Source organism: Enterococcus florum, from assembly GCF_004309355.1.
GTDB classification, from domain to species: Bacteria; Bacillota; Bacilli; order Lactobacillales; family Enterococcaceae; genus Enterococcus_A; species Enterococcus_A florum.
Window position 1 is genome coordinate 57,672 of record NZ_BJCC01000005.1, and the last position, 48,181, is coordinate 105,852.

Below are 48,181 nucleotides of genomic sequence, written 5' to 3' on the forward strand. Positions count from 1 at the left end.
CGACATGCAGGCTCTTTTCATCCGCTTCTGCATAGACTGCTGCCGAGACGATCCCCATCTTTTTCAACGTGCGAATGATTCGAACAGCGATGGTCCCACGATTGGCAATAAGTACTTTTTTAAACATTCGATCACCCTTCTAGTTGATTTTCCACCAAATTATTTTCAAATGCCCGCGTATTTTCGCCGCAGCTCGATACAACTGGGTCCAGCAAATCTGCGGTCATCCCCTCATACACTTCCAATTGAATCTCGCCTCTGGGATACTCCGTAGCAGGATTCAAAGGATGCGGGGTGTTGGATAAAAGCAGCAATACCGGTGCATCTGTACGTAGGACCACTTCCTTATCCAGCGTATTCTCTGCGTGGTAACAAAGTGTACCGTCCTGTGAAGCGGTTACCTTGGAAAACAAGTTGACCACTGCAGACAGATCCCGTTTCCCCAGGCCTCGGCGAAACAGCTCGATGGAAAAATTGTCATAGCTGTTGCGCTGTCGCTGATTACGGTCGATTTGATACGTCGATTCCCCATATTTTTCTTGGATCTTCCGCCGAAGCGTATGTCCGCAAACTGTATCATGCCAGCCATAAGTATCCTTGATCAGACTCATCAACATTTTTCCATTGTCGCTCATTAACAGATGCTGCTGCGTCAGGAAGAATGTATGCTGCGCTTTTAAAGAGTCCGGCATGTTGTACTTTTCCTCTGGATGCTCTGCATGATAAGCCCCCATCACCAAATTGCAGTCCTCCGATTTTGCGATCAAGCGGATCCATTTTCCGGCGCCTACGTATTCTGACCATTTCTCGCCTGGCAACAAACGTTTTGTATAAACCAGCTTCATTTTTATTCCCCCTCCCAAAGCAGTACCTGGATCGGTGTTGGATTGTAATCGTTGCAGGGGTTATTCAACTGCGGACAATTACTAATCAACACAATCACATCTTCCAAGGCTTCCAGCTCTACATAATAGCCGGGGCCTGATACGCCATCTTTAAAATCCAAGCCGCCATCAGGAGCCACAGGTACATTCATAAAAAAATTGATATTGGGTGCTAGATCTCTTTTTGAAAAAGTGTACGCACCAGAATAGTTGCTCATTTGCAGCATAAAGGTGTCTCGGCACGCATGCATATGAACCTTTTCCCGTTGATAGCGGACGGTGTTGCTTTGACAAGAGCACGCACCACCAATCGTGTCATGCTGCCCACAGGTATCTGCGGTGATCCTCAGCATTTCTCGTCCAGACTCGCTCATCAAAACAGTCCCAGTAGATAAATACAAACTGGCTTGTTCTTGGATCGTCATACTGGCACTATAGTGATCGGCCGGATCGTCCTTTAGAAAAAACAACGTGTCGGCAGCCTGATTGCCGTCTAGATCAACGATACGGAGGGTGTCCCCCTTGTTGATCGTTTTCATCCAACCATCTCCGGCCAAGATGTCGGTCTTATAGTCAGAATTTTCTGATTTTTTATTGCTGATGACAGGTACAAATGCCATGTGATTCCCTCCTTCGCTGCTATACAGCGTGTATGATTTGATCGATTTTTTTCTTAGTTTCAATGAATTCAGGTTCATCCTTCAAGGCCAGTCTTCTTTTATATGGCAGATAAATCGGCACAGAGCGTTTGATCTCACCCGGACCTGCACTCATCACAACGACCCGCTGTCCTAGAAAAGCCGCTTCTTCGATGTCATGGGTGATAAACAAAATCGTGGGCCGCTCGACTTCCCAGATTTCTCGCATCAGCAGCTGCATCGTGCTTTTGGTTTCAGGATCCAAAGCGCCGAAGGGTTCATCCATCAGCAGGATCTCTGGACTGTTGGCCAACGAACGAGCGATCGCAACCCGCTGCTTCATCCCGCCAGACAGCTCCTTTGGCAAACTGTGGCGAAATTGTTCCAACCCGATAACGTCAATGTAGCGGTCCACGATCGCTTGAATCGCTGCTTTGGGTGTTTTGCTGATCTTCAATCCGAAGGCAATATTCTCTTCTACCGTCAGCCACGGAAACAATGAGTAGCCTTGAAACACCATCCCACGGTCAGCTCCCGGACCCACAAGCTCTTGGTCATTCAGTACGATACTGCCTGAACTGATGTCCTCTAAGCCGCCGAGTATCCGCAGCAGTGTCGACTTTCCGCAGCCGGAAGGACCCACGACACAGAGAAATTCATTGTCTAAAATTTCTAAGTCAATGTCGCGCAGCGCCACGACCTGGTTTTTCTTTGACGAATAGATTTTATTGACCCCTTCAAACGAGATCTTGCTGTTGGCGACCTTTGCCTCCAACCCGAATGCACCTGTTATTGCTGCCATCTTGATTCCTCCTATTCCTCAACCCAACGAAACAGGGCCTTATTCAACAAGCCAAACAGTCGATCGGTGATCAATCCTAGCAATCCGATCACCAAGATTCCCATGAAAATCGACGAAGTATCTAAAAAGCGCTGTGCCTTCAAGATGTTGTAGCCTAAGCCGGAGTTGGCTGCTACCAACTCTGCTACTACTAGATAAGTCCAAGCCCAGCCCATGATCATGCGCAAGCTTTCCATCAGCTTTGGCAGCATCGCCGGCAAGATTACTCTGAAAATCACCGTCGTCGATTTGCCTCCCAAAGTATAAGCTGCGTTGATCAGGTTAGACGGAACACTTTTCACATTGTCAGCCACCATGGGAATCAGCTGAAACAAAATTCCCAACAAGATCACAGCGACCTTGGCATTTTCTCCGATCCCTACCCACACCATGATCAGCGGAACAAAGGCCGGAACCGGCAAGTACCGGAAAAATTCTGTCAGCGGTAAAATGAACGCCTCGATTTTTGAAAAGGAACCGACCAGAACGCCTAATGGTACGCCGATCACGATCGCTAACAAAAAGCCCTTCATGATTCGAGAAAAACTGATCCATGTATCGGCTGCCAGCGAACCATCCCTTAAACTGGTAGTAAAAGCCTCTACAACTGCGGCTGGCGCTGGTAAAAAGATTGGACTGACCAAGCCGCTGGTACTAATCCCCTGCCAAAGGGCCAAGACCAAAATAAAAGCAGCCGCGGCGATCACCGAATACTTTTGCTTCGAGATGCCCTTTCGAAGTCTGATTTTTGTGCCTGTTTTTGCTAATGCTTTACTCTCCATCAACTCGCCTCCTTCGAATGAACGATTGTTTTCCTAGTCTGCCTGAGTATTCGGTACCTTCTTATCTGGTGACTCCTCGTACAGTTTGTCGATGTAACTAGAATCGAAAATCTGTTCAGGATCTTCCAATTCCGACGAAACCATTTTTTGATCCAGCAAGAATTTTGCCGTTTTTTCTGCGGTATAAGGCAGGTACGAATAGTTCTCTGCGGTTTCATGGAAAGCCGCATGATTGTCTGCGATCGAGAACAAGCGAGCTCCGGCCATTGCTGTTTTCATCTCTTCGACACTAATATCCGCCTGCTTAGCCATGTAGCCTAAAGCCTCGTCCGGCTTCTCTACATATTGCTGCATTCCGTCAAAATACGCCTGAACGATTTTTTGAACGTCGTCTGAATGCTCCTTCAAGAGCTTTCCGCTAACCATCAATGTGTCTGGGATCAAGCCGGGAATTTCTGACGAATCAAACAACAAATTCGTATCTCCCTCCGAAGCGGCATAGCTGAGAGACGGCTCCCATAAGCTGGCGGCATCCACCTGTCCGGAAATAACTGCCGGTCCCGCATTTTCCACTGTCATATTGGTCAAATCGATGTCTGCTTCTGTTAGTCCAACTGTCTCCAAGGCATTCAACAAGAAGAAGTGCTCGATCGTTCCGATCTCTGTTGCTACCGTTTTTCCCTTCAAGTCTTTCAACGACTTGATCTCCAATTGGGCAACGATTCCGTCTGCTCCAGCCGAGTTATCATTGATCAGCACGACTTTAAAATCTACGTCACTCAAGGCTGGCGAGATTGTGTCGCTCAAAGCGGCACACACCGCATCGATCTGCCCGCTGTTGAAGGCCTGCAGCGAATCACTATAGGTGTTGAACCACACCAGCTCCACATCCACCTTGTTCTCTTCAAAGGCGCCGAAGCCTTGAACGGCATACCAAGTGTACCAACCAGGAAACGCACTGACACCGATCTTGATCGGCTCCTCCGACGACGACTCGCTGGATTTCTCAGCCGCTCCCCCGTCATTGCCCCCGCAGCCAGTCAAAAACAAAACCAAAACACACACCATCATGAATAAGCTCATTCGTTTTTTCATACATTTTCCACTCCCTATTTTTTACGCCAACGCTTCGATGCCCGTCTCCTTGGTTCGAATCCGGATCACCTCTTCGACCGGCGTGACAAAGATTTTCCCGTCACCTTTGTTTCCTGTCTGATTGACCGACAGGATCGTTCGAATCAATCGTTCCACTTCTTTTTCTTCGATATAGATTTCAATGATTCGCTTGCTAACGAACGGATATTTCTTGATAGATTTTCTCACATCCGAATCATTGATCGCATACATTTGCTGTTCTCGACCACGACCTAATACCCGATAGGTGCTCAGTGAAAAGAAATGCTCAGCCAATAATGCCGCTTTTGTTTCGTAATAGTTGTTGTCGCGTATGATCGCTGTCACTAATTTCATCAAATCATCTCCTTACAAAGCTTCAGCGCCGCTGCTGATCGTCACGGCTTTTTCTACCGGCAAAACAAAAATCTTTCCATCGCCAAAGGAGCCTTCATCACCTGAACGGCAGACACGCTGGATTGTATCGATTACTTTCTCCCGGTCCTGATCTTCTACGACAAGCACGATCGTTTCCTTTGGGATCTCATCGTAATAAACATCCCCTAGTTTCAGTCCGCGCTGTTTCCCGCGACCCAGCACACTGTATCGTGTCGCCGAGACAAATCCTTTTTCCGCCAACTCATGCAAGACTTCATCAGCTTTTTCTGGTCGTACCATTGCTCGAATCATTTTCATACATATCCATCCCTTCTAAATTAAAAAACTGGTAGACCTCTCGCACTCAGAGGCCTACCAGTGCTAAGCGTTCTCCATATGACCCATTGACCCCGGCAGGTAAATGACTCTGGATATTTTTTTCTAATCATAAAGTGTTTTTGAAGAACTTTCAATAGTTTATGTTATATTTTATGACATAAGAGCAAAGTTTTTTGAAAATTAAGACAATTAATGTTATGTTTTATAACATGAGTTTTCTATATACCCCGAAAAAAGCTGCTCATATCGTTGAATGAGCAGTTTCTGATCGATTCCTCTAAATTTTAGGGCTTTTCACGAAACGAAAGCCTTCTCGTTTCATTTTCTCAACATACGCCTCTGTTGTCAGCCCCTCTAGCTCCGGCCGATAGTCCACCCTTTCCAGAGCAGTATAATAAATTCCTGCATACCCTCGAATCGGAAACGGCGTGATCGCTCGGATGTTGGACAGTTCATACGCCCATTCTCCATTGGTCTCTTGGTGTCTGCCCACAACGGAGACCACAGCCATCGCATAGCCAGGCAAAATTTCTTGGCCTTGCGGAATCTCCTTCGTATTGCGTGTCGCTGCCAGCAGCAGATCCCCCGACAGATTCCATTTGCGCGTGCGATATTCCGTCTTTTTCTTTCCAGCCAGTATCGCTAAAAGAAAATCGCCTCGCAGACTCAAGGGTTGAATCCTCGGCTCATCCATAGAATCTCCTCCTTTATTTTTTCTCTATTGTTGAACGTTTTTCCAAGGGAAGCAACCCAAACATTCCGCATCTCACAATTTTGTAAGCTGATTGATAGTCAAATAAATGGCGGAATCTGATCATTTTCGCTATGCTACGTAACAGAAGAGCAAAAAATTGCTCATCAATCTGTCGAATGAGGAGTAATCGTTATGCAAAAGGGTCTTAATGGGTTTCAATTAAAAATCATCGGGGTGATCACGATGGTCATCGATCATCTCGGGCAATTTTTTACCTTTCTGGGAGCACCGCTGTGGTTCCACTGGATCGGTCGAATCGCCGCACCGATTTTCTTATTTGAAAGTTCAGAAGGCTTCGTCCATACGAGAAGTCGTAAAAAATACATGTTTCGTTTGCTGGTAGGGTTTTGGATCATGGGTGGAATCGACTGGATCTTAAAAACGTATTTCAGCGTGGATAATGAGTTAGTGATCAACAATATTTTCGGTACGATCTTTTTAGGAACCGTCTTTATGCAGGCGGTCGAACACCTGAGAAATGGTGTCAGCGAAAAAAGCAGTCGGACCTTCTTAAAAGGAATTCTTTGGTTCGTCGTGCCACTTCTGCTGAGTGCCCTTCCGTTGTTCTTCTTGGCTCAGGGAGAATTAAGCACGGTTTCTATGGGCATTTTCCGGACCTTCACGTTCCTAATCCCAACCTTGTTATTGACAGAGGGCGGTTTCCTGTTCGTGCTGCTGGCTGTTTTGTTCTATCTGTTCCATGGCAAAAAAGCGTTGCAAGCCGCTTCACTGGTCGTGATCGCTCTAATCGTCTTGTTTGCGGGAGGATTGCAGCACCCGTTCACTGAAAACTTCCAATGGATGATGCTGCTCTCAGCGGTTCCAATCATTTTGTACAATGGCGAAAAAGGCCGCAGCATGCGGAATTTCTTCTACTATTTCTACCCTGCCCACATCGCACTGTTTGCGATCGTCAGCTTCCTGTTACAAAAATAAGTCTTTCCCCCTTGACGCACGGACTGAAAAGTTTTACAATCCAATTTGTGAATAAATCGTACAGATAACGCGTGCCTGCACGTGTCGAGAGAGAGGCGGTTTCTATTAAATTAGAAACGCCTCTTTTTTGTTGTTCAGGAGTTCTGTCGATAAAAAATGACGAGGTGATTGTATGAAAGAAAAATCGATCCGCTTGATTCCGGCGGTACTAGCAACAGGAATCATGTCCTTCTCCGGCGTCTTGATCGAGACGGCGATGAATGTGACCTTCCCGACATTGATCCAGCAATTTGACCTTTCCACCGCTTTGGTGCAATGGGTCACCACCATTTATCTTTTGGTAATCTCCATCATGGTGCCTTTTGCCAACTACTTATTGAAAAACTATTCGATCCGAAAGCTGTTTGTCTTGGCGAACCTATTCTTTTTGGCGGGAGTCCTGACTGACTTTTGGTCTCCAACCTTTGCGGTGCTGCTGGCAGGCCGAATCCTGCAGGGCATCAGTACCGGAATCGCCTTGCCCTTGATGTTCCATATTATTTTGACGTATACGCCGATGAATAAACGCGGCACGATGATGGGGATCGGCACCCTGACGACCTCAATCGCTCCAGCCATCGGTCCTACATACGGCGGCCTATTGACAGCGGGTTTGTCTTGGCATTATATTTTCCTATTTTTGACTCCGGTTTTGTTAGTCTCGCTGATTACTGGATTGCGCGCCATTCCTGAGCTTCCGGTCAAAAAGACCACGAGCTTAGATTTGTTGAGTTTGCTGGGGGTTGCTCTTTTATTCAGCGGCCTGCTGCTGTTTTTGAATCAGTTGGGTACTTGGATTAGTTTCGTGCCGCTGGCAATCGGAGCCGCCGGGTTTGCCTTGTTTTCCCATCAGTCTGTCCATGCCGATAATCCATTGGTCCGGCTGACAGTCCTTAAAAATCGCGGCTTCCGCTTGTTTTTGGCCGGATTTTTAGTCTGTCAATTTCTGCTGCTGGGGATTTCCTTTGTCTTGCCCAACTTTTTGCAGATCGTTTTAGGCAAAAATGCCTTTCTCGCCGGGCTGGTCATGCTGCCAGGTGCAGCGATCGGAGCGATCCTAGCGCCGATTTCTGGACGAGTATTGGACAACCTTGGTCCAAAGAAACCGATTTTATTCGGTCTAGCCTTTGCAACGCTTGGTTGGATCGGCTTGACTCTGCTGCTACGCATCCCTATTCTGCTGGGCTTTGTTGCCGGTCATGTGTTTTACATGGTCGGAATCGGCTTTTCTTACAGCAATCTGATGACCACTGGTATGAATCGCTTAACAGAAACCGAATACGGCGACGGAAACACGCTGTTCAATACCTTGCAGCAATTCTCTGGTGCCGTGGCGACGGCGATTGTGGCAACGATCATCAATCTGACTCAAGTACACCAGGCCGATTTCATCCAAGGAACCATTCTCGGCTCGCAATTGTCCCTGCTGTTTTTATTAGCGCTTTTGATAGCCGCCTTTGTTTCGATTTTTCGTTATTTCAAAACAAAAAGCAGCGCAAAAAACTGACGGAGAGAAATCCGTCAGTTGGTATCCGTATTGAAATTGATCAACCTGCGGATCACCAAAGTGCAGGGGGATCGAATCGAACAGACCATTGCCCCCAGCGATCCTGACTTGGTAGTGTGTCAGCTTCGTCAACAACCTATGGATACTTTTTGCTTAACGTCGCCATTTCGATCTATAGCATAGGAAATATGAATGCTCAGCAGCGTGCAGGTTTTAAGACCACTCTGCACACTTAGTTTTATGGAAAATCGGGCAGACTTTTACGTATGCCCGATTACTCTTGTAAAGGGTATACAGTTCTTCAAGGCAGTGGATACCTCTATTCATTCATTTATTCCGCCTCCAAAAATCACTTTCCACACAAAAGGCAACATTTCTGATTGTTCTTATCCAACATATACCACCCACTTCTCCATCTCCCATCATTCAAGCAGATCAATCGTACCTGCCGCACCTCCGAAACAGTGCCATCACCAGAAACTTAGCCAAACACCAACTCCAGACCAAAACGTATCGTTTGAATGGTAAGAGCGTCAGCTCAGTGAAGGCCCTTAGGAACAAACCTGTACCATTATCTGCCTCTCATCCGTTCATTCGGATACTCATAAAAATAGCTTTTCGTTCACTGTTGACATTAATTCGGTACCGAAGTATAATTCTTGTAAAATATATTTCGGTACCGAACTAAATACTCAACTTTATTTTAAGGAGGTCTGATCATGAAAATCCAATTAGCACCCACCTTCAGCAAACAGCACTTTGAGGCCATCACCTTGCGTGAACAGATTTTAGGTACGACCGTGAACTTGAATCAAGAAGCCAAACGAACAACTTTTGTAGCCATTGAAGAAGGCAAAGTCGTCGGCACTGCAGCGATCCAATTATATCCATTCGGATTCGCGCGCATTCGCCAAGTCGCTGTGTCGCCAGATAGTCAAAAAAGGCACATCGGCAGCCAGCTGATGGACCGCTGCGAAGCCTTTGCTCGCGAACAACGGGCAGCAAAAGTAATTTTGACTGGTCGAAAATCAGCCAGCCTGTTTTATTTGAAAAGAGACTACCATGTGTTTCTCTTTCCGTTTTCCAAACACCAGATCGACTTTTTCTGGTTTGCGAAAAAACTAGAGACCACACCCTATACAACGGAGGAATCGCTATGAAGGAAGCTATTGAAAAATCAAAAGAATTGATCGATAAAAGCAATACCGCCGCCCGCATTGAACTTGAGAAAATGAAGATCGAACTCGAAGCCAAATCACAGCTCTTTGCTACCAGCATCGGATTGATCAGCCCACAAAGGTATGATTCGATTTAAATCAAAAAAAACAGAGTATCGCCGATTTCGTGCGGTGCTCTGTTGTGATACTCTGCGATAATCTGTATAGTTGTTTTTTGACCAGCGAAGAGAAAAACCAATTCAGGTTGACGCGTCGAAAAAAGCAAGCGCGCATCTGTCTAATTTCCCTTACAAAAATGACTGATTCTTAAAAACGAACAGCTGCCGAAGCGCAAATAACGTGAGTGGGATATAATTGAAGAAGAAGCTCACTCGCTGCCACAAGCCTAATTGATTGAATAACGGAAAATCCGCTGTGATCGGTGTCCGCGCTACCCCGTAGATTCCCGCAAAAATCAAGCTGAGGACAAGCAAAACCAAGTATCCACGACTTTCCCCAATCTTGCCTTGTTTATGGTAAAGCAAAACCAAGAACAACGGAAATATTAGAAAGCCCGCATAACCAATACCCGAGCCCACATTGTGAATCCAAGTTGACAACGACCAGCCTGCCTGTTCCGTATCCACACTAAACAAGCCGGTAAAAATACAATCTCCGATACCATATATCCCGATCGCTGCCGTCAATAAAAACGCCAGTGAACGGGACGTTTCCTTAAACAGACCATAGACCGCCGGCAGCGACAACACATAAAATAGACCCGCAACGACCGACCAAACCAAAAAGGCTCCACGAACCGGACTGCCGACCTCTCCCACCAGACTAATCACCATCGTCCGTTGATTCAAGGCAGGATAAAACAAGCCCAATACGTAAGGCGTCAAAAAATCACTGATCACTCCGATCAATAAAAAATGAAAGCCGTATTTTTTCAAGGTATTCATACAAGTTCCTCCCAGCGTTCGCTCGGTTAATTATAGCGCGAACAAAGCAGAGAGTGCATGATTCAGGATTAGCGCCCGTTTCTTTCCGATTTTGAAAAGATCAATGATCGAAAAACGCATTTTTAATGAGGAATTTCGTACACTGATGGTAGAACCGCTAAGGAGGTAAACAACATGCACGCTGAAACTGCCCTTTATTTTGGTTTATTCAATTATTTACTGCTCTATCTCCTGCTAGGCATCGTTGCTGTCAGCCTACTCAAAATCGTCAAGCTGTTAAAAGACATTCTCAAAGAACTAAAGGAACGACACCTCTCCGATTGATTTACAAAAAAAACAACAGCCATCCTTTTTGAGTGACGGTTTGGCTGCTATCTGTTTTTCTTGAAAAGATCTACTCAAAAGACCCACCTTCAGCCAATCGAAGGTGGGTCTCTTACTTACCGATGAATCTTCGCACTGTCACTTTGCATAAACGCAAGAACTTCTGCTTCATTAAATTGATTGCAGTCGCCTTTGACAAAATGCTTCAACACAGCCGCAGCCGTGGCAAATTCAATGGTTTCATGTGGAACTTTTTGACTCAGCAGCCCATGCAGGATGGCGCCGGTAAAAGCATCGCCGCCACCAATGCGATCAACAATCGGGTCAATCAAATAAGGCTTCGCAGTATACGTTTCCCCATTGCTCCACAGGGTTCCCTGCAGTTCGTTCACGCTGGTGGAATGGACCACGCGATTGGTAGAAAAGAACACTTGAATATTGGGAAACCGTTGGTGCATTAGTTGATAATAATCGCTGACGTCAGCCGTGGTTTCTTCAATCCCTAAAAGATGGATCGCATCTAGGCGGCCCGCAGAACAGTAATCGACATACGGCAAGGCTGTTTGTAAAAATTTACCGGCTTCTTCCTGACTCCATAAGGTTTGACGGTAATTGCTGTCAAAGCTGACCTTACAGCCAGCCGTTTTAGCGGCTTGCATCAACTGGATCGTCCATTCCCGCCAAGCTTCAGAGAGAGCCGGCGTGATGCCCGACACATGGAAAACGTCCACGCCTGCAAACAACTCTAACAACGCCCATTCCAGTTCGGCCATTGACGCGAAGGCAGAGCCTTGACGATCGTAAACCACCTTCGTCGCTTTTTGCCCGACGCCCTGCTCCACATAATAGGTTCCTAGACGTCCAGAGCCTTTCAATAAAGGCTCTGTGGAAACCCCATAGCTTCTCAAATGATTTTCAGCCGCCTGACCGAGCGCATTGTCAGCCACCTTGCTGGCATAGGCGACCTGATGCCCGTAATTCGCTAATGAGATTGCCACATTGGCTTCTCCTCCACCGTAATAAACAGCAAGTTGTTCTGCCTGATTCAACCGAACACCCATTTCAGCAGTCAGGCGCAGCATGATCTCACCGAAACAAACGACTTTAGCCATGCTTGTTTCCTCGAATTTCTGCTAACCGATCGGTGTATTGACGAGCCATCCTTGTCACCTTGGAAAAATCTCCTTCTGCCGCTGGAGCCAATAGATTTCCGCCTACACCGACTGCCACGACTCCTGCATCGAACCAAGTTGCCATATTTTCCAGACTGACTCCACCTGTCGGCATCAGGTTGATCTGAGGCAAAGGCGCCTTCACTGCTGAAACCATACTTGGACCAAAGGCACTTCCTGGGAATAACTTGATGATATCCGCACCGCTCTTCAGGGCACGTTGCATTTCCGTGATCGTCATGCAGCCTGGCAGGTAGGGAATTTGATACAGGTTGCACAGCTCAGCCGTTTCAGAGTCAAAGCTAGGACTGACCACAAATTCAGCCCCCGCCATGATCGCCAGACGAGCCGTCACCGCATCCAATACTGTCCCAGCACCAATCACTACCTCTTGACCTTGATAGGCAGCGGCTAATTCTTGAAGGACCGCCTGCGCATTTGGAACAGTAAAGGTTACTTCGATCCCTTGTATGCCACCTTCAATGATCGCGCGACTCGCCAGAAGGGCTTCTGTCTGATCCTTTCCCCGAACGACTGCAATAACGCCAGCTTTTTCCAAACGTGATAAAATTTCTACTCGTTTCATTCCTTTTGTCTCCAGTCTATTAGTTAAGAACAGCTCGTTCCAATAAAGCGCCAGCAGAATGCTGTCCTTCTAGATCGCGCATTCCAGAAAAAGACAATACCCGATCCATGTTCGTAATGATCACGATGATCATCGTTTCTTTGCCTTGGCTTTGAAGGTACGCAAGGTCCATTTGAGCCAATTTGGTTTCTACAGATACTTGATCGCCTTCCTTGACGAAGACTTCAAAGCCTTGTCCATTCAAAGCAACGGTGTCGATCCCCATATGCACTAGGATCTCGACGCCATTGCTAGTTTTGATCCCGATTGCATGCTTGGAAGGAAAAACGGTCGTGATTGTTCCAGCTACTGGCGAGAAGACCGCGCCGTCTGTTGAATTCATCGCGAAGCCTTCCCCCATCATTTTGGTTGAAAAAACTTCATCCGGCACATCTTCTAATGGGACATAATCCCCTTTAGCAACAGCGTGCAAATCCACTTCGTTGGTTATTTCTGCTGCTTCATCCTGTTGCTTTGGCACCATCATGTAACTCAATACGAAGGACAACGCGATCGCGATGATGATCCCTAAAACAGCAAAGATAAAGTATTGCCCGATATACGCCGGCAAGCTGAAAATACTCGATAAAATATAGCCATAGATCCGAACACCGAAGAAGCTGATGAAGGCTGAAGCAACAGAGCTTCCGATCGTCGCAGCAATAAAGGCTTTTTTGTATTTCGACAAAATCCCGAACAACGCTGGTTCAGTAATTCCCAACAATCCTGAAACAGCCGAAGAGAGAATGATCGATTTTTCTTCTTTGGTTTTCACTTTGGTATAAACCGCAGCTGTGGCACCGGTGATTGCCATATTAGCCATAAACATCATCGGCATCAGCATATCGTAGCCTTGGTTGGCAAAGTTTTGCAACGCAATCGGGGTCATCGCATGATGCAGACCCGTAAAGATCGCAATCGGACGAATCGCACCCACTACAACACCCGCTAATACAGGCGAGATCGTGAACAAGCCAGCTACACCAGCTGCTAATAAATTGCCTAAATGAATACTGATCGGACCAATCACCGTCAAGGTCAACAGCCCAGCAATGAATAAAGAAAGCGTCGGCGTGAAGACCGTGCGCAGCACCTGCGGCAGCACTTTGTCTACCCAACGGTAAATATAGCTCAATACTAAGACAGCAAAGATGATCGGAATAACCGTTCCCGCATAATTAAATACCGGAACCGGCACAAAACCGAACAACTCAAAAGCCGAAACATTGCCCTCCGCAACTGCATTGGTCATTGTAGGAAATTGCAGCGTCGCCGCAATAGCGATCGCCAAATACTGATTGGTTTTAAAGATCCGAGCAGCAGAAGCAGCAACAAAAAATGGCAAGAAAGTAAATACGCCGCTGGCGATCATATCAATCACTAAATACGTATCCGTTTGGTTGGAGATCACATTCAAGGCCACTAATCCGGCCATCAATCCTTTGATCATCCCTGCTCCAGCGATCGCTGGTACGATCGGTCCAAATACACCAGATACCGTGTCCATAAATAAGGAAACAGCACCTTTTTTCTCGGTATTGCCTTGTTGGCTGTTTTCATCTAAGCCCAGCTCTTTGGCCAGTGGTGCGAAGTAATCCCCCACATCGGTCCCGATCACTACCTGCAATTGATCGCTTTGATACTTCGTACCCACGACCTTCGGAATCTTATCCAAAGCTGTGTAATCGACCTTCTTCTCATCCTTTAAGTTAAAGCGCAAGCGGGTCATGCAATGCCATGCGTTGTTGATATTTTCGGCTCCGCCAACATCTCTTATGATTTGTTTTGCTACCTCTTCATGTTTCATTTTTTGGTTCCCCTCCTTATTTCTCACGGAATGTGGTTTCAGACCAAGGACTAGTCTGCTTCGTCTGATTGTGTGTTTCCGTTTTCACCCACATAGTAGCATGGTCCAACCAAGTTGTAAAACCAGTCCTTTTTGTCATTTTTTATTTACAAACACCTATATACCAACGTTTATATATAAAACTCAGAAAAATTGGACTGTTTTTATGCTTGCTTCGCAGTATTTTTTAGACCAAATTGACACTGCCCAGTTTCGCGTGTTTCAATGGGGATGGAAATGATCCTCAGAAGGAAAGTGGAGTGAACAACATGACACCGACAATTATTACTGATATAAAAAGCTTTGCCATCAAACCTGACCGTCACAACCTGCTGGTAGTGAAGGTAGAGACCGATAAAGGCGTATCCGGTTTAGGCTGCGGCACCTTTCAATTTCGCCCATTGGCTGTTCAGACCGTCGTTGATGATTATTTAAAACCCTTGTTGATTGGCCGTGACGCGAATCAAATCGAAGATATCTGGCAGGTCATGAACGTCAATTCCTATTGGCGCAATGGACCTATCACCAATAATGCCATCTCCGGCGTCGATATGGCGCTATGGGACATCAAAGGCAAACTAGCCGATATGCCATTGTATCAGTTATTGGGCGGAAAAGCCCGCACTGCCATCCCAGCTTATACCCACGCGGTGGCGGATAATTTAGAAGACCTGTATTCCGAGATCGACAAATTCCTAACAGAAGGCTACCGCTACATTCGCTGCCAACTAGGCTTTTACGGCGGCAACCCGGAAAATCTGCAAACCCCTGAACAGCCGATCGCTGGTTCGTATTTTGATCAAGAAGACTACATGCAGACAACGCTGCAGATGTTTCAAGCCATTCAAGAAAAATATGGTCGCCAATTCCAAATGCTGCACGACGTCCATGAACGCCTGCATCCCAATCAAGCGATCCAATTTGCCAAAGCTGCTGAGCCGTACAATCTCTTCTTTTTAGAAGATATTTTACCGCCCAATCAGAACGAATGGCTGGCCCAGCTCCGCAGCCAATCCGCAACGCCGATCGCCACTGGCGAACTGTTCAACAATCCAATGGAGTGGAAGGAACTCGTGCGCAACCGCCAAATCGACTTTATGCGGGCACACGTTTCACAGATTGGGGGGATCACACCTGCATTGAAATTGGCGCACTTCTGCGAAGCCATGGGCATCCGGATAGCCTGGCATACCCCTTCTGACATTAGTCCAGTGGGTCTTGCAGTGAATACACACTTGAATATTCATCTGCATAACGCTGCGATCCAAGAAAATATCGATATCCCGGCAAACACCAGAACCCTTTTCGGCAACATTCTAGCACCAGAAAAAGGCTTTTTCTACCCGATCGAACAAAGCGGGATCGGCGTCACCTTCAACGAAGAACTCGCCGCTCAGCACCCGGTCGTGTATCGTCCGCACGAATGGACACAAAGCCGGACACCTGACGGCACGATTGTTACACCGTAATGAAATGCTACACAAAAAAGACGTCACGAACACCAGCGCTTCTGCTGGAAGTTCGTGACGCTTAGTCTATTCTCGAACGATGAATCTCCCGATCAAACGGACGAATATAGGTCACTGAATAGTCAATGGCAATAATACTGCTGTATTCGTAAACCTGGCCATCCTCCAAGATCGCCCGATTGGTGATCTGCATCGCCGGTGTTCCCCGTTTGCATAGTAGCAGCTTCGACTGCTCCTTGTTGGTCGTGATCGGATCATAGCTAGTGATATAGTGAGAGATCCGATAGCCCTGCTGCTCCACATATTCCTGAATCGAGTGCTCCACCACCTCCTGCGACAAATCCGGAAACATCGAGACCGGCAGCTTCGAACTCTCCAGCTGCTCGATCTTGTAATTCACGATCCGAATCCGCTCAAAGGTCCAAACCTCATCCGACCCGCTAATCTGAAAGATCTTCTGCTCTTCCAACGTCGCCGGAGCCCTTTTCAACTCAATCATCTTCGAATCAATCCGATCATACGGTGTCCGTGTCAATGAGTTAAAAATCAACGGATTCTTTACCCATTCCTCATGCACAAAAATCCCAGACCCCTGCACCACTCGCACGATTCCAATCTCTTCCAGGTTCTTCACCGCCTGCTGGATCGTAAAACGCGAGACCCCATAAATCCGCGCCAGCTCCCGCTGATTTGGCAATTTTCCATTCTGAAATTCCTCTTGGTAAATTTTACTAAGCAAGTCTTGTACGATGAATTCACGTTTCTTCATGTGGGTGCTCCTTTTGGATTGTTGATGGTTTTAGGTTAATTGACATGGATGGTCATTTGTATTTATATTGCGTTGTTGCAGGAATAAATTTGTATTCCACTATTTTAGAATTAAATGTCACTGACTTCAAGGCCATTTTCGACCTTATCAAAATTTACGTTCCACTATTTTAGATTTAGATTTGTGGTTCTTCCGTTTCTTCGCCCTCTGTACCTTCATTTACATTCCACTATTTTAGATCTAGATACATTCTGGGAACGTTGTTTCGCCTAAACTTGGTGAATTTACATTCCACTATTTTAGATTTAGATATAGTAAGTAGTTATGCTAGTAACCCACGCCAATTTATTTACATTCCACTATTTTAGATTTAGACCATTGCTCGTATCAGTCTGCATTGTTCTGGTAGTTAATTTACATTCCACTATTTTAGATTTAGACTTGTCAACTGCTTCAAAGCGATAGACAGCCTTTTTATTTACATTCCACTATTTTAGATTTAGACCAGAACCAACTCCACCACCAGCGCAAGTTGAAAAGATTTACATTCCACTATTTTAGATTTAGACATGCGAATCGCAATCGATACATGAATGGCGAAACATATTTACATTCCACTATTTTAGATTTAGACAAAATTGGCTCAAGCTCGTTTGGTGATGGTCACACATTTACATTCCACTATTTTAGATTTAGACTCGATGCGCTAACTGAGTATCAAATACCGAAAATATTTACATTCCACTATTTTAGATTTAGACACAACGCGATACCGCGGCCCTTTTGCTAAATGGCTAATTTACATTCCACTATTTTAGATTTAGACCTTCGCATTGTTCATAGCCATATTTGCCTTGTCTATCATTTACATTCCACTATTTTAGATTTAGACACCATCCGGAAGATACTGTTTGTGACTGTCATTTAAATTTACATTCCACTATTTTAGATTTAGACCAAAAAATGATTTGAAAGCCGGTGATTTTTTGTTTGATTTACATTCCACTATTTTAGATTTAGACAAAGCTCAATTGGAATATGAAAAAATAGTAAACCAAATTTACATTCCACTATTTTAGATTTAGACCTTAGACGGTTGATACAGTATCAGGTTTCTCTATTTAATTTACATTCCACTATTTTAGATTTAGACGACGAATGCGATAGGGTTTTTGCTGATGTATTAGGTATTTACATTCCACTATTTTAGATTTAGACTATATACTTTTCGTATTCTTGACTTTTGCATTATGAATTTACATTCCACTATTTTAGATTTAGACGAGACTTCGGGACAAGAGAACCTCGTTTATATAATAATTTACATTCCACTATTTTAGATTTAGACTCACTTCCATGATATGCCTCATTTGGAACGTCAACATTTACATTCCACTATTTTAGATTTAGACAGAAATCACGGAAAAGTTGTAACGGAAGGTTGGGGTATTTACATTCCACTATTTTAGATTTAGACCGACGAGGTGCAGCCAACCGACCCGACCAAATACATTATTTACATTCCACTATTTTAGATTTAGACTGAAAAAGTATACGAATATAAAGAAACGTTCGCAATGGATTTACATTCCACTATTTTAGATTTAGACCAGCGTTGAATGTGTATTCATAAGTACCAAAAGTTTATTTACATTCCACTATTTTAGATTTAGACGGAGATCCTTACACGGATGCAGATAGCGTTTCTAAAATTTACATTCCACTATTTTAGATTTAGACGGTTTAGCGAGAAAGAAGTTGAGTATCCGAATATTGATTTACATTCCACTATTTTAGATTTAGACTAAACATTATCCGTGAATTCCCATAAAACATACTGCATTTACATTCCACTATTTTAGATTTAGACATTGATGATTGCCCCTACAACTAATTGGTTATACTGATTTACATTCCACTATTTTAGATTTAGACGTTTCTATAACTTCGATCAGCGGACTACCTTTTAAATTTACATTCCACTATTTTAGATTTAGACGAGTAACTGAGTATTACACGATTGCTCAAGGTGCTAATTTACATTCCACTATTTTAGATTTAGACCAATTGTGGCTAATACGGTTGTCAGCGTTACGTAAATTTACATTCCACTATTTTAGATTTAGACGAATATAACGACGAACATAAACGCTTAAATATTTTTATTTACATTCCACTATTTTAGATTTAGACCTACTTTCTCCAGCTACCCAGACAATAACCTACATCAATTTACATTCCACTATTTTAGATTTAGACAAATACAGACTACACTACTCAGAAGGTAATTTTTACATTTACATTCCACTATTTTAGATTTAGACACCTGTATGACGCTCAAGGTGATTTCTGTAGGTAAATTTACATTCCACTATTTTAGATTTAGACACAAGCTACGGTGAGGTACCTCAACTCACTTAACGATATTTACATTCCACTATTTTAGATTTAGACGATAGACCCAAAAACACCACCCCGAACAATTAGAAAAATTTACATTCCACTATTTTAGATTTAGACCCCGCGTACACTTTTCCTTGTCACATCAAGCACAAAAAGGCTATTTCTGTCGACCTGCCAAATTTAAGACTAATTTCCAACAAGAATAACAGTCAAATCTCATAAAAACCTTTATTATCAAGGTTTTTCATTATCTGTCGTAACTACAGATTTTTTCCATTATTGGGGGTCGACAGATTGAAAAAATCTAAAAAAAATTTGAGATTAACTCTGATCCATCGATACCAATATATTCTTTCGTCAGCCATCGTTTATTGGAGTTTTTGAAAATCAATATCGAATCAAGGTCTTCACGAACATGCTCTTTTAATTCTTGCTCTAACTTTTTTAACTTGGCTGGAGTTATTTCTCCCTCAAACACTGACTTTTGAACATGACTTAAATACTTTTTACAAATTTTGAAAACTCGATTTAATACACGAGCTCCTTTATCTTCTAATGATATATCGTAAACTAAAATTACATACATTTCCCATCACCACCAAATCTTGAATGGTTCATACTCTTTATCATCCATCAAATGCTTGATCAGTTTATAGCACTCTAAACGCATCAATTTCCGATAGGACACATTCCTTTTTAACTCTCTATGACGAACAGTTGTATTTAGTCGTTCATCAAACTGTCGTAAAACTTTTTGTTGTCCACTTTGCTTTAAATAATTACCATTCGAACCATTCTCAAAATCTTTCTCCGTAATAATTTTCTTGTTAACCAGCGAAAAAATTAAGCGATCAACTATTAACGGCTTAAAAATCTCAGCAATGTCCAAAGACAACGAAAATCTTCGCTCAGAGTTACTGTGCAAATAGCTGATTGTTGGATTGAGTTGGCTAACGTATATCTCAGATAAGCAAGCGCTGTATGTCAGCATGTTCAAGTAAGAGATTAACGCATTCACCATGTTATCAGGCGGTCGCCGCACTCTTGCTTTGAAGTCTACTTCATCGTTAAATATTGTTTCCCATGCACTGTAGTAAATTTGATGAATATTCCCTTCTATCCCCATTAATTCGTCTACTTCATTTGCTCGGTTAATCCTCTTTCTAAGTGATTCAATATCAGCTATTTGCTGTTCAACTTCCTTTCCTCTACGCCGATAATATTGCAGATTGCGTAAACAATTGGTTGTTGCACCATCTACAAATTTTCTCGCTAAAGGAATTCTTTTTCTTTCTTCTACTGAGTGGTAGACCTGCTGGACTAATAGTTTTCCTGATACATTTTTTTCACGCGGATAAAAAGTTCCAGTGTAGTAGCCGTAATAATTGAAGAAGTGAACAGGGATTTTCATTTCTGAAAGATAATTTAAGCACTTGGTATTTGTATTAACTTCTCCAAATAGATAAATATCTCTTGTCATTTCGATTTTTAAGTCTTTTTTTCGACCGTCTGCTGTTTCCATACGTATCACATTGTCTTTTCTACTCAAGGTTCCGCTTGAATACAGATAGTAACTTTCCACTCTCTCACCCCATTACTCATTTCTTAGACAAAACAATATTCATAGTAGGCACATTTGGTACAGATTTTTTTCTTTTCCACACTGGGTGAAATTTCTTGGGAAATAGTCTTCTCAATATCTGAGATAATGTTTCCCAATTCTTCACTCTCCTCATCATTCAGCGTTACTTCAACTCGTTCTCTTAATTTGGGATAATCAAGATAACCTTTTTCGACAGGAATACCTTTTTCACGCAAATAATATAAGTAATACCTTAGCTGCCAGATAGCAGCAGGTTCAACCGCTCGCGATTTCTTAACTTCATGTAAAACCTTCCAGCTTTCTAAAAAATCGATGTTGATTGTCCCATCAAACATCACTTGTTTTCTTTTATCCTTGTAACTCCCAGTATCCAGCAATTTACCTAATTGAACATTTTCATTCTCTTCTTCGTATTGTAACCCTTGAGAAAATAGCCATAACTTTCTTGGACAGACAAAATAGTAATTTATCATATTCCCAGTAATTCTCATTACGACCTCCTAGAAGATATTATCCTCTTCTTCCCCTTTTAATACTTCGAATCCATGATCTGAAGAATATTCTCCTTCAACAAAAACAACCTGTTCAAACTTGCCAATTTGTTTACACCTAACTTGATTTTGCTTCTGGCACTCATTAAACAACCAATCTGGCATAGACATCACATAATCTTCAAGTTTAGTTTTCATTACTCGTTTATACATTCGTGGATTTTCAATACCTGTTACTTCTAAATCCTTTAAAGTTGTTCCGAGTACTCTAATTAATTCATCAATTTCTTCCTTGTTGTCTATATATACATTCATTGGAATGATGCTGCGTGTTTGAATATTTCGGAAAAGCTGACGAACTTCAGTGGCGTTCTTGTTGTCATCTTCAATCGCATCTAACCATTCCAGCGTTTTATTTACACGAGTGTAGTAATCTGTCCCAGTCATATTGTCAGTTATATACGTTTGATTAATCAATGCCATTTTTTCTGACTCACTAAAAATACCGTTGCCCTTATTTCTTAAAGCGACTTTAGACAACTGGAATATTTCTTGATGGACAACAGCCTTCTCATTAGGTCTGACCCCACTTGTTACTTCTTCTCCGCCATCAAACACATACACATTTGGCTCATCACGATTTTTCAGTGTGCGTTTTCGATAGCAACGACCCATCCGTTGAAATAATCCATTCAGTTCCGATAGTTCGGTAACCAGCATGTCAAAATCAATATCTAACGAGGCCTCCACTACTTGAGTTGCTACCCAAATACCTTCTTCATCCTCCGATTCAGCAAAGTTCAAAATGTCATTCTCCTTGGATTGTCGGTCCTTTCGAATAAACTGACTATGAAATAAATTAATATTTTCGTCTGGCATCAATTCTGTTAGTTGTTCGTATACTTCTTTAGCCTTACGAACCGTGTTACAAATAACTAATAATTTTCCTGAGTGGTAAATGTCACTAATTACTTCAGCTTTTATACCTTCTTCAAGAATTTGAAGGTGATGACGTTCCAGTAATTTTTCATTTAAAAAGGGCTGCTTATTCATCTTCCATTCTAACCCACGGCTTTTGAAAAGATCTAATAAATATGGTGGTAAGGTAGCAGTCATGACTAGAAACTTACCTCCAAAGTCCTGGATTTCTTTTAAACCTTTAATCAGATAAGCTAATAAGTCAGGCGAATACATTTGTATTTCGTCAATAACAACTTTGGAATAGGCAAACGTAGCTAGTTTTTGCTCAAATCCAGCGTAATGATAGACAAAATCAAAGGTCTGATCCAAAGTAGTAACTGTTAGCGATAGCGACCATCCTCGAATTTCAGTCAAGTAACTTTCTAACTGGTCTAGATTGATATCCTTATCGTCTTCTTGCATTGATAACAAAACAGCTAAACTATCAGAATGCAATATACCAACTTGTTCTTTATACTTGTTTTTTTTCTTATCAGATATCCCATTGAGAATACGATCATAAATAGCATTAATTGCAGTACGCAATGGCAGAATAAAGAATCCTTTGTTATCACCAATCCATAATAGGCCAGCTTCTGTTTTCCCTAAACCCGTCTGTCCAATCACTATTAAATTATTGTTTTGGTTCTGCAAAACGTATTTTTGCATGTCATTCCAATCAATTGACGGGTCAGATTTTTTTATTCTTAAATTTTCGAGAACCTTAGGCATATTCTGGTTTAAAAAATCTGCAGGATATTCTACTTTATATCCGCCACTAGCAGCATAATCTATGCGGTTGAGAAGACCTTTGAGCATGATATACATGCAGAAAATCTCGCCATCTTTTCCACTGAGTCTGTGTCTGATTCGGTAGTATCTTTCAGTGGGTAACTTTATCTTTTCAGGTTCAGATAACTTTATATCAGAAAAAGGAAACTTTGTAGCTGGATTTTCTAATTCACTAATCTCAGCTTCGTACTGTCCTTCATCAATCTGAGAAAAATCACGTTCATGATGCAAAGCGATCGCGTAAGTTGCTGCTTTAATTTCCTCTTTAGTGTATTCTTTCTGCAATCGTCGAATCGGTAGAAACGCAATACTTAATAACGCATGGGGAATCTCCCCTTCTAACTTCATCTTCCCACTCCGGATTTTTTTTTGAAATAAGTGATTCATTTTTCCAAGATCGTGATACTGACAAATAAGACGAAGGAGATCCCAATTCACTGGAATCTCCGGATAACATTTTTGCAATATATCAAAATTCTTCAAAAGATTATTTGTGTGTTCAACAATCGTCTCACCAGATGATTTAGCTAAAAATTCATCCACTATTTTTCCTCCTACATCAAAAATACAACGTCTCCGTCTTCGTCTATGTCGACAAGCTCATCCTCAAAAATGGTAAAATCTCCCGAATAAAGAACTTCTTTACGCTCAGTCCAATTTCGTTTGAACTTCGGTTTATTTTTTGTTCCAAAATTATATAATTCGTAAACCTTTGGCAAAATAAATCGTGTTCCTGTTAAATCAGCATCCTCACCCTCTATATTTACCATTTCTTCCTCTAACCATAGGATTGGAATGTACGCTCTCCACTGGTTTCTAAACTTTTTATCCTTTTTCAATTCGTGTTTTTTAATCTCTACAACGGACACCTTTTCAAAGTTAGCTAAGTCTTCACGTCGTCCTAACGATGGAAACTCTGCTGGATATTTAAGAAACTGATAGATTTCTTCAACCTTTTCCTGATTGTTTGGAACAATGTGTAGAATCAGATTTACATCAACTAAAAGCTCAGTGTAGCCAATCCCTCGCCCCACACCAAATTCATTTACCTTCAGTTGATGTCTGCCTTTCTCGAATTTCATCCCATTTTTGAATTCATACCGAGTATACAAATCGTTCGTTTTTGAAAAATAATTCCCCTGAATACTGACATCCATTGGTTCATATTGATGATAGCCGCACAGATTGTGTACCATTCCAATAACTGTTGATAGTGGTGGTAATGGATAGCTCTCCTTTAATTGAAAACTCGTAGGGCGTCGATAATTAACCATGTCCTGATGAATGACTAATTTAATTCCCTTCATAGTACTCCGCTACTTTCTGTTTCAAGCTTTCGAAAACCTGTGGAACTTTCTGACCATTTAGCACCTCTTGCACTTCCGCCGTATTTTCAAAAGCCCCTTTTACAATACCTACAAATGTATTTTCTTTAATTTCTTCAGTTAGTACGCCCTCAATCTTTTCAACATCTACTTTGTTTTGTTGCACATCAACAACATTTTCAAATAAAGGATTTTTCCGATCGTAGACTCCACCAATAACGAATAATGGTTGTAAATTCTCACGGCGACCACGAATGTCCCGATACAAATATTGGATGGTCTCCAATAATTTTTTCACGCGACGGCTTTTTTCTTCATTGGGCAGTTCAATATCTACGTTTTTATCAATACCAATTTCATCTAAATCTACAGTTACTGTGTAACGGTAGAAAGAACGGTGAATTTCTGACTGGGCAATTGAATTCATTGCTTTTTCATTCCCATTTTCTCTTAATCTTTTTGCTAAGCCCATATTTGTTAGAAAATCCGTATCACCTTTGTAAGTTTCAAGCGAAATTGCATTAGATAGGCGAACTTTAGCAGATCGAGTTAATGCGTTATCTCCTTTTACTGTTTTCATGTAACCAAACAGATCTACTTCAGGATATTTATCGATCGTTGCATTTTGATCGAATTGGATAACTTGTTTTGTACCACTACCCTCTGCATTTAAGGAAGAAAGTGGTTCACCGAGTTGCTCCACAATATTATAACGAATTGCTTGGCGGGAAATGTAGGTATACTGATCTCCTTTTCCCCGTGTAATTTTTTTCAAAGTAGCTACGTTACCCAAAGATTCTCCATAGTTCGCACTTTCTGCTAAAAATACCCCTGTTATTGTTAATCCTTTACTCATTCACTTGTCCTCCTTCATTGTTGTAGGGTTCACCAATCATTCCAGTTACAAAAGCGTAACCGATCGTTTTGAAGCGTTCTTCGTCTAAGAAAACTTCTGTAAAATATCTAGGCACTTGCTTATTCAAATACATGTAGCTGTTCAGCAACATATCCATAAAAGCATCTCTATTATTTGCCTTCAGAGAATTTAATAGTCTTAGCCCTACAGAATCAGCCTTGTTTCTATTCGCGTATTCTTGCTTAAAGAAATAGCCATCTCTCCTAATGTTTTCTAACTCCTTCGCTTCTAATATCCTCACTTGAATCAACTCCTCCAAAAAGTTTTTATTGATTTCAATCATTTTCATCACATGATAACTATTTGCATAGACTTGGCCCCCAGAAACCTTTATACGTAAAATCTGATGGATCAATGCATACAAATTGGTATTATTCATCAAACAGTTAACAACCTCACGATACACATTATGGTATTCACCATTCAAATTGAAGCCTGCATTGAATAAATCTGGCAGCATATTTTTTGATTGGTTAATCGTTTTCAAAATATGTTTGGGTAAAAGATTAAAGTAGTATCGTTCATTTTCATATCGGACAACTTGAATATCTTGTAGTTCTCGTCTACTTTGTCTACCCATTTCATCCTGCAGAGTTCGGATCAATGCGGCATAAGTATCAATAGATTTTACTTCTGTTTTATTCAGATCCAGTACATTTAAACGAATACCTGCATTCACTTTCACCAATGATTCAACAGAATGGTTGTCATTTACAAAAACCCCTTGATTGTAGACGTAAGTAAATCCAGCAGAAATACAGGTATACAATAAGCGACATGCAGGACACATGAATAAGTCATTAGTAAATGACCAGGCGTTACTCTGTTTACGATTAGCATCATAACCTGCCTGATTAATGAAACTATACGAGATGTCTCCCTTTTTTATCGGATGACCACAATTTGTACAAGATAATTTATCTTTCTCATGATCGTCCTCTAAATAACTAAACATCGACTCAACAAAATAGTCATGGTATTTTACAAAGAAGTCACCTTTACTTTCTTGTCGATTTAGGAATGATACATCATTATACCCATTATTAATTACTGAATAGATTTGAATTTTTGCAGCCAGGTAACGCTGAACATCTTCGCGCTTGTAGTAGGAAAAAATTTCCGTCAATACTTGGTATACGTTTCTAACGCGTTCGACTACCTGTTCCCTACTCTGATCAAACTCACCTTTTTTTAATTTGTCGATTTTAGCTTGCTTGATCAAATCAAGAATTTTTACATCAGACTCAATCAGAGGATACACAGCGAGATAACTATTACTCTCACCATAGCGTTTTAAATCTGTTAAATACTTCTGGAGCCTTTCATAACTAGATTGATCAAACTTTACAAAATTATCCTGTTTGTTGCGGTTCATTTCTTCTTCGTAAGCCAAGACTTTACTTAATGAAGATAGCTTTTGGTATTGTTTCGCAAAGTAACCGAAGTAAGCCTCTTCAAAATTTTCAAATTCTTTTAAGGGAACTTCGATACTCTGATCATGCTGGATTACCTTGTCGCCAAGTATGTTGACTAAACCGACAATCGCTGCATTCTCCATCCAGGAATTTAAGCGAAATTCTATCTTTCCATCTTTCACAAGCGCCAATTTATTCACCCCCTTGATTAAGTTGGTTGAGAAAACCAAAGTAAAGACCTGATTTGGCACCTAAGCCCACGTCTCGAATAACATTTAATAAATACGGTTCGCCTCTCAACTCAATTTTTCCAATAGCACCTTGATAGTATTTCTCATATGCTTTGGTAACTGTCTTTTTCATAGCTACAGGTCTGATGGACAAATTCGCAATATCAAAACTGACCCCCTGACCCATACTAGGTACAAGACGATTAACCAAATTCTGCTTCAGAATGCTTTCATACCCTTCATCTTCAAAGTGTAAAAACCAATCCTTCCTTGTTTCCCGATTGTGATCTCTTGCTAAAATTGGAGAGACTGCCTGAAACAACACTTGTTTTTCCGTGATAGGATCTTGATAGATCATAGAGATGGACTTAACAGCTATGTTCAATTCTCTGTGAAAAGGTATTTCACCTTGATTCTTTAAGTAAATAAATGCATTATAAACAGCCATCGCTAACTCAGCCCTTGGTGTAGAAAAAAGATACAGTACCTGTGGTGTTTGGAGTACTATTTTCTCTTTTTCAAACTTTGCACCTTTAAAAATAATTGCTTGAGAGAATAGCTTTTCTTTGTTCGTCTCATAGAGCTCTTTGTATATTTCTGGAGCTGAGTTTTGCAGCCCTCTCTTTAGTAGGGAAAGAAACAATGGCTGATACTTGATAGGTATCATTGTTCCATCTGTAAAGGGGGAAATTTCTAAATTAATTCTGAATCGCATAGTGTTTACCTCCTTAAATAGATTAATGTCGTATGTCCATGATAGATTACTAAAACCGCTTTCATAGTGATTAATATTTAAAATCAAAGAAGAACCATTCCATTGAATCATTCTTCTCTGATCTAATTTTATCACTATTTTTCTCTTATAACCCTTCAAAATTCATGGAAATCAAAAGGATCAATTTAACCATTTTAAATAATCCCCAAGATCACAGAAACAACCTGTACCAACAATCCACTTGCTGTATTCGCAAATAAGTCTGACAAGAACTCCTTTTTATGGTGCTTCACAATACTCTCAAACGCTGCCTTGTCTTCATCTTTAGCAGCTACTAAAGCTTCTTTACTTGCTTCTTTTACAGGAGAATCAATTTTGATGGAAGAAATTACTTTTTTCAGTTCTACTTGAATAGAGTTCCAATCATACTCTCCATTGGCATCCAGTTTCTGTTTGATGTTACTTCCTATGGAGGAGGAATGAATAGCACTATTGTTGATATCTCCAATTGTTGTAGAGGAATGATCCTCCTTTACATTAAAACTATCTGAGTTGTGCGAATTAATATCGTTATCTTTCTGAGTACCCGAGTTGATATTTGCAAAATCCCCGTAAGCATTATGACTGTGGTTATCTCCATTAATGATTTTATTCTCAGCGATATTAATTGTGGCATCTGTACTTTTATTAAATGCATTTTCTATAGCACTTCTTGCCTTTTCAATAAATTCTTTATCATCAAAAAGGATACTATAGAATTGACCGGAGTTTAGTGACAGTGTTAAATATTGTTTTTTATTTACATACTCTTGATAAAACTTGTAAAAATGAAACCCAGAGACTGCTAATCCTATAAATCCTAATAATGTCCAATTTTTAAATAAAAAGAGCGACACAATGAACACGAAAACCATCGGCAATGATAAATTTGGCTTAATCTCACCTGTATGAACTCTTGAAATATTGCTTAGTTGAACAGATACCCGATCAAAACGTAATACATTATTTTTAATAACTAAAAGATCTGTCTCTATTTCCTCATTATTTCCTTCAAATAAACTAACTAATTCTTTACCCATGCATTTTTCCATCCTATTCTACTATTTGATAACTTTAGAAATTCATACCAAATATCTAATCTTAAAGTATTTCTTTTTCTCGTGAAAAAACTCTATCATAATACTCAACCACAATTTTCTCAACTCAACTTTAGAATAAAACACACTACAAAAGAATTTGACCACCGAAAAGAATGAAATACCCAAAATTATTATACCCACTATTCATTATTAAAATGGAAAAATTATCATAAACGACCCTAATTCCGTCATAATCTCTCCTTTTTGCTGCAATATCCTAAAAATTTCTCTGGAGTTGAACTTACATATTCGATTGAAATGGCCGATGAAATCATCAATCATAAAAAATTACTATGTCCGAATCATTAAGTAGCTACACGTCAAATAGCCTAAATCCATTATAGGACTTAGACTATTTGGTGCTCTTTGTGTTTCCGAACTAGAGGTTACAAGGCAACAGTGCTCATCAGACGCTTCTTTCTAGATACTTCGTTGATGATCACGATAGGTGAACACATTCTTTGAACATAAAGTACCTGTACTCAGTTGTTGCTTTTAGCTTCAAAATACCGATAATATTCTATTCACTGCTAATAAATAGTTTTAAAATCTACTTGTTATCTCCCCGGCCATATTTTTACTAGACATAGATCAACCTATCTCTATTTTATCGCTACTTTACACTTTCCGATTTTGAGTAAAAACATTATGCGGGTCATACTTCTGATTAAGTGCTCTTAATTTTTCTGCAACATCTGGAGGCCACACACGATTGGTTTCTTCCATACTTTTATCACTGGAATAAGAGCCATAAATACCTTGCCCGTAGTCCAATATAGGCTGGAAGAATTCGTTGCTTTCATCCGCATGTTGATTATTCACCCAGTAAGCAATTAGAATCTCTGCTTCTCTCGTTGGCCAAGCATTAAAGTCCGACACTTGCTCATTGGCCGCTCCACCAAGAGAACGCAATTCAACACCATAAACAAAAGGATAGTCAAGCAGCTGCTCAATTTTTTCTACGATATCAAGCGGGAGCTCTTTCACTAATGTATTTTTTCCGTAGGCTGTATTTTTTCCTTCGAGAGGAGCATTTTCTGGTTTAACAAAATCGGAATAATCCATTGGGGTGCTGTGTTCTTCTATGACCGGAGCCAGTTCACTTGCTTTGGTTAACACAGCCTTTGCTTCAGAAGATTCAACTCCGTACCAGAAGTTTTTCCCTTGTATGACTATAGCGCCTTCTGCTCCTCGATTAAGCAGCAAAATACTTGATAACCGCGACGTTGCTTGATCAAACCATTGATGCCACTCCTGTAAAAAGGCTGGCAAATCGGTTACTGAGTATCTTATATTTTGCACAATGATGGGAACTGCAAAGCCTTCACTGTCAGAAGGCAGCTTATCGGCTTGGAACAGAAAATCTATTACCACACCAAACTGTCCCCCGCCACCACGGATGCCCCAGAACAACTCAGGCTCATGTTCATTGTCCACCCAATGTTTCTTTCCATCAGCAGTAATAATGGTCGCTCCTAAGACTTTATCAATCGTTAGACCAAAAGATCTTAGAATAATACCCATTCCGCCGGATACTGCTAAGCCGCCCACACCAGTGTCTCCATGGTCTCCGCTGGAAATAACTAAATGATGTGGCGTAAGCTCCTTAGCAACTTCACCCCAAATAGCACCTGCCTGTATTTTTACAAGCCCTTGCTCTTCATCAACAATCTCAATTTGATTCAATCGGGAAAGATCCAAGATCACTCCACTGTCATTAACAGATGTCGCTGATAATCCATGTCCACCACTTCTTATTGAAAGGGGAAATTTCTCGCCCTCAGATTCTCTAACTTTTGCTGTATAATTGATCGTATCAATTACTTGGCGTTCTGTTTCTGCTAAAATAACCACTTTTGGCTGACCAACTTTGTAGTCGTTTGAACGTACTTCGGCATAACGACTGTCCTCGGGAAACACTGCAACTTGTTGCAAAGAACTTGGTAATTCTGGTAAAGTTTTTGCCATTGTAAACCCTCCGTTCTTCTGTTGTACGTGTAAATGCCTGTTGTTAGAACAGTATCTCATGGCTAGAATAATATGTAAAAAACAACGTACTACACAATGAAAGCGTTACCTTTTCTTAACTGTTCTTATTTTAAATAACAAAAGTTATATTTTGATCACCTTGATTAACAATGGAAGAAGGCACAAAAACGAAAATACTGAGAAGGTGAAATAGTAGGATACAGCATCAATGTAATAAAAGCTTCCAGTGCTCGCCTAATACTAAGAGCAAAAAAGGTTCTGACTCCGGAGACTCGTGAAAAGCTTTAGTTGCCCAACTGATCAGCAGCCCTGTTGGTGTTCGTTAGGTGATGGTTAAAATATATTGGACATATGGAAAATGATTGCTAATTACTTAGAATTTTCAGAATAGATCTTTTCGGCAAAAGAAGACCTGATTGCAGTTATTTGTCTAGATTATTCAAATACATTTTTACCATTTTGACCATCAATCAAATAAATACTTAACAAAAAACACCTCCCATAATTGAATCTTGGTTCAACTAAGGAAGGTGGAGCAGTTTTTTAGTTGCTGGCAGCCCATACAACTTCTTATTAGCACTATAAAATAGTTGAAAGTTTAAGGAGTCAGCTTCTGCGTCTTATTTCACTTAGCTGCCCTAATCATCGAAGGTCGTTCAACTACTTTTTAAAATATATCCCTTATATCAGTTCACTCACCCTCATACAAATAACAAGCTACCCTATGCCCCGAAGAAATCTCCAAAAACTCCGGTGTCTCCTCAGCACATTTATCCATTGCATAAGGACATCGATTACAAAAGGCACAGCCTTTAAACTCCTTCGTTCGAACTGGCTGTTCTCCTTTTAAGTCAGACATTTCCTCTTTTCTCATATAAGGGTCTGGCACCGAAGCAAACAGTCCTTTAGTGTATGGATGAAGAGGATTGCTAAAAAGCTCATCGGTGTCTGCTTCTTCTACTAAAGTACCAAGGTACATGACACCGATTCGGTCAGAGATATAGCGAATTACTCCGATATCGTGCGAAATGAAGAGCAGGCTCAGGTGCAGGTCCTGCTGCAATTCCATCAAGGTATTCAAGACCTTTGCCTGAATAGAAACATCTAGCGCAGATACTGGTTCGTCACAGACGATTAAGCGCGGCTTGATGACTAAGGCACTGGCAATTCCCAGTCTTTGGACCTGTCCGCCTGATAGCTCATGAGGAAATCTGAAGTAATGGTATTCAGACAAGCCGACTTTTTCCAAAACGTCAATGACTTGTTCTCGGCGTTCGGTTGCATTTGTTACGCCGTGTACTTTCAAAATATCCTCAAGAATACTGCCAATTCGCTGCCTTGGATTTAAAGCTGACAGGGTGTTCTGAAAGACCATCTGCAACTCTTTCCTCAATGGGAAAAATTCTTTGTCATTGAGGGTCCCTAGGTCTTTTCCCTGATAAATAATCGAACCGTTGCTGGGCTTTTCCAGTCCAACAATCATCCGTCCGGTGGTTGACTTGCCACAGCCGGATTCGCCTACCAGTCCATAGGTTTCGCCTTCTTTTATATGGAAGGATAAGTTATCCACTGCCAGCAGTTGTTCTTTCTTGCTGAAAAGGCCTGCCGTTTGTTTTCGTAACGGAAATGTTTTTTGGAGGTTTTTAATCTCTAATAACTGATTTGTCATCGTTACTCCTCCCCTACATCCGCAGCTTCAGCGTATTTCCAGCATTTTACAAAGTGATCTGGCTTGGCTTCGATCATCGGTGGTTGTTCTTGGAAGCAACGCTCGTCTGCATATTTACAGCGGGTGCAAAAATGGCAGCCCTTTGGAATCTCAGAAAGCGGCGGAACTGTTCCTGGTATTGTCGGCAGCGGTACACCTCGTTCGGTCGCCAGATGAGGGATACAGGAAATTAATCCTTCCGTATAGGGATGCAAGGGTGCTTCAAATAGTTGCTCCGTTTCAGCATCCTCAACAATTTGTCCGAGATACATGACTTTAATCCGATGACAAAGCTTGGAAACAACCCCCATATCGTGGGTAATAAAAAGTACCGACATGCCAAGAGTTTCATTTAAGTCTTTGATCAGCGAGAGAATCTGCTCTTGAATCGTTACATCCAAAGCTGTCGTTGGTTCGTCTGCAATCAGCAGCTTTGGTTCGCAGGCAAGGGCCATGGCAATCATGACTCTTTGCTGCATTCCGCCGGACAGCTCAAAGGGATAGTTCTTTAGACAGGCTGCCGGATCAGGAATTCCGGTCAGTTTTAACAGCTCCATACTGCGTTTTTTGGCTTCTGATTTTGATAGCTGTTTGTGCAGCATCAGCACTTCATTAAGCTGTTTTTCAACTGTATGCACCGGACTTAATGAGTTCAAGGGATCTTGGAAGATAATCGAAATCTCATTACCGCGAATATCTCTGATTTGGGAGAGTGACTGCTGCAGCAAATCATTGCCTTCAAAAAGAATCTCGCCTTCATAGCGGACCACTGCATCCTGATCCCGCAGCCGCAAAATCGATTGAGACATGACACTTTTCCCAGAACCAGATTCTCCAACGATCCCGATAATCTCGCCGGCATGAATCGTGAGGTCCACATCGTCTACGGCTGAAAGCCACTGCTTATGGATCGGGAACTTCACCTTGAGATGCTTGATTTCTAGTATTTTTTTCGCTTCTACAGCTGACTTATTCACTATTTTTTATTCCTCCCTTTTACTCTTGGATCAAGGTAATCTCTGATTCCATCACCCAAAAGATTCAGGCTTAATACACAAATAATCACTGCCAGTCCTGGAGCAAGCATGGTCCAAGGTGCTTGGGAGAAGACCAGCTTGCTATCCTGCAGCATATTTCCCCAGCTGGCTGCCGGTGCGGGTATTCCTGCTCCTAAGAAACTTAAGGAAGCTTCTGCAATAATCGCTTGAGCAAAAATGAAAGAAGCCTGAACCGTCAATGGAGAAATAACCCCTGGCAAAATTAGCTTCCATAGAATGTTAAAGCTGCTAAAGCCTTGGACTTTAGCGGTCTCAATATAGGGCTGTTCTTTAATCACCAGTGCGCTGGCTCGCACGGTACGAGCAACACTTGGTGTGTAGACGATGGTTAGTGCCCAGACCACGTTCCAGCTTGAGGTGCCGAAGGTTGTAATCAAAGAAATAGCCAATAAAATCCCCGGAATTGCAATCAGCGCATCACAGATTCGCATCAGGATATGATCCAACAGCTTAAAGTAGCTGGCATATACCCCGATGATCGTCCCAATCACACAGGAAAAAACTGCGACTGAGCCGCCTACCCACAGTGAGACTCTGGCTCCATACATCAAGCGGATCAAAATATCTCGGCCGAATTCATCTGTCCCAAATCGATGAGCAGCACTAGGAGCATTGAACCGTTCCGTCACTGCCATGGCATTCGGATCGCTCGTATTAATCATCGGAATGATCATCGCCGCAGCAAAGACGGCCACAAAACCAATCAGTCCAATGATGAGCGCTGGATTGGTGAGTAATTTCTCCCGGCGAAGCTGCTTTTGTTCCTTAACAATCGCCACACCTGCTTCGGACATACGTTTTCTAGTTAAATACACACCTTCACCTCCTACTTACGCCCTGGCCGAAGCCTTGGGTCAACAAATCCATACAACAAATCAACGAGCAGATTGACCAGTACATACAATAAGGTCACAAATAAAACGACCCCTTGAATCACAAAAACATCGCGGCGGTTGATGGCCGACATGGTGAGCATCCCTAGTCCCGGAATGTTAAACAATGTTTCCGTAACGATGGTTCCTGTTATTAGACTGCCAAAGGACTGGCCGATTGCTGTCAAGATGACCGGCGCCGCATTTTTCAGCCCATAGCTCAAAATGACCCGCCGTTCCTTCAGTCCCTTTGCCCGAGCCGTTTGAATGAAACTTTTATGTAGGACCTCTAATAAGGAGGATCGGATCATCCGGGTTAGATAGGCGGCTTGCACGATCCCTAATGATAATGCCGGAAGAAATAAGTAGTTTAAATGCTCACCAATTCCTGCCGAAAGATCAGCATAGCCAGCTACCGGAAACCAGCGATTGTATACGCTAAATGCCAGCATCAAAAACATACTTAATAAAAATCCTGGCAAAGCCGAACCGAGAAGCGACATCGATACTGCTACCACATCAATGGTCGTCCCTCGCTTATAAGCAGCCAACAGACCCAGAGGCATTGCAATAGTCACAGCAAAAATTTGAGCGAAAATCGCTAAGCTAAGGGTTGGGCCAAAATACTCGCCAATCGCCGCAAGCACCGATTGCCGCAAGAAAAAGGATTCCCCCCAATTGCCCTGCACAATACCACCCAACCAATCTGTATATTGAACAAGAAATGGCCGATCAAATCCCAGCTGAGCATTCATTTGACTGATCTGTTCAGGACTCGCTTCCAGACCTAAAATTGCCGTCGCTGGTCCGCCAGGTATCAGGTAAACGATTAGGAAGGTAATAATCGAAACAATAAATAAGACTGGAATCAATGACAGGATTCGTTTTACTATATAAGAAAGCATACTCTACTCCTAACTTTAAAAACGGTGAGCCGCTGCAGCAGCTCACCGCGTGGTTCGGTTATTTTGAGACCGTTGCATTCCAGAAGATTGGGAAACGCATATATTCATAGCCGTCAACATCATTGCTAACCGCATTTACTCCAGTGAAATGACCAAGGACGGTTGCGCCGCCATATTCATAGATGAATTCCTGTAAATCATCCCAAGCAACTTTCGCATCTTCTTGGGAATCAGCCATACGCATAGCTTTGATGCCTTCTGTTACTTCTGGTCGATCCATGCCAGCCCAAGTCTTGTCTAGTGCCGTTAATTGAATCGGCAGAACATTGTAGCTGTTGCTGGTGATAAACATGCTGAATTGGTTCGGATCCGCACGATGCTCCATGAAGGTACTGAAGTCATAGCTTTCCACTTCGGCATTAATGCCAACTTTTTTCAGCTGCTCTTGCACAACTAATGTGGCATTGTACATCTCTGGATAGTCCGGCGTTGTTACCAGTACTAACTTCTCATTGTTGTAGCCAGCTTTCTTCAGCAATTGTTTGGCCTTGTCAGGATCGTTTTGATTGTAGTATTCTTTGCCGGCTTCGCTTCCCCATTGGGCATCATCTGGATTAAACCAGCCTGGATTCACGTCATAAAGCTCTTTGTTTCCGTAGCTGGCAAGCAGAATATCATCCATATTCAGCGCGGCCAATACCGCTTGTCTCATATCCTCTTTTTCCATGATTCCCACAGTTGTATTCAGGAACAGATTCAAGGTTCCGCCTTTCGTAACATCAAGCTTCAAATTCGGCTCTTTAGATAACTCTTCATAATTATCCTGCGGAACCTCTTCTACGATGTCATACTGTCCATTTTTAGCACCAGCAATGCGAGTGGATGCATCGGTTACAATGTCAAAAACAAGCTTGTCAGTCGCTGCTGTCTTCTTACCAGCTAGACCGGTTGTTGCATTTTCACGGACTTGATAATCGTCAAATTTCTCCAATTCGATATATTGATCTTGTTTCCAGTCGGCTAATTTATACGGACCGGTTCCGATGTATTCACTGATGCCTTTTTCGTCCGCACCCTCAACGACTTCGGCAGGGTAGATCGCCGCAAACATAATTGGATTCGCAAGAACGGTAATGATATCAGATGCCGCTTCGTTGGCAGTCATCTTCACAGTGTAATCATCTACTTTTTCAAAGGTTGATCCACCGATTAAGGTGCTTGCTTTTTGTGAGTCCTTCACCCAACGATTCAAGGATGCCACCACATCATCAGCGGTCATTTCTTTCCCATTATGGAATTTGACCCCTTCCAACAATTTGATGGTGTACTCCTTGCCATCCTCACTTACTTCGTATGAATCAGCAAGGACTGGCTGCGGTTCAAAATTCCCATCCATCGCAAACAATGGTTCAAAAATATGGTAGCCAATTTGCGCGGTAATATTAGAATTGGCGATCTGAGCATCTAACGAAGGCGGATTCGCAGAAACAGCAATGCGCAGCTCTTCTTTTTTTGCAGACGCTGCATCTTTGCTGCCGTCGGTTTTATCCCCTCCGGAACCTCCACAGCCTGCTAATAATACAAGCATACATACTGGTGCAATTAAATATTTCAATACTGACTTTCTCAACATTCACATCTCCTCTGTTTTCTTTCATTCTTAGTAAAGCAGTAAAAAAATTGGTTGATTTCAAAAAAAGCGGACTAAAGCATCGTAGATTGATTCACAAGGAAAACTGCTTTTCCAGGTGCTTATTGGCACACGAAAAAAGCATCCCGAATCAACAGCATGCCTTCTCATCTATTCTCAATAAACGGTTCATGACCCAAAGTCCTTTAAAAAAGACTCGGTTTTCGAACACTCCAAAAAAGCCAGCCTTCTCGGAACGCCTCAAAAAAACAAGACATTAGAAAAAATGGGCACACTAATTCCCCGAGAACAGCGGTTTATTTATCTGATAGAATAGGATGAGAAAATGCTTTTTTACATACTGACTTAGAGCACGCTAAGGTTTCAGTGCTTGTTCAGTAATAACGAACCGTTTGATTGAAATCAACATTCAAAATCATTTTCTCACCCCATCTCTCCATGTATTTATCATCGTTTTTTAATAAAAATAAAACGCTTTCGACTACCCCAAAGATTAGCATTCATGCTCAGTAGTTGTCAAGAAGATATTGAATAATTGAGCGTTCAAAATAACACAAAAATAGACATATCATTTATTATGAGAATAGGAACTCGATACATTTTCTTTTGCGTTGATTTCTAAAAAAGTAAAATACAGGGACATACATAAAAAAACAGTTCCATTTCCACGGACAAAAAAAGCTCTAGCAGCTGCCTAAACGTAAACTCGTACTGTCCGCATTTCTTACTTCTTCCGATACCGCTCATAATAACTTTTCGCTTTTTCCTGATGAATCTGGAAAATAATTTGGTAAAAACGGGTTTCTGAGGTCGGTGTCTCACTTAGTTGCTGAAGCAAAGCCTTCAGCTTAGGCTGATAGATAGGAAAATCCAAATAGAGCTGCAACAAGTGCTCGCTGAATTTCATTTGAATCAGTAAATGCAGATTATCTGACTGCTGAATAAGCTGCTGATACTGCTCAAAGGACGCCTGAGCTGCTTCAATATCGTGAATGACCAATAAGCTCTGAATACGATTAAAATACAAATCCCCTACTTCTTCATAATAAACTTTTCCATCAAAGGATTGGTATTTCTCCAGCTCCTGCAAGATTCGTTGGTGTATTGCAGCAGCTTTCTTCTTCTCTTTTTCTGAGAAAGACAATAGCACCAGCTTACTCAGCTTGATTTCTTTCAAGGTCCACATCTTGGCATTTTCCAACTCAGCTACAATCTCGTTGAAGGGGTCTCTGGAAAATTGATAAAAATTGGGATTGGTTATCAGCACCAGCAGATAGGCCTGACTCGCTAAATAACGCAGCTCGATTGTTTGATGCTGCCGATATTCTTGGTAACTATCATAAAGCTCCTCGAATTTGCCAGACTTATACAGCTGATCAATTTTTTCTTCCAAAGCCTTCGCTTCATTCCGCTGTGATTGATTCCTAAAATACTCAAATTCCTGATAGGTAATCCCTAAATTTTTTAACAGCCCCTCAAACTTAGCAATTTCCACAGAATATTTACCTGCTTCAAAATCACTGTAGAAGGTTTTTGAAACGACTCCTGTATAGACTTCCTTTTGAGTAAATCCCTTTGCCTTTCGGATTTGTTTAATGATTTCACCGTACATAATTCTCTCCATTCCAAAATTCCTTTATACAGGAATTATAGCGGTAATTTGCCGAGAAGCCCATGCTATATTGTAAAAAACGAATGACTGGAGGAAAAAAATGAGTAAAACATATTTCAAATTAGTAGGATTAGCAATCGGATTAACGATGATTATCAGCCTGTTTTCAGTAACAAGCGTGATTTTAGAAATGGATACAAATGGTGTGATCTTGTCACAAATAGCGGCGTTCGCATTATCCGCCATCTGTTTACTTCTCTATATGGAGAAACAGGATTCTAGTCTGAAACAATTTGGTTTTAGAAAAGGAGCAGTGAACAACTACTTATTCGGCTTCATCCTAATGATTGTTGTCATTCAACCTGCAATCTTAGGTTTCGATCTTTCCCTGCCGTTTGCAACGATTTTCTTGATTATTCTTCAAATGATTTTAGTGGGGTTTGTGGAAGAGTCATTTTTTCGCGGAATCTTTTTCTATTTTTTGAAGGGTAAACATCCAAAGATTTATTTGCTGTTTTCCAGCACAGTTTTCGGATTTTTGCATATGGTTAGTGGGTTAAATCCTAACACAGCACCTATACTGGTAGCCTTGCAGGTCATTAATGCTTTATTATTAGGCGGTGTATTTTCACTGATGTATTATTCCACTGGCTCGCTTTATTTAGTCATTGGTTTTCATGCGGTATTCAACATCTTGGCATCGTTGTCTAAGGCAGGATCTTTAAACCAAAACATCTGGGCTGTTTCTCTTTTATCTGTTTGCTATGTGGTATTTTTGATTATTTATCCTAAGTATCAGTTGCTAGGAAAAACTGCTAGTTAGACTGAGGCATTGAAAAAGGCCGAGAAGTTGACCCCATTAGATCAACTTTTCCGGCCTTGTATTCGTTGTTTTTTATCTTTACTTCATCATTGCCTGGTACAACTCAATGATTTCATCTAAGGTGGCATCTCGAGGATTGCCTGGAGAACAAACATCTCGATACGCATCTTCAGCAATCTTAGGAATATCCTCTTCTTTTACACCCAATTCTTTTAAGCTTTGAGGAATACCCACGTCAATTCCTAATTGCTTAACAGCCTGCACTGCAGCATCTCTAACATCTCTAAGAGACATTTCTTTAGCTCCATTAACATTCATTTGTACTGCTATATCTCGATATTTTTCACCAGTATATTCTTTGTTAAATTCCATAATTGATGGTAGTAAAGTTGCACAGGCCACTCCATGTGGTGCATTATACCAAGCACTTAGTGGATGAGCCATACCATGAACCAAGCCTAAGCCTACATTAGAGAATCCCATTCCTGCAATATACTGTCCTAAAGCCATCTCCTCACGAGCAGACTGTTCTCCGGCAACTGAAGCTCTTAATGATCGGCTGATAATTTCAATTGCTTTGATATGAACCATGTCCGTCATTTCCCAAGCTCCTTTAGTGATGTACCCCTCAATGGCATGGGTCAAAGCGTCCATTCCAGTTGAAGCACATAATCCTTTAGGCATGCCCATCATCATGTCACTGTCTACGAAGGCAACAACGGGAATATCATGGGGATCCACGCATACAAATTTACGAGAATTATTTTCATCCGTAATTACATAATTGATCGTCACTTCTGCGGCAGTCCCTGAAGTTGTCGGAACTGCTAAAATTGGCAAAGCAGGCTGTTTAGTTTCAGCTGTTCCTTCTAAACTTAACACATCTTCAAACTCTGGATTTTCCACAATGATTCCGATGGCTTTTGCAGTATCAATTGGCGAGCCGCCGCCAATAGCAATAATGTAATCCGCGTTCGCCTTTTTACATGCAGCTACTCCATTTTGCACATCTCGTATTGTTGGATTAGGAACAATCCCATCATAGACTTCATAGGCCAACTCAGCCTCATTAAGCAGGTTGATAACACGAGTAGCTACTTCAAATTTAATTAAGTCTTTATCCGTCACTACTAGAGCTTTTTTAAAGCCTCTTTTTTTTGCCTCGGCAGGAATTTCATTGATCGCACCTTTCCCAAAATAAGAGGTTTCATTTAGAATCATTCGATTGATTGTCATATCATTTCTCCTTAATTTTTTTGGAACAGAATTCACATTCAGTTTTCCCGACTTATTCTCTCAATAATTAGTACAATATTCTTTTAGCAGCTCATCGGCTTCTTTCTTTCTTTTGAAGAAAACTTTTTCAGCTTGGATATTCGTTTCTATCCGCACACAGTATCGATGGTCTACACTGCTAACAGTCATTTTCTGGATACTTTTCACTGGAATCAATTTGAATTGACCATCTATTAAATCAAATAAAAGAAAATTTTCTGTGCCAACGACTTGTCCTCTGTTGGCGACAAATCTACGGTTATTTTTGATTTCCGTAATTAGTTTTTTATCTAGCTTTTCGATATCACTAAACTTATCAATATCAAAGTATTGCTTGATCGTATCTACAAGAACATTGTCTTTTGATGATTTCTTCTTTCTTCTTAAAAATAAAAATCCTAGAAAAACAGCTAGGTAAAGAACTGCTAACAACTGAATATCAGATACTTTGAAGTTTTTTTCTAGAAATAATCCATTAATCAGATACATCAGCAAAATCATTGAAGCACCCTTCAAAAAAAATTGTAGCTGGTTCAATGTTTTATCCAACGTAACTTTACGCAATAAAATTCCTTGGCCTCCCATTTTAATTCCTCCCACACTTAACCTCGAAAAATTCATGAATTTCCTTTTCATAGCGTAGATTTTTCATAACAGAAATAAATCCGTGCTCTTTCGTAAGTTCGTATAATCGTGTTACAGCCTTGATATGACTTTTTTTGTCCTTTGGAGCAATGACGATGATCAGACTGATGAAAATTCCTTCCGCAAATTTAACGGGTTCGTCTAACTTCAATAGAGACATTCCAATTTTATAGACGCCATCTTCGGGACCTGCATGGGGAATTGCCACATCAGGAGCAATGACTGAATACGGATATTCCGGATCATGATGTTCTATCACTTTTTTAATATAATCAGGAGAAACATAACCTTCTTTTATCAATGGTCTTCCTGCAATTCGGATCGCTTCTTCTACCGACTTCACCTTTCGATAGATCTGAATATGAGAGATTGGCAATAAATCAACCAGTGAAGGATCTCTTTTTTGATAAGCTTTCACCTCTAAATTCATTTCAGAAGAAAGAACGCAATTTTGCAGCTCTTTAATCAGCTGTTCTTCGTCTACTACATTCGTATTTTTCTTGACGATGCTAATGACATTTTTGATTAGTTCTTTGTTCTCTGAACCAATTCTGGATCGATCAAAGTTCACTCTTCGACGGACTTCATTCTTTATTTGAAGTTTATCCTCATCTGTGAGTAAATGATTAACGATAAATAATTCTTTCGTTGTATTTACTGGAACGGTAGAAAATACAATATCAATCGAATCTACATCCTCTTGATAAAATTCTTTTAATGACATATTTTGAATGAACTCGATATCTTCAAAGAGCAGCTTCAACTCGCCCAATAACAATTTTGAAACCGATACCCCGTGCTGGCAAATAACAACTGCACGTTTTCTTTTATTCCTACTATCTAATTCTTCATTAATAAAACTAAGAAGAATAATGGATATGTAGATTAACTCGCCTTCAGGAAAAGAAATATCCAAATAGGCTTCAATCATTCCAATAGATTGCTTAACCAAAGGATGAATAAATTCATAGTTTTCGATACTGTCTAAAGACAGCATTTCATTGTCTGGCAATCCAAACTTGATACGATAATAAGCTGGAATAAGATGCTGATACAACGCTTCTTCTAAATGAGCTTTGTTTTTAATATCCGTGATACCTAAGATTTCAAAGTTGCTGATAAAAGCCCTTATTTTTTCTAACAGCTCTAGGTCTTTATAGGAAGAACGAATTTTGATTAAGCTCGTGCTTAGTAACTGAATAGAGATAAAATGGACTTCAATCCAAGAATTTTTTTCTCTAAAAAAGGGCTTTAAGGCAGTATAAACTTTAGAATAGAAATCCTTTTCTACCATTTGAACATAGCTGCCAAATTCACCTTCTTTGATCATATTTTCCTGTTGAGATCGTGTAGAGCACATGTAGCTAATTAAATAGAGATCCTGCAGTTTTAATTCTGTGAATTCTAAGCCCAATTCGTGCTCTAAGTGATGGATTCTTTCTTTAATCTCTTCTAATACAGATGTTTTAACGCCAATAACTGTTAAATAATTTTCTAAACTATCTTTGGTTTTTTCGATTTCTCTAATCATCTTGATCCCTAGGCGACGAATCTCTACTTCATTTCCTTTTAGAAAGAAACCTTTTTTTCTTGAGAAATCTAGCTCGATTCCCAATGGGGTCAGATACTCTGCCTGCAGCCTTTTCTTATCTTTAAGGATTGTATTTTTACTAACGAACATCTTTTCAGCTAAGGTCTGTAACGTTTCTTCTTGGTTTAATAAGATAATCATGTAAAGGAGGCTGCTTCTTTCTTTATCAGAAAAATGGATTGTTGGGGATACTTTAGCCACGTAGCTTTTGATCTTTTTTACGTCTCCAGTGAGTGTGAAAAAGATTCCTTCTTTTTTTATCTTTCCTAAAGAACTCATTTCAAGGTCCCCATTGATTTTCCTTATCCGGTAATCAATTTTTCCTTTTGACAAGTTAAATTTTGTTTCTAAAGAAGTTGAAGAGATGCTATTACTTAAAAGAATCGTCTTCAGCAACTGTATCTCCAACATATCCATGATTACTTCCTCCTTGGACCATTGCTTATAAACGGATCAACATATCGCTTGTTCCACGCTTAAAATAATCATTTAAAACCTCCCTCAATAAGTAAGGGGAGCGTGGAATTGCATCAATGGTATCTCCTGCAATATGTGATGTGATGATTAAGTTATCTAACTTCAATAAAGGATCCTCTGCTTGAATCGGTTCTTCCCAAACAACATCTGTTGCTGCACCTGCTATTTGGTGAGCTTCTAACACTTCAATGAAATCAGCCTTGTTAACAATATCTGGTCGTGCAGTGTTGATTAAATATGCAGAGGGTTTCATCTTCATAAGCAATTCTTTATTGATCATATTTGTAGTTTCCGGTGTAACTCTCACATGAAGCGAAAGAATATCGGCTTGTTCAAAAAGTTCATCCAATTCCATAAATTCAATGGCTAAGTTTTCAGCCTTAATTTTCTCTCGATCAACAAATGGATCATAAGCCATAACTTTGACCCCTAAATTGTTCAATCGTCTGACTACTAATTTCCCAATATAACCCAGTCCAACTAATCCTACAGTTAAATTAGCTAGTGTTGTTTTATAGGGATCGTTTGGGAACTGTTTTGGCCACTTTCCTTGCATAACTTGCTGGTGAGAAAAAGCAATGTTTCGTGTTAATGCATAGATCAGCCCTATCGTGAAATCAGCAACCGGCTCTGCATTTCGAATGACATGAATTAGAGGAATCTTTCTCTTTTTCACCTCTTCTAAAGCTATATGCTCTAATCCACCTCGGCAAGTCCCGATTACTTTCAAGTTAGGTGCAGCTTCTAACATCGCTTTTGATATTGGAGCAATATGAACTAAAAGATAATCTGCATCCGCTAAGTCCGCTAAAATCCCCTCAGGTATAGCAACATTTTCTGGTCCATTTTGTTCAATTAATTTAATTTTTTCTTGGAACTGTTCTTTATTCAGTTCACTGTACCATTTATATTTTTTTACCTCAATTGGTTTTTCAATAGCTAATTCAAGCGCTGCTTTTTCCAATACATCGGCTGATACTAATCCGTCCCCTACTACGATAACTTTTGACATAGCTATGCAGCAGCCCCTTCCTCATTAATCAACCCAGCTTCTTCCTCCAATTTTGCCATTTTCTCTAAATAAGCATGAATTGATTCTTTTTTCATTCGTACAACAACGTATAAGATGATGTAGACAACAACAGATAATCCGATCCATAACGGGTTTTGGGTCATAAATATCAGGAATAATATTCCCATAATATGATTGGTCATTACCGCAAAACTACAGATCATCATTGCTCCCTCAGGCAAATTCACACCTACTTCTGTTGCAACTGCTGTAAAGATCGGGGCAACTGCTGTAATTATATATAATCCGCCTGCACACCAAAGTGCACCGCTAATCAATGACTTAAAGATATTTCCATTAGAGATACAGATAATTAATTCTATCATGTAAGGGATTGCAATTAAGTCCACCATTGGCAGTGTTTGATTCCCTGGTAAGAAAATGGCCATAAGCAATACAATTGGGATAAGCAGCATACCGGTTAATATTGTTGCTGTTTCTCCGTAACCCGCAGCGTCATTAATAGCTAAATACCAAACACGATCTTTTCCACCAGATTTTGCTGTCCGTTTGGAAGCATCTGTGATTGTTGTAAACGCAGAAGCAAAAATTCCAGCGATTTTCGGAAAGATCGCCATGATAGCAGAAGTTGCAATTCCGATAATCATGATGTCTCCCCAGCCGGTTAATGTATCCAGACGCATGAAGTTCCCTGCTAAGCCTAAAGCCAGACCCAAAATGAAACCTAAAGAAGTTGGTTCTCCCAGAAAACCTAATTTGTCTTGCAGCGTTTCAGGATTCCAGCGAACTTTATTCGCTCCCAATTTGGTCAAAATAAAGTCCATAACCATTGCTAAAGGAACGGAACAAATATGATGAGGTGCAGTCATCGTACAGCGAGGATACCCATAATAAGTTGACCATCTTTTTGCAACAATTTCGGAAAATACTAAACAATAAAGATTAGATAGGACCATTAAGCCAATTGACAGCCATAAATTCTTTGTTGAAATAAAGAGCATAGACCCCCACAACATGAAGGAGTAATTGTTCCATAGATCAGACGGCATAAAAATGTCTGTAAATTTAACAACGAATAGAACTGCCTGCAAGACCAGGCCTAGAGCTAAAAAGATCATCCCTACTTGCGTCGAGTAAGCAACCACACTTGTTGCCTGCCAACCTGTGTCCAGTATGCGTAAATTTACTCCTGTTTCTTCTACCATCCGATTGATAGCCGGTGTAACAATTGGTGTATACGCACCAATGATCATATTAAAACCGGTAAGACCAATCCCTGCGTTCAAAGCAGCATTAAATGCTTTTTTTGGTTTTACCTTCATAATTAAAGCAATAAAGAAAATGATAACTGGCACAACAATCGCTGCACCAAAAGCATCCATTATATTAGACAAAACATCTAACATTGCACTTCCCCCTTTCCGCGTTCCATCCTAATCAACCAATTTTTCTGCTGTTTCTTTTAGTTCCTCGAAGAATTCATCTTCCCCCATGCCAGATAATAATCCTACTGCATTGATTGTAGGAATATCATATTTCCCTTTTAAGGGGCTTGTATGAACAATGAGATCCCAGTTTCCTGAAGCCATTTCTCCATCAACTCCACCAGGATTCACTTCAACTGTCTTTGCCTTAATCCCCATATCATCCAAAAAATCTTTTACTTTGCCTGCTACCATCGAACTTGTTACAGTTCCTGAGCCACATACTGAAATCACATTTAATCTTTTCGCCATTCTAGTTCCTCCTAATTTTTTCGATCTTCTAAAATTCCCGCTTTCGGGGTTACACCAAATTGATCTGAAAGTGCCCACAACTGTTCACTGGAAATCTTTTGCTTAAAGCCTCCTGGAACGGACACTACACGCATATAAATGTCAGCTGCCTTTTCAACTGTTTCTACTAAACCAAAAGCATCGTCCATTGATTGTCCTGCCCCCATAATGCCATGATGCGGCCAGATAACTACGCGAGAATCGCGCATTTTCTCAGCGGATGCCAATCCTAGTTCAACAGTTCCTGCTACCATCCAAGGTAATACCGATACACCATCAGGGAAAACAACTAAACATTCAGTGATCATTTCCCATAACGATCGAGTAAATTTCTTTTCATCCAATTCGTGAACAAAAGTCATCGCTGAAATAGCAATCGAATGACAATGTAAAATTACGCGATGATCTGGATCCTGTGCCAGACGTACAGCATGACATTTTAGATGGGAAGCCAACTCACTAGTTGGTACGCCGCCATCTTCTAATCCCCACAAAACATGGTATTTTTTCCCATCATCAGAAATTTTTACAATAGCCAAATTCTTTGCAGGATTCTTACAAATATTTTTGAAATAGCTTCCTGAAGCAGATACTAAGAAAATTTTTCCTGCCAGCTCCTTTACTTCGAAGTCTAAGTCTGCTTCATTAATACTTCTTCCCAAATCTAAATACAGGCGGACTTCCTCTGTATCTAGCATATAACTGATATTACCACCGTTACGTTCATCCCAGCCATTGCGCCATAAATTTTTTGTCACTTCACACATTTCATTAATAAAAGGTGATTCATAAATATCATGGATAATCATTATTTGTCCTTCTTTCTATTCAAAAAAGTTTGTCACTATTTCCAATATTTTTTCTTTGTTTATCTCGCTTTCTAGAGCATCCATTACTTCAATGTTCGAAAACATCGCCATCAAGGTTTGCAAAAGCTGTAACTGATCTTCCCCTTTGTTAAACCCTAAAAAGAATGCATATTTAGCTTGGATATATTCCTCAGTAGTTCCCATTTGACCAAAAGAAACTTCTTGTTGCAGTTTAACAATGTAAATAAAAGGTTCCTTAATATGTGTTGGGTCTGTATGAGGAATCGCCACTGCAAAGGTTGGTGTTTCCAATCCAGTTGGATACTCCTTTTCACGTTCTTTAATCGCATTTGGGTAACTATCCTGAATGAAGTTCAACTGACTTAATTTCTGCGAAACAAAATCAACTAATCCTGAAAAATCAGTATCTTTTTCGTAAATATCTACCAGATTGAGATGAAACATTTTCTTAGTAATAATCATTAACGAGCCTCCTTTCCTTTTGTTTATGCTGTTAGCTTACCATCAGGAAAAGAACTTAAGTATACGCTTTCATCACAAAAAAATCTTTCGCTTCAAAAAAAAGTGTGATGTTCTCTTATTTCGTTTGTTGCTCTGACTGTAAAACATTTCCTAGCAATAAGCACAAAGAGGGAAGCTGCCTACACAGCTCCCCAAAGATAGTATCTTTTAAGAAAGTACTTAGATTTCATTACTAGAAAGACTCACTTAAGTGAGAGTTTCGTCTCTTTAATCGACAACTTCAATTCCCGTAACCTTCGAAAAGATCGCTGGATATACCTCTAATATAAGTCCTTTATACGTACCTTTCCAACAATAGCCTTCTACAAATCCCCTATCTCCATTTAATTGGGATTCAACTAAATACGTATAAAATTTTCTGGAAAACCTATCTTTTACGTAAGTATTTGACCTTTTGGAAATTTTAATGAGAGATAGTTTTTAGATTATTCTGACTACATTTGTACAATGTTAGTGAATGTAAATCTCTTTAAGCTTTACTCTTCTGCTTTCCCCTTTCGTCGAAGCAGAATCAGCCGAACCAGGATCATTCCTAGCATCACACTCGCTGTGATAATTGCCGCAAGCAGTACCTTTCGATCTACTTGAGTATTGTTGACTGCCTTGATCTTGTCCTTTTCTTCTGGCACATAGGCGGTGCGAATCCCTCGTACCAATAGGCGGTGCGAATTAACGCCATACGGTGTACACGTCACGATCGTACAGTGGTCCTCTCCAGCAACAGGTCGCAAAGCCTCGGTCTCTTCTGGCAGTACAACCTTGATTTGATCGACCTTGTAAGCCAGCGTCTGATCTAAGACAGTCAAATAAAACAGATCCCCTTGTTTCATTTCAGTCAAGTCTGTTAACAGCTTGCCGGAAGTCAGTCCCGTATGGCCGGTCAACACA

46 protein-coding genes, 1 pseudogene and 1 CRISPR repeat array (1 of these 48 running past the window's edge) are annotated in these 48,181 nt (G+C 40.9%); of the genes and pseudogenes, 7 read left to right on the forward strand and 40 right to left on the reverse strand.

Features of this window, described 5'->3' with window-relative positions; genetic code table 11:
- The 9 genes from uca to NRIC_RS02780 all read right to left on the reverse strand — a co-directional run.
- A protein-coding gene (uca, locus tag NRIC_RS02740; protein WP_146621172.1) for an urea carboxylase crosses the window boundary here: on the reverse strand, positions 1-127 show its beginning. Its footprint begins 3,494 nt before the window's first position; 127 of the gene's 3,621 nt are visible here — the first part of the coding sequence; the start codon lies at positions 125-127; the stop codon falls past the left edge of the window.
- A gap of 4 nt (positions 128-131) precedes the next feature.
- Entirely contained in the window at positions 132-845 is a 714-nt protein-coding gene (locus NRIC_RS02745) for an urea amidolyase associated protein UAAP1 (protein ID WP_146621173.1), read from the reverse strand.
- Positions 846-847: 2 nt separating this feature from the next.
- On the reverse strand, positions 848-1,504 hold the full coding sequence (locus NRIC_RS02750; protein ID WP_146621174.1) for an urea amidolyase associated protein UAAP2: 657 nt from the start codon (positions 1,502-1,504) through the stop codon (positions 848-850).
- A 19-nt stretch (positions 1,505-1,523) separates the two neighbouring features.
- Positions 1,524-2,324, reverse strand: coding sequence for an ABC transporter ATP-binding protein (locus NRIC_RS02755; protein ID WP_146621175.1), 801 nt, complete (start codon positions 2,322-2,324; stop codon positions 1,524-1,526).
- Between the two features lie 11 nt (positions 2,325-2,335).
- Entirely contained in the window at positions 2,336-3,145 is an 810-nt protein-coding gene (locus NRIC_RS02760; RefSeq protein ID WP_146621176.1) for an ABC transporter permease, read from the reverse strand.
- A gap of 33 nt (positions 3,146-3,178) precedes the next feature.
- Complete coding sequence (locus NRIC_RS02765; protein ID WP_146621177.1) at positions 3,179-4,240, reverse strand: ABC transporter substrate-binding protein; 1,062 nt, start codon at positions 4,238-4,240, stop codon at positions 3,179-3,181.
- 21 nt (positions 4,241-4,261) lie between these two features.
- Entirely contained in the window at positions 4,262-4,615 is a 354-nt protein-coding gene (locus NRIC_RS02770) for a P-II family nitrogen regulator (protein WP_146621178.1), read from the reverse strand.
- A gap of 12 nt (positions 4,616-4,627) precedes the next feature.
- Positions 4,628-4,954, reverse strand: a complete 327-nt coding sequence (locus NRIC_RS02775) for a P-II family nitrogen regulator (protein WP_146621179.1) — start codon at positions 4,952-4,954, stop codon at positions 4,628-4,630.
- A gap of 298 nt (positions 4,955-5,252) precedes the next feature.
- Entirely contained in the window at positions 5,253-5,669 is a 417-nt protein-coding gene (locus NRIC_RS02780) for a hypothetical protein (RefSeq protein WP_146621180.1), read from the reverse strand.
- 192 nt (positions 5,670-5,861) lie between these two features.
- Here NRIC_RS02780 and NRIC_RS02785 point away from each other — a divergent pair, with 192 nt between their 5' ends.
- The 4 genes from NRIC_RS02785 (at position 5,862) to NRIC_RS19190 (ending at position 9,526) form a co-directional block, all read left to right on the forward strand.
- Positions 5,862-6,665: a TraX family protein gene (locus tag NRIC_RS02785; protein WP_146621181.1), complete on the forward strand. Its 804-nt coding sequence runs from the start codon at positions 5,862-5,864 to the stop codon at positions 6,663-6,665.
- A gap of 172 nt (positions 6,666-6,837) precedes the next feature.
- Positions 6,838-8,211 (forward strand): MFS transporter, encoded by a 1,374-nt coding sequence (locus tag NRIC_RS02790; protein WP_146621182.1) that lies wholly within the window; start codon positions 6,838-6,840, stop codon positions 8,209-8,211.
- A 719-nt stretch (positions 8,212-8,930) separates the two neighbouring features.
- Positions 8,931-9,371 (forward strand): GNAT family N-acetyltransferase, encoded by a 441-nt coding sequence (locus NRIC_RS02795; RefSeq protein ID WP_146621183.1) that lies wholly within the window; start codon positions 8,931-8,933, stop codon positions 9,369-9,371.
- On the forward strand, positions 9,368-9,526 hold the full coding sequence (locus NRIC_RS19190; protein WP_175579979.1) for a hypothetical protein: 159 nt from the start codon (positions 9,368-9,370) through the stop codon (positions 9,524-9,526). The genes NRIC_RS02795 and NRIC_RS19190 overlap by 4 nt, the downstream gene beginning before the upstream one ends.
- A gap of 150 nt (positions 9,527-9,676) precedes the next feature.
- Here NRIC_RS19190 and NRIC_RS02800 read toward each other — a convergent pair whose 3' ends face one another.
- Positions 9,677-10,333, reverse strand: coding sequence for a DUF998 domain-containing protein (locus NRIC_RS02800; protein WP_146621184.1), 657 nt, complete (start codon positions 10,331-10,333; stop codon positions 9,677-9,679).
- A gap of 174 nt (positions 10,334-10,507) precedes the next feature.
- On the opposite strand from NRIC_RS02800, the gene NRIC_RS19195 reads away from it, so the two are divergent.
- Entirely contained in the window at positions 10,508-10,657 is a 150-nt protein-coding gene (locus NRIC_RS19195; RefSeq protein WP_175579980.1) for a hypothetical protein, read from the forward strand.
- A 116-nt stretch (positions 10,658-10,773) separates the two neighbouring features.
- Here NRIC_RS19195 and NRIC_RS02805 read toward each other — a convergent pair whose 3' ends face one another.
- Genes NRIC_RS02805 through NRIC_RS02815 form a run of 3 tightly spaced genes read right to left on the reverse strand, consistent with a single transcriptional unit; the run spans position 10,774 to position 14,261 of the window.
- Positions 10,774-11,769 carry a sugar kinase gene (locus tag NRIC_RS02805; protein ID WP_146621185.1) on the reverse strand — a complete coding sequence of 332 codons (996 nt, stop codon included), beginning with the start codon at positions 11,767-11,769 and terminating at the stop codon, positions 10,774-10,776.
- Positions 11,762-12,415: a bifunctional 2-keto-4-hydroxyglutarate aldolase/2-keto-3-deoxy-6-phosphogluconate aldolase gene (locus tag NRIC_RS02810; RefSeq protein WP_146621186.1), complete on the reverse strand. Its 654-nt coding sequence runs from the start codon at positions 12,413-12,415 to the stop codon at positions 11,762-11,764. Before NRIC_RS02810 ends, NRIC_RS02805 begins: the two co-directional genes overlap by 8 nt.
- Before the next feature lie 19 nt (positions 12,416-12,434).
- On the reverse strand, positions 12,435-14,261 hold the full coding sequence (locus NRIC_RS02815) for a glucose PTS transporter subunit IIA (protein WP_146621187.1): 1,827 nt from the start codon (positions 14,259-14,261) through the stop codon (positions 12,435-12,437).
- A gap of 308 nt (positions 14,262-14,569) precedes the next feature.
- On the opposite strand from NRIC_RS02815, the gene NRIC_RS02820 reads away from it, so the two are divergent.
- Positions 14,570-15,769: an enolase C-terminal domain-like protein gene (locus tag NRIC_RS02820; RefSeq protein ID WP_146621188.1), complete on the forward strand. Its 1,200-nt coding sequence runs from the start codon at positions 14,570-14,572 to the stop codon at positions 15,767-15,769.
- 61 nt (positions 15,770-15,830) lie between these two features.
- Here the strand turns inward: NRIC_RS02820 and NRIC_RS02825 are convergent, their stop codons facing one another.
- The 17 genes from NRIC_RS02825 to NRIC_RS02905 form a co-directional block, all read right to left on the reverse strand.
- Positions 15,831-16,538 carry a GntR family transcriptional regulator gene (locus tag NRIC_RS02825; RefSeq protein WP_146621189.1) on the reverse strand — a complete coding sequence of 236 codons (708 nt, stop codon included), beginning with the start codon at positions 16,536-16,538 and terminating at the stop codon, positions 15,831-15,833.
- Between the two features lie 87 nt (positions 16,539-16,625).
- A CRISPR array of direct repeats spans positions 16,626-19,058; the repeat unit is 29 nt; unit sequence ATTTACATTCCACTATTTTAGATTTAGAC.
- Positions 19,059-19,245: 187 nt separating this feature from the next.
- Entirely contained in the window at positions 19,246-19,527 is a 282-nt protein-coding gene (gene cas2 / locus NRIC_RS02830) for a CRISPR-associated endonuclease Cas2 (protein WP_146621190.1), read from the reverse strand.
- Positions 19,528-19,533: 6 nt separating this feature from the next.
- Positions 19,534-20,523 (reverse strand): type I-B CRISPR-associated endonuclease Cas1b, encoded by a 990-nt coding sequence (cas1b, locus tag NRIC_RS02835; RefSeq protein ID WP_146621191.1) that lies wholly within the window; start codon positions 20,521-20,523, stop codon positions 19,534-19,536.
- Between the two features lie 23 nt (positions 20,524-20,546).
- Complete coding sequence (gene cas4 / locus NRIC_RS02840) at positions 20,547-21,035, reverse strand: CRISPR-associated protein Cas4 (protein ID WP_146621192.1); 489 nt, start codon at positions 21,033-21,035, stop codon at positions 20,547-20,549.
- A 9-nt stretch (positions 21,036-21,044) separates the two neighbouring features.
- Positions 21,045-23,330: a CRISPR-associated helicase Cas3' gene (gene cas3 / locus NRIC_RS02845; protein WP_227873715.1), complete on the reverse strand. Its 2,286-nt coding sequence runs from the start codon at positions 23,328-23,330 to the stop codon at positions 21,045-21,047.
- Positions 23,331-23,341: 11 nt separating this feature from the next.
- On the reverse strand, positions 23,342-24,094 hold the full coding sequence (gene cas5, locus NRIC_RS02850; RefSeq protein ID WP_146621194.1) for a CRISPR-associated protein Cas5: 753 nt from the start codon (positions 24,092-24,094) through the stop codon (positions 23,342-23,344).
- Positions 24,081-24,968 carry a type I-B CRISPR-associated protein Cas7/Cst2/DevR gene (gene cas7i, locus NRIC_RS02855; protein WP_146621195.1) on the reverse strand — a complete coding sequence of 296 codons (888 nt, stop codon included), beginning with the start codon at positions 24,966-24,968 and terminating at the stop codon, positions 24,081-24,083. The genes cas5 and cas7i overlap by 14 nt, the downstream gene beginning before the upstream one ends.
- Positions 24,961-26,625 (reverse strand): type I-B CRISPR-associated protein Cas8b1/Cst1, encoded by a 1,665-nt coding sequence (gene cas8a1 / locus NRIC_RS02860; RefSeq protein ID WP_227873720.1) that lies wholly within the window; start codon positions 26,623-26,625, stop codon positions 24,961-24,963. The genes cas7i and cas8a1 overlap by 8 nt, the downstream gene beginning before the upstream one ends.
- 10 nt (positions 26,626-26,635) lie before the next feature.
- Entirely contained in the window at positions 26,636-27,388 is a 753-nt protein-coding gene (cas6, locus tag NRIC_RS02865) for a CRISPR-associated endoribonuclease Cas6 (RefSeq protein WP_175579981.1), read from the reverse strand.
- 194 nt (positions 27,389-27,582) lie between these two features.
- Positions 27,583-28,467 (reverse strand): DUF6232 family protein, encoded by an 885-nt coding sequence (locus NRIC_RS02870; RefSeq protein WP_146621198.1) that lies wholly within the window; start codon positions 28,465-28,467, stop codon positions 27,583-27,585.
- Between the two features lie 678 nt (positions 28,468-29,145).
- Positions 29,146-30,495, reverse strand: a complete 1,350-nt coding sequence (locus NRIC_RS02875; protein ID WP_146621199.1) for an FAD-binding oxidoreductase — start codon at positions 30,493-30,495, stop codon at positions 29,146-29,148.
- A gap of 712 nt (positions 30,496-31,207) precedes the next feature.
- Positions 31,208-32,185 carry an ABC transporter ATP-binding protein gene (locus NRIC_RS02880; protein ID WP_146621200.1) on the reverse strand — a complete coding sequence of 326 codons (978 nt, stop codon included), beginning with the start codon at positions 32,183-32,185 and terminating at the stop codon, positions 31,208-31,210.
- Between the two features lie 2 nt (positions 32,186-32,187).
- Positions 32,188-33,201, reverse strand: coding sequence for an ABC transporter ATP-binding protein (locus NRIC_RS02885; RefSeq protein ID WP_146621201.1), 1,014 nt, complete (start codon positions 33,199-33,201; stop codon positions 32,188-32,190).
- A complete protein-coding gene (locus tag NRIC_RS02890) occupies positions 33,201-34,097 on the reverse strand; it encodes an ABC transporter permease (RefSeq protein ID WP_227873716.1) in 897 nt (298 codons plus the stop codon). The genes NRIC_RS02885 and NRIC_RS02890 overlap by 1 nt, the downstream gene beginning before the upstream one ends.
- An 11-nt stretch (positions 34,098-34,108) precedes the next feature.
- Positions 34,109-35,059 carry an ABC transporter permease gene (locus NRIC_RS02895; RefSeq protein WP_146621202.1) on the reverse strand — a complete coding sequence of 317 codons (951 nt, stop codon included), beginning with the start codon at positions 35,057-35,059 and terminating at the stop codon, positions 34,109-34,111.
- Positions 35,060-35,117: 58 nt separating this feature from the next.
- The gene (locus NRIC_RS02900) at positions 35,118-36,692 is read right to left on the reverse strand and encodes an ABC transporter substrate-binding protein (protein ID WP_146621203.1); all 1,575 of its coding nucleotides are present in this window, start codon (positions 36,690-36,692) and stop codon (positions 35,118-35,120) included.
- A gap of 742 nt (positions 36,693-37,434) precedes the next feature.
- A complete protein-coding gene (locus NRIC_RS02905) occupies positions 37,435-38,334 on the reverse strand; it encodes a helix-turn-helix domain-containing protein (protein WP_227873717.1) in 900 nt (299 codons plus the stop codon).
- Between the two features lie 88 nt (positions 38,335-38,422).
- Between NRIC_RS02905 and NRIC_RS02910 the strand changes: the two genes are divergently transcribed.
- Positions 38,423-39,145, forward strand: a complete 723-nt coding sequence (locus NRIC_RS02910; protein WP_146621204.1) for a CPBP family intramembrane glutamic endopeptidase — start codon at positions 38,423-38,425, stop codon at positions 39,143-39,145.
- A gap of 78 nt (positions 39,146-39,223) precedes the next feature.
- Here the strand turns inward: NRIC_RS02910 and fucO are convergent, their stop codons facing one another.
- From fucO to NRIC_RS02955, 10 genes and pseudogenes are all read right to left on the reverse strand, one after another.
- Positions 39,224-40,381, reverse strand: coding sequence for a lactaldehyde reductase (gene fucO, locus NRIC_RS02915; RefSeq protein ID WP_146621205.1), 1,158 nt, complete (start codon positions 40,379-40,381; stop codon positions 39,224-39,226).
- 60 nt (positions 40,382-40,441) lie between these two features.
- Positions 40,442-41,020 (reverse strand): hypothetical protein, encoded by a 579-nt coding sequence (locus tag NRIC_RS02920; protein WP_227873718.1) that lies wholly within the window; start codon positions 41,018-41,020, stop codon positions 40,442-40,444.
- The gene (locus NRIC_RS02925; protein WP_227873721.1) at positions 41,007-42,596 is read right to left on the reverse strand and encodes a BglG family transcription antiterminator; all 1,590 of its coding nucleotides are present in this window, start codon (positions 42,594-42,596) and stop codon (positions 41,007-41,009) included. The genes NRIC_RS02920 and NRIC_RS02925 overlap by 14 nt, the downstream gene beginning before the upstream one ends.
- A gap of 24 nt (positions 42,597-42,620) precedes the next feature.
- Positions 42,621-43,073, reverse strand: a pseudogene (locus tag NRIC_RS19770) (helix-turn-helix domain-containing protein); the annotation flags it as partial.
- Positions 43,074-43,098: 25 nt separating this feature from the next.
- Positions 43,099-44,145 (reverse strand): 2-hydroxyacid dehydrogenase, encoded by a 1,047-nt coding sequence (locus tag NRIC_RS02930; RefSeq protein ID WP_146621207.1) that lies wholly within the window; start codon positions 44,143-44,145, stop codon positions 43,099-43,101.
- Between the two features lie 2 nt (positions 44,146-44,147).
- On the reverse strand, positions 44,148-45,572 hold the full coding sequence (locus tag NRIC_RS02935; RefSeq protein ID WP_146621208.1) for a PTS galactitol transporter subunit IIC: 1,425 nt from the start codon (positions 45,570-45,572) through the stop codon (positions 44,148-44,150).
- 27 nt (positions 45,573-45,599) lie between these two features.
- Positions 45,600-45,902 (reverse strand): PTS sugar transporter subunit IIB, encoded by a 303-nt coding sequence (locus NRIC_RS02940; protein WP_146621209.1) that lies wholly within the window; start codon positions 45,900-45,902, stop codon positions 45,600-45,602.
- A gap of 11 nt (positions 45,903-45,913) precedes the next feature.
- Complete coding sequence (gene rhaD / locus NRIC_RS02945; protein WP_146621210.1) at positions 45,914-46,750, reverse strand: rhamnulose-1-phosphate aldolase; 837 nt, start codon at positions 46,748-46,750, stop codon at positions 45,914-45,916.
- Positions 46,751-46,765: 15 nt separating this feature from the next.
- Entirely contained in the window at positions 46,766-47,233 is a 468-nt protein-coding gene (locus NRIC_RS02950) for a PTS sugar transporter subunit IIA (RefSeq protein ID WP_146621211.1), read from the reverse strand.
- Positions 47,234-47,769: 536 nt separating this feature from the next.
- On the reverse strand, positions 47,770-48,181 hold a 412-nt coding region (locus NRIC_RS02955; protein ID WP_146621212.1), incomplete at its 5' end, for a sortase.

Excerpts from the sequence above, each read along its gene's own strand:
- NRIC_RS02820 (WP_146621188.1), top strand. The coding sequence starts at position 14,570 with ATGACACCGACAATTATTACTGATATAAAAAGCTTTGCCATCAAACCT.
- NRIC_RS02785 (WP_146621181.1), top strand. The coding sequence starts at position 5,862 with ATGCAAAAGGGTCTTAATGGGTTTCAATTAAAAATCATCGGGGTGATC.
- NRIC_RS02950 (WP_146621211.1), bottom strand. The coding sequence starts at position 47,233 with ATGATTATTACTAAGAAAATGTTTCATCTCAATCTGGTAGATATTTAC.
- NRIC_RS02800 (WP_146621184.1), bottom strand. The coding sequence starts at position 10,333 with ATGAATACCTTGAAAAAATACGGCTTTCATTTTTTATTGATCGGAGTG.
- NRIC_RS19195 (WP_175579980.1), top strand. The coding sequence starts at position 10,508 with ATGCACGCTGAAACTGCCCTTTATTTTGGTTTATTCAATTATTTACTG.
- NRIC_RS02905 (WP_227873717.1), bottom strand. The coding sequence starts at position 38,334 with ATGGAGAGAATTATGTACGGTGAAATCATTAAACAAATCCGAAAGGCA.
- NRIC_RS19190 (WP_175579979.1), top strand. The coding sequence starts at position 9,368 with ATGAAGGAAGCTATTGAAAAATCAAAAGAATTGATCGATAAAAGCAAT.
- NRIC_RS02825 (WP_146621189.1), bottom strand. The coding sequence starts at position 16,538 with ATGAAGAAACGTGAATTCATCGTACAAGACTTGCTTAGTAAAATTTAC.
- NRIC_RS02900 (WP_146621203.1), bottom strand. The coding sequence starts at position 36,692 with ATGTTGAGAAAGTCAGTATTGAAATATTTAATTGCACCAGTATGTATG.
- NRIC_RS02755 (WP_146621175.1), bottom strand. The coding sequence starts at position 2,324 with ATGGCAGCAATAACAGGTGCATTCGGGTTGGAGGCAAAGGTCGCCAAC.
- fucO (WP_146621205.1), bottom strand. The coding sequence starts at position 40,381 with ATGACAATCAATCGAATGATTCTAAATGAAACCTCTTATTTTGGGAAA.
- NRIC_RS02930 (WP_146621207.1), bottom strand. The coding sequence starts at position 44,145 with ATGTCAAAAGTTATCGTAGTAGGGGACGGATTAGTATCAGCCGATGTA.
- NRIC_RS02795 (WP_146621183.1), top strand. The coding sequence starts at position 8,931 with ATGAAAATCCAATTAGCACCCACCTTCAGCAAACAGCACTTTGAGGCC.
- NRIC_RS02875 (WP_146621199.1), bottom strand. The coding sequence starts at position 30,495 with ATGGCAAAAACTTTACCAGAATTACCAAGTTCTTTGCAACAAGTTGCA.
- cas7i (WP_146621195.1), bottom strand. The coding sequence starts at position 24,968 with ATGAGTAAAGGATTAACAATAACAGGGGTATTTTTAGCAGAAAGTGCG.
- NRIC_RS02935 (WP_146621208.1), bottom strand. The coding sequence starts at position 45,572 with ATGTTAGATGTTTTGTCTAATATAATGGATGCTTTTGGTGCAGCGATT.
- NRIC_RS02810 (WP_146621186.1), bottom strand. The coding sequence starts at position 12,415 with ATGAAACGAGTAGAAATTTTATCACGTTTGGAAAAAGCTGGCGTTATT.
- NRIC_RS02880 (WP_146621200.1), bottom strand. The coding sequence starts at position 32,185 with ATGACAAATCAGTTATTAGAGATTAAAAACCTCCAAAAAACATTTCCG.
- cas2 (WP_146621190.1), bottom strand. The coding sequence starts at position 19,527 with ATGTATGTAATTTTAGTTTACGATATATCATTAGAAGATAAAGGAGCT.
- NRIC_RS02775 (WP_146621179.1), bottom strand. The coding sequence starts at position 4,954 with ATGAAAATGATTCGAGCAATGGTACGACCAGAAAAAGCTGATGAAGTC.
- cas5 (WP_146621194.1), bottom strand. The coding sequence starts at position 24,094 with ATGAAGGGAATTAAATTAGTCATTCATCAGGACATGGTTAATTATCGA.
- NRIC_RS02940 (WP_146621209.1), bottom strand. The coding sequence starts at position 45,902 with ATGGCGAAAAGATTAAATGTGATTTCAGTATGTGGCTCAGGAACTGTA.
- NRIC_RS02770 (WP_146621178.1), bottom strand. The coding sequence starts at position 4,615 with ATGAAATTAGTGACAGCGATCATACGCGACAACAACTATTACGAAACA.
- NRIC_RS02750 (WP_146621174.1), bottom strand. The coding sequence starts at position 1,504 with ATGGCATTTGTACCTGTCATCAGCAATAAAAAATCAGAAAATTCTGAC.
- NRIC_RS02790 (WP_146621182.1), top strand. The coding sequence starts at position 6,838 with ATGAAAGAAAAATCGATCCGCTTGATTCCGGCGGTACTAGCAACAGGA.
- NRIC_RS02760 (WP_146621176.1), bottom strand. The coding sequence starts at position 3,145 with ATGGAGAGTAAAGCATTAGCAAAAACAGGCACAAAAATCAGACTTCGA.
- NRIC_RS02895 (WP_146621202.1), bottom strand. The coding sequence starts at position 35,059 with ATGCTTTCTTATATAGTAAAACGAATCCTGTCATTGATTCCAGTCTTA.
- NRIC_RS02805 (WP_146621185.1), bottom strand. The coding sequence starts at position 11,769 with ATGGCTAAAGTCGTTTGTTTCGGTGAGATCATGCTGCGCCTGACTGCT.
- cas4 (WP_146621192.1), bottom strand. The coding sequence starts at position 21,035 with ATGAGAATTACTGGGAATATGATAAATTACTATTTTGTCTGTCCAAGA.
- NRIC_RS02765 (WP_146621177.1), bottom strand. The coding sequence starts at position 4,240 with ATGAAAAAACGAATGAGCTTATTCATGATGGTGTGTGTTTTGGTTTTG.
- rhaD (WP_146621210.1), bottom strand. The coding sequence starts at position 46,750 with ATGATTATCCATGATATTTATGAATCACCTTTTATTAATGAAATGTGT.
- NRIC_RS02910 (WP_146621204.1), top strand. The coding sequence starts at position 38,423 with ATGAGTAAAACATATTTCAAATTAGTAGGATTAGCAATCGGATTAACG.
- NRIC_RS02780 (WP_146621180.1), bottom strand. The coding sequence starts at position 5,669 with ATGGATGAGCCGAGGATTCAACCCTTGAGTCTGCGAGGCGATTTTCTT.
- NRIC_RS02870 (WP_146621198.1), bottom strand. The coding sequence starts at position 28,467 with ATGGGTAAAGAATTAGTTAGTTTATTTGAAGGAAATAATGAGGAAATA.
- cas6 (WP_175579981.1), bottom strand. The coding sequence starts at position 27,388 with ATGCGATTCAGAATTAATTTAGAAATTTCCCCCTTTACAGATGGAACA.
- NRIC_RS02925 (WP_227873721.1), bottom strand. The coding sequence starts at position 42,596 with ATGATTAGAGAAATCGAAAAAACCAAAGATAGTTTAGAAAATTATTTA.
- NRIC_RS02815 (WP_146621187.1), bottom strand. The coding sequence starts at position 14,261 with ATGAAACATGAAGAGGTAGCAAAACAAATCATAAGAGATGTTGGCGGA.
- NRIC_RS02745 (WP_146621173.1), bottom strand. The coding sequence starts at position 845 with ATGAAGCTGGTTTATACAAAACGTTTGTTGCCAGGCGAGAAATGGTCA.